Source organism: Methylomonas sp. EFPC1 (genome assembly GCF_016925515.1).
Taxonomy (GTDB): Bacteria; Pseudomonadota; Gammaproteobacteria; order Methylococcales; family Methylomonadaceae; genus Methylomonas; species Methylomonas defluvii.
In genome coordinates, this window is record NZ_CP070494.1 from 4,540,097 (window position 1) to 4,597,767 (window position 57,671).

50 protein-coding genes (2 of these 50 running past the window's edge) are annotated in these 57,671 nt (G+C 51.4%); 26 read left to right on the forward strand and 24 right to left on the reverse strand.

The window, feature by feature from the left end; translation table 11 throughout:
* A protein-coding gene (locus tag JWZ98_RS20880; RefSeq protein ID WP_205451602.1) for a glycosyltransferase family 4 protein crosses the window boundary here: on the reverse strand, positions 1 to 1,021 show its 5' portion. It extends 107 nt beyond the left edge of the window; only the first 1,021 of its 1,128 coding nucleotides appear in the window; the start codon lies at positions 1,019 to 1,021; its stop codon lies beyond the left edge, outside the window.
* A 630-nt stretch (positions 1,022 to 1,651) separates the two neighbouring features.
* Between JWZ98_RS20880 and JWZ98_RS20885 the strand changes: the two genes are divergently transcribed.
* Positions 1,652 to 2,536 carry an acyltransferase family protein gene (locus JWZ98_RS20885; RefSeq protein WP_275899144.1) on the forward strand — a complete coding sequence of 295 codons (885 nt, stop codon included), beginning with the start codon at positions 1,652 to 1,654 and terminating at the stop codon, positions 2,534 to 2,536.
* Positions 2,537 to 2,762: 226 nt separating this feature from the next.
* Here JWZ98_RS20885 and JWZ98_RS20890 read toward each other — a convergent pair whose 3' ends face one another.
* The 5 genes from JWZ98_RS20890 to JWZ98_RS20910 form a co-directional block, all read right to left on the reverse strand.
* A complete protein-coding gene (locus tag JWZ98_RS20890) occupies positions 2,763 to 3,881 on the reverse strand; it encodes a glycosyltransferase (protein ID WP_205451604.1) in 1,119 nt (372 codons plus the stop codon).
* Between the two features lie 90 nt (positions 3,882 to 3,971).
* Entirely contained in the window at positions 3,972 to 5,372 is a 1,401-nt protein-coding gene (locus tag JWZ98_RS20895) for a lipopolysaccharide biosynthesis protein (RefSeq protein ID WP_205451605.1), read from the reverse strand.
* A gap of 71 nt (positions 5,373 to 5,443) precedes the next feature.
* Complete coding sequence (locus JWZ98_RS20900) at positions 5,444 to 6,547, reverse strand: hypothetical protein (protein ID WP_205451606.1); 1,104 nt, start codon at positions 6,545 to 6,547, stop codon at positions 5,444 to 5,446.
* Positions 6,548 to 6,597: 50 nt separating this feature from the next.
* Positions 6,598 to 7,002, reverse strand: coding sequence for a VanZ family protein (locus tag JWZ98_RS20905; protein ID WP_205451607.1), 405 nt, complete (start codon positions 7,000 to 7,002; stop codon positions 6,598 to 6,600).
* Positions 7,003 to 7,644: 642 nt separating this feature from the next.
* Positions 7,645 to 9,066, reverse strand: coding sequence for an undecaprenyl-phosphate glucose phosphotransferase (locus tag JWZ98_RS20910; RefSeq protein WP_240348122.1), 1,422 nt, complete (start codon positions 9,064 to 9,066; stop codon positions 7,645 to 7,647).
* Positions 9,067 to 9,367: 301 nt separating this feature from the next.
* Between JWZ98_RS20910 and pyrF the strand changes: the two genes are divergently transcribed.
* The 11 genes from pyrF to JWZ98_RS20965 all read left to right on the forward strand — a co-directional run bounded on the left by pyrF (position 9,368) and on the right by JWZ98_RS20965 (position 20,470).
* Positions 9,368 to 10,093: an orotidine-5'-phosphate decarboxylase gene (pyrF, locus tag JWZ98_RS20915; RefSeq protein ID WP_205451608.1), complete on the forward strand. Its 726-nt coding sequence runs from the start codon at positions 9,368 to 9,370 to the stop codon at positions 10,091 to 10,093.
* A gap of 239 nt (positions 10,094 to 10,332) precedes the next feature.
* Positions 10,333 to 10,680, forward strand: a complete 348-nt coding sequence (locus JWZ98_RS20920) for an endonuclease domain-containing protein (protein WP_205451609.1) — start codon at positions 10,333 to 10,335, stop codon at positions 10,678 to 10,680.
* A gap of 360 nt (positions 10,681 to 11,040) precedes the next feature.
* Positions 11,041 to 11,595 (forward strand): shikimate kinase, encoded by a 555-nt coding sequence (locus JWZ98_RS20925; protein WP_205451610.1) that lies wholly within the window; start codon positions 11,041 to 11,043, stop codon positions 11,593 to 11,595.
* The gene (aroB, locus tag JWZ98_RS20930; RefSeq protein ID WP_205451612.1) at positions 11,567 to 12,649 is read left to right on the forward strand and encodes a 3-dehydroquinate synthase; all 1,083 of its coding nucleotides are present in this window, start codon (positions 11,567 to 11,569) and stop codon (positions 12,647 to 12,649) included. Before JWZ98_RS20925 ends, aroB begins: the two co-directional genes overlap by 29 nt.
* Positions 12,639 to 14,279, forward strand: coding sequence for an AAA family ATPase (locus tag JWZ98_RS20935; protein WP_205451614.1), 1,641 nt, complete (start codon positions 12,639 to 12,641; stop codon positions 14,277 to 14,279). The genes aroB and JWZ98_RS20935 overlap by 11 nt, the downstream gene beginning before the upstream one ends.
* Positions 14,280 to 14,300: 21 nt before the next feature.
* Complete coding sequence (hemE, locus tag JWZ98_RS20940) at positions 14,301 to 15,365, forward strand: uroporphyrinogen decarboxylase (RefSeq protein WP_205451616.1); 1,065 nt, start codon at positions 14,301 to 14,303, stop codon at positions 15,363 to 15,365.
* Positions 15,366 to 15,639: 274 nt separating this feature from the next.
* Positions 15,640 to 16,059, forward strand: coding sequence for a secondary thiamine-phosphate synthase enzyme YjbQ (locus JWZ98_RS20945; RefSeq protein ID WP_205451618.1), 420 nt, complete (start codon positions 15,640 to 15,642; stop codon positions 16,057 to 16,059).
* A gap of 10 nt (positions 16,060 to 16,069) precedes the next feature.
* Positions 16,070 to 16,528 (forward strand): DUF411 domain-containing protein, encoded by a 459-nt coding sequence (locus tag JWZ98_RS20950; protein WP_033158213.1) that lies wholly within the window; start codon positions 16,070 to 16,072, stop codon positions 16,526 to 16,528.
* 118 nt (positions 16,529 to 16,646) lie between these two features.
* Positions 16,647 to 17,600 (forward strand): NAD-dependent epimerase/dehydratase family protein, encoded by a 954-nt coding sequence (locus tag JWZ98_RS20955; protein ID WP_205451620.1) that lies wholly within the window; start codon positions 16,647 to 16,649, stop codon positions 17,598 to 17,600.
* A 30-nt stretch (positions 17,601 to 17,630) separates the two neighbouring features.
* Positions 17,631 to 18,638, forward strand: a complete 1,008-nt coding sequence (locus tag JWZ98_RS20960) for a glycosyltransferase family 4 protein (protein WP_346015182.1) — start codon at positions 17,631 to 17,633, stop codon at positions 18,636 to 18,638.
* Entirely contained in the window at positions 18,635 to 20,470 is a 1,836-nt protein-coding gene (locus JWZ98_RS20965; protein WP_205451623.1) for a nucleoside-diphosphate sugar epimerase/dehydratase, read from the forward strand. Before JWZ98_RS20960 ends, JWZ98_RS20965 begins: the two co-directional genes overlap by 4 nt.
* 96 nt (positions 20,471 to 20,566) lie before the next feature.
* Here JWZ98_RS20965 and JWZ98_RS20970 read toward each other — a convergent pair whose 3' ends face one another.
* The 6 genes from JWZ98_RS20970 to JWZ98_RS20995 all read right to left on the reverse strand — a co-directional run bounded on the left by JWZ98_RS20970 (position 20,567) and on the right by JWZ98_RS20995 (position 27,898).
* Positions 20,567 to 21,307 carry a hypothetical protein gene (locus JWZ98_RS20970; RefSeq protein ID WP_205451624.1) on the reverse strand — a complete coding sequence of 247 codons (741 nt, stop codon included), beginning with the start codon at positions 21,305 to 21,307 and terminating at the stop codon, positions 20,567 to 20,569.
* Positions 21,308 to 21,412: 105 nt separating this feature from the next.
* Positions 21,413 to 22,384 carry a flagellar motor protein MotB gene (gene motB, locus JWZ98_RS20975; protein WP_205451625.1) on the reverse strand — a complete coding sequence of 324 codons (972 nt, stop codon included), beginning with the start codon at positions 22,382 to 22,384 and terminating at the stop codon, positions 21,413 to 21,415.
* 11 nt (positions 22,385 to 22,395) lie between these two features.
* A complete protein-coding gene (motA, locus tag JWZ98_RS20980) occupies positions 22,396 to 23,241 on the reverse strand; it encodes a flagellar motor stator protein MotA (protein ID WP_033158218.1) in 846 nt (281 codons plus the stop codon).
* Positions 23,242 to 23,357: 116 nt separating this feature from the next.
* Complete coding sequence (locus JWZ98_RS20985; RefSeq protein ID WP_205451626.1) at positions 23,358 to 26,024, reverse strand: MMPL family transporter; 2,667 nt, start codon at positions 26,022 to 26,024, stop codon at positions 23,358 to 23,360.
* Positions 26,025 to 26,026: 2 nt separating this feature from the next.
* Complete coding sequence (locus JWZ98_RS20990; RefSeq protein WP_171696862.1) at positions 26,027 to 27,010, reverse strand: calcium/sodium antiporter; 984 nt, start codon at positions 27,008 to 27,010, stop codon at positions 26,027 to 26,029.
* Positions 27,011 to 27,070: 60 nt separating this feature from the next.
* Entirely contained in the window at positions 27,071 to 27,898 is an 828-nt protein-coding gene (locus JWZ98_RS20995) for an undecaprenyl-diphosphate phosphatase (protein WP_033158221.1), read from the reverse strand.
* 315 nt (positions 27,899 to 28,213) lie between these two features.
* On the opposite strand from JWZ98_RS20995, the gene JWZ98_RS21000 reads away from it, so the two are divergent.
* From JWZ98_RS21000 to JWZ98_RS21010, 3 genes are all read left to right on the forward strand, one after another.
* A complete protein-coding gene (locus JWZ98_RS21000; RefSeq protein WP_205451627.1) occupies positions 28,214 to 29,776 on the forward strand; it encodes a bifunctional aminoglycoside phosphotransferase/ATP-binding protein in 1,563 nt (520 codons plus the stop codon).
* 174 nt (positions 29,777 to 29,950) lie between these two features.
* Positions 29,951 to 30,385 carry a hypothetical protein gene (locus JWZ98_RS21005; protein WP_033158222.1) on the forward strand — a complete coding sequence of 145 codons (435 nt, stop codon included), beginning with the start codon at positions 29,951 to 29,953 and terminating at the stop codon, positions 30,383 to 30,385.
* Positions 30,386 to 30,779: 394 nt separating this feature from the next.
* Positions 30,780 to 31,484, forward strand: a complete 705-nt coding sequence (locus tag JWZ98_RS21010) for a DUF2490 domain-containing protein (protein ID WP_205451628.1) — start codon at positions 30,780 to 30,782, stop codon at positions 31,482 to 31,484.
* Between the two features lie 109 nt (positions 31,485 to 31,593).
* On the opposite strand, the gene JWZ98_RS21015 is transcribed toward JWZ98_RS21010, so the two are convergent.
* Entirely contained in the window at positions 31,594 to 31,899 is a 306-nt protein-coding gene (locus JWZ98_RS21015; RefSeq protein ID WP_205451630.1) for a hypothetical protein, read from the reverse strand.
* 347 nt (positions 31,900 to 32,246) lie between these two features.
* On the opposite strand from JWZ98_RS21015, the gene JWZ98_RS21020 reads away from it, so the two are divergent.
* The 3 genes from JWZ98_RS21020 (at position 32,247) to JWZ98_RS21030 (ending at position 37,575) form a co-directional block, all read left to right on the forward strand.
* On the forward strand, positions 32,247 to 32,882 hold the full coding sequence (locus JWZ98_RS21020) for a phosphatase PAP2 family protein (RefSeq protein ID WP_205451633.1): 636 nt from the start codon (positions 32,247 to 32,249) through the stop codon (positions 32,880 to 32,882).
* 3 nt (positions 32,883 to 32,885) lie between these two features.
* The gene (locus JWZ98_RS21025) at positions 32,886 to 33,272 is read left to right on the forward strand and encodes a diacylglycerol kinase (protein ID WP_205451641.1); all 387 of its coding nucleotides are present in this window, start codon (positions 32,886 to 32,888) and stop codon (positions 33,270 to 33,272) included.
* A gap of 259 nt (positions 33,273 to 33,531) precedes the next feature.
* Positions 33,532 to 37,575: a hypothetical protein gene (locus tag JWZ98_RS21030; protein WP_205451643.1), complete on the forward strand. Its 4,044-nt coding sequence runs from the start codon at positions 33,532 to 33,534 to the stop codon at positions 37,573 to 37,575.
* Positions 37,576 to 37,718: 143 nt separating this feature from the next.
* Here JWZ98_RS21030 and JWZ98_RS21035 read toward each other — a convergent pair whose 3' ends face one another.
* The 4 genes from JWZ98_RS21035 to JWZ98_RS21050 all read right to left on the reverse strand — a co-directional run bounded on the left by JWZ98_RS21035 (position 37,719) and on the right by JWZ98_RS21050 (position 41,979).
* Positions 37,719 to 39,692, reverse strand: coding sequence for a serine/threonine protein kinase (locus tag JWZ98_RS21035; protein WP_205451650.1), 1,974 nt, complete (start codon positions 39,690 to 39,692; stop codon positions 37,719 to 37,721).
* Positions 39,693 to 39,732: 40 nt separating this feature from the next.
* The gene (locus JWZ98_RS21040) at positions 39,733 to 40,020 is read right to left on the reverse strand and encodes a SelT/SelW/SelH family protein (RefSeq protein WP_101053946.1); all 288 of its coding nucleotides are present in this window, start codon (positions 40,018 to 40,020) and stop codon (positions 39,733 to 39,735) included.
* 3 nt (positions 40,021 to 40,023) lie between these two features.
* The gene (gene mpl / locus JWZ98_RS21045) at positions 40,024 to 41,394 is read right to left on the reverse strand and encodes a UDP-N-acetylmuramate:L-alanyl-gamma-D-glutamyl-meso-diaminopimelate ligase (protein WP_205451653.1); all 1,371 of its coding nucleotides are present in this window, start codon (positions 41,392 to 41,394) and stop codon (positions 40,024 to 40,026) included.
* 63 nt (positions 41,395 to 41,457) lie between these two features.
* The gene (locus JWZ98_RS21050; RefSeq protein WP_205451655.1) at positions 41,458 to 41,979 is read right to left on the reverse strand and encodes an ankyrin repeat domain-containing protein; all 522 of its coding nucleotides are present in this window, start codon (positions 41,977 to 41,979) and stop codon (positions 41,458 to 41,460) included.
* 71 nt (positions 41,980 to 42,050) lie between these two features.
* Here JWZ98_RS21050 and apaG point away from each other — a divergent pair, with 71 nt between their 5' ends.
* The 3 genes from apaG (at position 42,051) to JWZ98_RS21065 (ending at position 43,657) form a co-directional block, all read left to right on the forward strand.
* On the forward strand, positions 42,051 to 42,428 hold the full coding sequence (gene apaG / locus JWZ98_RS21055) for a Co2+/Mg2+ efflux protein ApaG (RefSeq protein WP_020484295.1): 378 nt from the start codon (positions 42,051 to 42,053) through the stop codon (positions 42,426 to 42,428).
* A complete protein-coding gene (locus JWZ98_RS21060) occupies positions 42,428 to 43,261 on the forward strand; it encodes a symmetrical bis(5'-nucleosyl)-tetraphosphatase (protein WP_033158231.1) in 834 nt (277 codons plus the stop codon). The genes apaG and JWZ98_RS21060 overlap by 1 nt, the downstream gene beginning before the upstream one ends.
* A gap of 75 nt (positions 43,262 to 43,336) precedes the next feature.
* On the forward strand, positions 43,337 to 43,657 hold the full coding sequence (locus JWZ98_RS21065) for a periplasmic heavy metal sensor (RefSeq protein ID WP_205451662.1): 321 nt from the start codon (positions 43,337 to 43,339) through the stop codon (positions 43,655 to 43,657).
* A gap of 61 nt (positions 43,658 to 43,718) precedes the next feature.
* Here JWZ98_RS21065 and speD read toward each other — a convergent pair whose 3' ends face one another.
* Complete coding sequence (gene speD / locus JWZ98_RS21070; protein ID WP_205451664.1) at positions 43,719 to 44,498, reverse strand: adenosylmethionine decarboxylase; 780 nt, start codon at positions 44,496 to 44,498, stop codon at positions 43,719 to 43,721.
* Between the two features lie 4 nt (positions 44,499 to 44,502).
* Positions 44,503 to 44,922, reverse strand: a complete 420-nt coding sequence (locus tag JWZ98_RS21075; protein WP_033158234.1) for an OsmC family protein — start codon at positions 44,920 to 44,922, stop codon at positions 44,503 to 44,505.
* Between the two features lie 128 nt (positions 44,923 to 45,050).
* On the opposite strand from JWZ98_RS21075, the gene crp reads away from it, so the two are divergent.
* Positions 45,051 to 45,704, forward strand: a complete 654-nt coding sequence (gene crp / locus JWZ98_RS21080; protein ID WP_205451677.1) for a cAMP-activated global transcriptional regulator CRP — start codon at positions 45,051 to 45,053, stop codon at positions 45,702 to 45,704.
* A gap of 19 nt (positions 45,705 to 45,723) precedes the next feature.
* Here the strand turns inward: crp and JWZ98_RS21085 are convergent, their stop codons facing one another.
* Both JWZ98_RS21085 and JWZ98_RS21090 read right to left on the reverse strand, forming a co-directional pair.
* The gene (locus tag JWZ98_RS21085; RefSeq protein ID WP_205451685.1) at positions 45,724 to 48,786 is read right to left on the reverse strand and encodes an efflux RND transporter permease subunit; all 3,063 of its coding nucleotides are present in this window, start codon (positions 48,784 to 48,786) and stop codon (positions 45,724 to 45,726) included.
* Positions 48,786 to 49,955 carry an efflux RND transporter periplasmic adaptor subunit gene (locus JWZ98_RS21090; RefSeq protein WP_225892967.1) on the reverse strand — a complete coding sequence of 390 codons (1,170 nt, stop codon included), beginning with the start codon at positions 49,953 to 49,955 and terminating at the stop codon, positions 48,786 to 48,788. Before JWZ98_RS21090 ends, JWZ98_RS21085 begins: the two co-directional genes overlap by 1 nt.
* Before the next feature lie 136 nt (positions 49,956 to 50,091).
* Here JWZ98_RS21090 and JWZ98_RS21095 point away from each other — a divergent pair, with 136 nt between their 5' ends.
* Positions 50,092 to 50,787 carry a TetR/AcrR family transcriptional regulator gene (locus JWZ98_RS21095; RefSeq protein ID WP_033158237.1) on the forward strand — a complete coding sequence of 232 codons (696 nt, stop codon included), beginning with the start codon at positions 50,092 to 50,094 and terminating at the stop codon, positions 50,785 to 50,787.
* On the opposite strand, the gene JWZ98_RS21100 is transcribed toward JWZ98_RS21095, so the two are convergent.
* Complete coding sequence (locus JWZ98_RS21100) at positions 50,788 to 51,573, reverse strand: dienelactone hydrolase family protein (RefSeq protein WP_084153388.1); 786 nt, start codon at positions 51,571 to 51,573, stop codon at positions 50,788 to 50,790. It lies immediately after the preceding gene.
* A gap of 156 nt (positions 51,574 to 51,729) precedes the next feature.
* Between JWZ98_RS21100 and JWZ98_RS21105 the strand changes: the two genes are divergently transcribed.
* Positions 51,730 to 52,929: an MFS transporter gene (locus JWZ98_RS21105; protein ID WP_205451687.1), complete on the forward strand. Its 1,200-nt coding sequence runs from the start codon at positions 51,730 to 51,732 to the stop codon at positions 52,927 to 52,929.
* A 148-nt stretch (positions 52,930 to 53,077) separates the two neighbouring features.
* The gene (locus JWZ98_RS21110; RefSeq protein ID WP_205451688.1) at positions 53,078 to 55,318 is read left to right on the forward strand and encodes a PAS domain S-box protein; all 2,241 of its coding nucleotides are present in this window, start codon (positions 53,078 to 53,080) and stop codon (positions 55,316 to 55,318) included.
* On the opposite strand, the gene JWZ98_RS21115 is transcribed toward JWZ98_RS21110, so the two are convergent.
* Both JWZ98_RS21115 and bamE read right to left on the reverse strand, forming a co-directional pair.
* Positions 55,315 to 56,256 (reverse strand): peptidoglycan DD-metalloendopeptidase family protein, encoded by a 942-nt coding sequence (locus JWZ98_RS21115; protein WP_205451690.1) that lies wholly within the window; start codon positions 56,254 to 56,256, stop codon positions 55,315 to 55,317. The genes JWZ98_RS21110 and JWZ98_RS21115 overlap by 4 nt on opposite strands.
* Before the next feature lie 12 nt (positions 56,257 to 56,268).
* The gene (gene bamE / locus JWZ98_RS21120) at positions 56,269 to 56,613 is read right to left on the reverse strand and encodes an outer membrane protein assembly factor BamE (RefSeq protein ID WP_026602570.1); all 345 of its coding nucleotides are present in this window, start codon (positions 56,611 to 56,613) and stop codon (positions 56,269 to 56,271) included.
* A gap of 110 nt (positions 56,614 to 56,723) precedes the next feature.
* On the opposite strand from bamE, the gene JWZ98_RS21125 reads away from it, so the two are divergent.
* On the forward strand, positions 56,724 to 57,671 hold the 5' portion of the coding sequence (locus tag JWZ98_RS21125) for a protein adenylyltransferase SelO (RefSeq protein WP_205451692.1). It continues 657 nt past the right edge of the window; 948 of the gene's 1,605 nt are visible here — the first part of the coding sequence; it begins with the start codon at positions 56,724 to 56,726; the stop codon falls past the right edge of the window.

Consider the following 57,671-nt stretch of genomic DNA (forward strand, 5'->3'; position numbering starts at 1 on the left):
TATCATCATCTCGAAGCACATCATCAACGGCTTGCGCATAATCCCGCTCATTTGCACCCGTCATTATTCCATTGACGTTTTGATCCAGATATTCTATTTCGGGACTATGATTGGAAATATCACAAGTAAAAAGAGGCAAACCTGCGGTAAAGGCATCCAATATGGCCAAACCAACCAGCCCAGGACATAAAAATAATTCCGCTACTCTAAAAGCAAGAGCCTTTTGTTCCGCAAACAATGGTCCAAGATATTTAATAAAGGAATAATTATCTGAATATTCCTTAACTATTGCCCGATCCGCACCATCGCCTACGATAATTAACACAAAGTTTGGGTTTAGCTCTCTAATAAGTAGTGCTGAATTTAGCAAAAATTCTATTTTTTTTTCTGCGTATAAACTACCACAATACAATCCAACACGAGAGTTCACTGAAATACCTAGCTCGTTCTTAAACTGCATCACCCTATCAGAACTCTGCTCGGCTAAAACCTTTCGGAAATTTGATGTGTCGACACTATTATTTAAAACAGTGATTTTTGCCGGGTCATAGCCTAATCCAGCAACATAATCTGCTACGCCTTTAGTATATGCAAACCACCAGTCACAATGAGTTGAAAGCCTTCTTTTAATAAGCTCACGAAAGGAGCTTGTATTACCCTGTCTATTCTGCCCATGCCCCCAATAAGCAAATTTCTTAAAACCACTCCATCGCAAAATGATTAATATATAATTATGAATATGCTTGTTCGCTTGTTCAGTAATAACAAAATCAGCCCACAATATATGACTAAAGTTAGAGTGCAAATAATGCAACCTCTCATCAAACACCCAATGACTTTTTTCGACGATACAGAATCCGTTACTCTCGCATATATTATCTGCTTTGCTAATCTCGTATTTTGGGGGACTTCCGGAAACCACTCTTAACTCATGCCCGCACTCTTTCAGGAGCTCGGACATCTTGACAAACAACGGCATTCGATATTGCTTCAGCATCGGCTGGAATATTAATATATTCATATTTTTTATAGCATAATAAAAAATTCAAAAACCAATCAACATATAGACAAACAGCAACTTGGCCGCTTGATATATACTACCACCTACACACCAATAATTTGCAACTCAAAGATGCTATCAAAACTGACGTAATATTCATGCAACTAAAAACCATTTTAATAATACAGAACTAAGCCACTAACAATCTGTTGAACTAACCCCCCCCTTCAAATCATAAACGCGAATTGAAAATCAAACCTTATACTAAGCTCGCTCTAGCATTCAGAGACAAAATCAAATAAATTTTCCAATTCTCAACTAATTTTTATATCGCAAGCTTGGCTTTATTACCAAACCCATATTAATTATCAAGCAATGATAGGCTTTCACCAGCCTGACGGCTATAGCAAGGCGTTTAACACGAGCGAGATTTAACGAAAAAATCACATGGAATAACTCTTTAATCTCAAATACGTACCAAATATCCAAAGCTATAATATCAGCCCAGACAACCTAAGTGTGCGCGGACCAAAACTAAGCAACTTCACGCCCCAGTTAACCTAGCCAACCAATTCTTACAAAAAAACCTTATATACGCTATTATTAAGCTCACATACAAATAAGCAATTCCAATTACCAGCGGCGATCACAATGGAACGAAACGCGAATATCGACATCTTGAAATTTACATTATCGTTTATGGTTATTGCCATACACTCACATTTATTAATTGAAACATCGCCAACAATTAATCATTTGCTGGAAAACGGCATCCTTAGAATTGCAGTACCTCTATTCTTCATCATAAATGGATATTACTTATTCGCCTTTTTCAATAAAAATCGCTTAATCGGCACATGGATAAAAAGGGTGACCGAGCTTTACTTGATATGGATGATTGCTTACCTTCCTCTTTACATACCCAGCGCTCTAAATGCAAAATCAATCTATCACTTCATCGTCACCCTAGTGTTTGGCTACCATCATCTTTGGTATATTGCCGGACTATTTGGATCGGGCTTACTTCTTTACTATCTAAAACAAAAATCGGACATTGTGATTTTTTGTTTATCATTATCACTATTTGCAATAGGGGTAACTCTCCAGTATGCATCTCTATATTGCACGTATGAGAATACAACAATTCAGAAAATTTTATCCAATTACTGGATCTATAGAAACTTCCTGTTCTTTGGGTTTCCTTTTTTATCGATTGGTTATTTAATCAACAAGAAAGACTTAGCTACGAATATCTCCAAAAAACTCCTTACTATTGGCATTTTACTTTCGGCTTTTTTGATAGCCATAGAAATATTTATAAATTTTGATCGAGAGCCCCACACCAAAAGCATTGACTTTTATTTTACATTTATTATTTTCTGCCCACTGACCTTTATTCTAATAGCAAACAATAAACACAAATTAAAAACCGACTATTTATCTAAGTCCGCAAGCGCGATTTATTTTACCCACCCATTCTTTATTTTTTTACTAAAAACGCAAACACCTATTCAAAATGGAACTCTATTGTTCTAACTAACAGCAATTCTAAGCCTACTTTCTACCTACCCATTATTCAAATTGAGTAAACGATTCAAATCGTTGCTTTAATATTTAAAATCGAAACACGTAGCCATTAGACTAACCACATTAAGCCATTCGAATTTTTGAAGATCAATAGAAAGCCGGCATTATTCCGCCACCAAAATTCTCCCTTTTTTCTTTCATGAATAGCCAGACAAAACCACTATTAGATGATCTGTTATCTTAGAAGATCATCATAAGTTTCTTCTAATTTTGCAGTACACGATAAAATATTAAAATTATTAACAACAAACTCTCGGGCTTTCTTGCTTTTTAACTCGAGCTCAACAGGGCTTGAAAGCAGCTGGTCAATTTTATCCGCCAGCGAAACATAATCATCCTCATCATACAAAAAGCCAGTTTCGCGTTCACTTAGCGCTTCTGCAATCCCACCTGACCTCGTCGCAATTACAGGCAACCCACATGCCTGCGCCTCTATCAGCGCGATACCAAAAGCCTCAGTTTGACCGGAGGAATCCATTCTACTTGCATGAACATATAATGCCGCGTTACTTAGCTCCTTTACCACTTCATCATGAGGCGCCGCCCCTCTCCATTCTATATGCTTCGAGATACCAAGTTCATTGGCTAAATGCATAAGTCGACTTGTTTCCGGACCTTCGCCTATTTGGATCAACTGCAATTCAGGGTGCTTGATTACCAATACTGATAAAGCCCGTATTATTGTGTCGATGCCTTTCCAGCCAACATGTCTAGATACGTTAATTAAACGATTTTTCACGACATCTCTGGAGGATACGTTGAATTTTGATATATCCACACCGATATATTCAACCGATATTTTATCAGGCGGGCATCCTCTAGCTATTAAGCGACTTTTTAAATACTCCGAAACCGCAATTACCTTTGATGCATATCTATATAATTCCTTTTCTCTGAGCAAAAATAATAAATTGGATACCCTACCCGACTTGAATTGCACCCACCTTGACTGTTGCACATCAAACCCGTGGAAAGTGACAAGCAGAGGGAGTTTTCTACGTTTTGCAAAAGGCAATATCATTGCCGCATCAGGACCAAAATGCGCATGTATTAATGAGGGCATTTCATCTACCGTAGCTAACCCAAATAGGGTAAATAAAATCCTTTTCCATAATACCCCCTCACCCAAATTTATGCATTTTAAGCTCTCAAAACCATTTAGCGAGGTGTTTTTTACTGTGTCTCTGCACCAAATCACTCTGTCATAATGCTTATATGCAGATAACTGAGACGGTATAAACGCCTCTGAAGGCACAAGAAAAACCGTACGATAAATAGCAATCAATTTTTTCATATACAAATTCTATAACACCAAAACACAAATTAAGCAACTAAGTTTTAGCACTCAACACAGCAAACCACTTAGCAGCCTACTAATTAAGGTTTAAGTTTGTATGACTTTAATATCTGAGCGCGATATTAAAATAGCCAGCATTAAATAAACAAGAATCGCAAAACCTTGCATAAAGATCTGATCGACTATTTCCAGTAATGAATATACCAACCCAAAATACAGAATTATTAAAACAACTGATCGAAAATATCTAAATACCATTGGCTGAATACTTTGAGATACAACTCGAACAAATATTAAACTCAATAGCTGGGAAAGCAATGCCGAGCATCCTGCACCAACATAGCCGTATATCGGAATCAAATAAAAGGCTGACAATAGCCCAACAATTGCGGAAAGACCTATCGTCCAAATACTCCAATGGGTTTTTCCTTCATTTAGAGTACCAATATTCATTGGCGTTATCATTGCTGTAGAAACTGCAGCGCAAAGCAATAAGCCCATCGTTATGCTGTCAAAACCATTTATTTTATTGGCATACCAACCAATCAATTTAGGAGCCAGGACCCACATACATGCTGCCGCGCAGAGATAATATATGAGAAGAAGGTTTGTTGCCGCGTTAAAAAAAGCGGCACCTGCATCCTTATCTTTGGCGTGACGGAAACGAGCAGCCGGCCACCATAGATTTATTGGCGCGGAGGCAAACGCTAACGCCCCAGATAATTTTGCCATTGTAACGTACCCAGCTAGTTTATCTGGTGCCATTAATGCATCAATAAAATAGCGATCTCCATTTGTTACAACCAGAGATAACGCGGACGAAAATACAATTGGTATCCCATATCGCACCGCTGATAAATAAACTTGCTTTTTATCTGTTGCTGAAGAAATGACATTATGGACCATTTTAGTATTTACTCTAGAAATGAAAAGCAAAGCCATAAGATCCAACAGTATTAAAATCTCTATGTAAGTAACAAGTTCAATCGTTACCTCCAATAGCATTAACACTGCCAATACAACACCTAAAAAACCAAACTTTATCCAAACCACCTTAACGTAAGCTTTGACATCAGACTGACCTCTTGAAATTGATTGCCCTAACAAAATAAAGCTTTCAAGAAAGGAATACACAAAAACCACGCCGAATATTACTATGGCGTTTTCGAAGCCTAAATATCTAACGGCAACAAACGCACCAAGCGCACTTATAATTATGGACGGAACTACTCCATATCTATATTGCAACATATAAATATATTTAGGCGATATTAAATCACTGGCAAGCAAACGAATATATCCATGATTAGCACCTATCAAGCTAAACTGGGCCAGCAGTAACACGAGGGGCTCTAGTATCGCCCAAAGAGCGAATTCTCTTGCACCAACAATCCTTATTAACAATGGCACACCTAAAAACGCTACAAGCCCTTGTAGCAAAGTAGCCGCACCGTAGCCAAATACTGTTTTTACAGCAGCTAATTTCATTTCTTTACTTGCACCCTTCAAAAAATCCCTTTCATGATAACTATTTAGCCAATTTTACCATTGAAATTTTATTAATTCCTGAGATTGTTGGCATACGACTCTTGTCGCTCTATCTGTGACAATGCTAAAAAATAGAACACCATAACATGTTGATATATCAAAACATTATCAGTGAAGAAAATAATAGTTATAAACAAGCTCAAAGTACGCTTATTTATAGAGCCATGCTTGTTGAATAAATACAAAAAAGCAAAAAATACGACACCTCCAAATTGCATTAACAACAGCAACAAATCATTATGAAGCAATACATTTTCTGAGTGAAAAGCCCTGTCCAACACTTCAGTAACTTTTCCTTGGCCAACCCCATAAAATATAAAGTCGACATAACTGAAGTTTAACGCCCTCAATACGGTACTCCATAGCTGCTGCCTTCCTTTAGTTAACTGATTAGTTGATTGATCAAAATATTCCCTTATATATGAATCGAATGCCCCATCCGCTAGCTCAATAGTTAAAAAAACCGCTAAACCTGCAAAAATTGTAACTGTTAATGGATTAATTATTAAATCCCTTATATTTTTACCCATAAAATGAGGAATAATTGACACCAATAACGCCAATATCACAATCCTTTTTAGCATTAAAACGCATAACAAAAGTGACAAAGCAAACGAAATATATTTTTTAGTCAGAAAAAAATACAATACAATGATACCAACAGGAAATGCAAGAGTACTCTCAAAGGATGACTCGGAGTTTGCAATTGAGAAATTGAACTTTTTAACACCTCCCATTATTATAATCTGGATTATAAATAACAGGATAATAACCCCAATCGTCTTATTAAAATTAATTTGAATTTTTGAGAAGTCAAATATAGAAAATACAAAAGCATACACAAATATAAAATAACTTATTTTGAATGTATCAAAAGTTAAATCATATACAGATGGCAGACTCGCCAATAACAAAAGAATAAATGGCGCCGCGCGATTACCAATCGAATATTTTCCACCCAATATCCAGATTAAAATAGCTGGCAGTGGCGCAAGATAGAAAGCGTATCTTACCGAATAAAACCCGGTCATTGAAATATACAGCAATAACATGAGCACAAAATATGCGTACTTTTCTGCTCGCCCCTCTACTTGTAAACCAGATATATTTTCCATATTTTTATATAAAAATCTTCTTCGAGTTAGCAACAACCCATACATTAACTTTAACTCTCTTTACTTTTGGAGCTTATCACCAATAAAGAGCGATTAATTATAAGGCGCGAAAACATTATTCCAGACAAGTCTGCAAATAAATCACCGAAGCTTGCTTTCCTATTAGGATTTGTCATTTGCCCCCCTTCCTGAGCAACACCAAAGAGAATCAAAATCAGGAAAGGCTTGAAATATAGTGGAATAGTCACCGAACCAGTCGCACATACATGCGCAGCGCTAACCAACATCCCAAGGATAAGAAACGCTATAAAATGAGCGAGTTTATCTAGCCCATATACCTGCCCTATGAATGATGAGGGCGGTTCCGAAGACTCTGCAAACAAATACACCATACTTATAATAGTTAATAATACAAATACGATTGCAAGCTTACGATTTCCTTTCAATTTATTCATTCTATGTTTATTTCTTAGCTTGAATGGTGCTTCACTTGTAACTGGAAAAGAATGCACTATCCCACCCATAGACATATACCAAGGAACTTCTGAGCCATGGGCAATTACGAGCGCGCATATTGCTTAAAATACATTCCACCTTCGCTATTCGCTAAACCTACCCCTCGAAATGTTTCGCTCTAATAGTATTGTCGAATAGTTGATTGAGAATAGTTTTCAGGTATTGTGAACTGGTAAAGCTAAATTTAATATTTGCGCCGCCCCCCAGCCTTACGGAGCAGCGTGTGTACAAACATCATTTCGCGAAAAGTCGGGAACGTCATACATCGTAAGACAATACCCGTTGAATTAAGTTGAGTTGCTTTAGGCTATGCCCAGGAAAGAAAAGGCTCTGCGAAGAAAATTTGAGCTTCGGCCCCGTTCACGCATCAGCTCGTGTTGCCTCTGCCAGCGGTTTGTCTTCACTTATCTGACTGCTTACCTTCGATTGGCAAGCAGTTTGTATTTGCGATATTTTATTAACCTAAGGGTTGTGATGAGGGCGGATACCCATCTTGTTTAATTTCCTCCGAACCTCCTCCAGCAGGGCAGGGAAGCTAGCTTACTTTAGGGGGCACTACTGCAAAGAAGAAGGGCTTTTACTCAATAAGCCTGCTGCCCCACAAATCCTTTGAAAATAGTCAATATTACAATCTTTAAATCTAAAATGACTGACCACTGCCGTATGTATTCCAAATCGTGATGAATCCGTCTTTCCATTTTATCGATGGTTTCGGTTTCGCCTCTGCAACCGCTGATTTGCGCCAAACCGGTGATGCCGGGTTTCATTTTGTGCCGCAGCATATAGCCTTGAATCTGTTTGCGGTAGTATTCATTGTGAGCCACCGCATGCGGCCGTGGACCGACCACGGACATGGTGCCGCTCAACACATTTAGAAATTGCGGTAATTCGTCTAACGAGGTGCGGCGCAGAAAACCGCCCAAGGGTGTCACGCGGCTATCGTTAGCAGTGGCTTGTTTGATAGTGTCGCCATTTTCGCACACGGACATGGATCGAAATTTCCATACCTCAATCTGCTCGCCCTTAACGCCGTAACGCATTTGCTTGAAAATGATCGGCCCCGGCGAGGTAATCTTGATGGCAATAGCGATAATCAACATCGGGATAGCGATAATCGGCAAAATGATCGCACACAGCAACAGATCCTCAAGGCGTTTGGCGAAGCCATCCAGCGATGAATTTAAAGGCGTATCGAAGACGCTGACCACCGGAATACCTTTTACGCTGCTGAGTTTGGACTGCATCAGGTTGAAGGTAAAAAAGTCCGGAACAATGTTGACCGACACGGTGCTGTCAGCCAGTTCTCGAATCAATTGGTTAATTCGCTTTTCCGCACGCAAGGGCAAGGTGATGTAGATATGATCGATTTCTCCGCGCTGCGCTCTTTCCAGCAGCTCTTTGAAGTCGCCAACGATGACGTCGACCATGTCTTCATCCTGCCTGCGCTGCTTGTTCTCTATGCGGTCGTCAAAAAAACCAACAAAGCTATAACCCAGCCAAGGCATTTCGGTCAGCGCGGTATTTAGGCGTTTACCTAGGGAATTGCCGCCCAAAATCGCGTAGTTACGGGTATTAAGTCCGTGCATCCGCAAATAAGACAATGTCGAGCGGCGCAACGAGTGCAGCATGATGATGCTGAGCGGCGCCAGCGGCAACCACAATTCCAATACTTGCCGCGAGTATTCAAAACCCAGGTCAAATACGAAAAAGCTGCTGGCAATCAGCGCGAAGGCCACTATCCACGACAGTAATATCCGCACAGCATCGTCAAATAGGGGATCACCGCGCCAGCCGTGATAGATCTCTTGATGCTCGGCAAAAATACCGAACAGCACGGTACAGACAATAAACAAGCCCAGGTATTCACGGTCGAACGGCTCACCGTAAATGTGCAGCGAGACGTATAGCGTGATAAAAATCAACGCGGTGTCCATGGCCCGCTTAATGCTCTGCAATTCCGGCTGTAGCGGCCTGATAAATCCTTTTGGGCGAAACTGATTCATATCAAATATACTGGTTAGCTTAATGAGTTGATCATTTGCCTGCCTGATTATAGGACTTTAAGCCAAAATTATTTCAGCTTAATGAAAGTTTAATGAAACACCGGCGGCGGCATGTAAACCGTCCGTTGCCTACAAGTTTTTCACGCATGCCGCTTCTTAGTGACATCGCAGGCGCAACTATTGTTAATTAAACACCAACTGAAAAATCAACGTTGTTTGTAAACCACTTTAGCAGGTCTTGCCAAGCTCACCAATAAAAACGCTACCCTTAATCAAGTAAACAGACTATTTCATAATCCTTATGACAGAATCTTTCATATCAAACAAAGCCATTCCCGTCCGCGAACGCCTGATCATGGCGCTGGATGTTTCCAGCATTGCAGAAGCGCAAGCTTTGGTCGAAGAACTGGGTGAAGCGGTGATTTTTTACAAAGTGGGCATGGAGCTATTCATGTCAGGTGATTATTTCGGATTTATCGAATGGCTGAAGGCCCGTGACAAAAAAGTGTTTGTCGATCTTAAATTCTTCGACATTCCAGCCACGGTGGGCAGGGCAATTAAAGCGCTAAGTAACAAAGGCGTGGATCTGGCCACTATCCACGGCAACGATTCCATTATGGAAGCAGCGGCAGCGGCGAAAGGCGACTTAAAAGTGTTGGCCGTCACCGCATTAACCAGCCTGGATCGCGGCGATTTGGACGACTTGGGCTTTCAATGCGATGTGCGCGAGCTGGTGTTGTCCCGCGCTAAGCGGGCGTTGCAAATTGGTTGCGACGGTATCGTCTCATCAGGCCTGGAAGTAGCAATGATTAGGCAACAACTGGGCGAAAAGCTGCTGGTAATCACTCCCGGTATCCGGCCGGTGGATAACCGCGAAGACGATGATCAAAAACGCGCGGTCAGTGTCGAGCAAGCGATTCAGAACGGCGCGGATTACATAGTAGTGGGCAGGCCTATCCGCGACGCGACTGATCGCCGGGCGATGGCGGAAAACATCCAGGGACAGATTGCGGCGCAGTTTGCTTGAGTATTTGCGCCAAAGCTTTCTGGAATTTTATTCTCGGTATTTTTGCTTGAAGGGCAAAAAATTAAATTTGCCGGGGCTTTTAGCTCCCCTCACCCCAGCCCTCTCACAAGGGGAGAAAGGGAATACCGATATTTTTGCTAGCTAGACTAAATTTGGATCGCCTCATCTAGCTCGGAAATATAACTCCCTCTCCCCCCGGGAGAGGGCAGGGGTGAGGGAATCCAAAAAAGGCTTTTGCAATGAAAGATTTGGCCCGTTCATTACGCAAAAATCAAACCGACGCAGAACGAGTGATTTGGCAACAGCTGAGGAATCGGCAATTGTTGGGCTGTAAATTTCGTAGACAGCAGGTTATCGGCCCATTTATCGTTGATTTTGTTTGCTTGGAACCCAAGTTGGTAATTGAAGTTGATGGCGGGCAGCATGCCGAGCAACAAGAATACGATCAAAACAGAAGCCATTATTTACAGCGGCTGGGGTATCGGGTGCTGCGATTTTGGAATCATGAGGTTTTACAAAACAGGCTTGCCGTAATGGAAGTAATTCGTCTGGCTGTAATTGAGTTAATAGAACCTGTAAAAACCTAGCCCCCCTCTTAAAGAAGACTGGGATCAGGGAATTAAAATAGTTGATCCCCTCACCCTAGCCCTCTCCCGGAGGGAGAGGGGATGCTCCAAACTTATTCGCTTTGGCCTGGAGAAGTAATAACGTCAATTCACCCCCTCTCCTGCTGGACGACTGCATGGATGCAGGATATATGGCAACGCTGGGAGTAATTGCCGAGGGTTGCGGTGAGAAGAAAAAATCAATTAACTGCAGGCCCTCCCACGGAGGAAGTGGGTATTTGTTGAGCCGCCCAAAAGCGGGTGTTCGGCATCTAAAATTTAACTCCCTGCAAAAAGTGGGCATAATGCTCCGGTTTTTAATGCGCGCAACCAGCCAATGCAATGAAACCAGCGGCAAACATCTACTTGATCGGCCTGATGGGCGTGGGTAAAACCACCATAGGCAAACAGCTTGCTAAAGCCTTGCAATGGCCGTTCTACGACAGCGATAGAGTCATTGAGGAATGCACGGGGGTCGATATTCCCACTATCTTTTCTTACGAAGGTGAGGACGGCTTTCGGATGCGCGAGCAAACCGTGATTCGGCATTTATCGGCATTGCAAGGGATAGTGATGGCCACCGGCGGCGGTGCGGTGTTATTGCCGGAGAATCGTATGGCCATCAAGGAAAACGGTTTCGTCGTCTATTTGCACTGTTCGATAGACAAAATCCTGCATCGCACCAAACACGATACGCAACGTCCGCTATTGCGTACCGAAAATCCCAGACAACGCCTGCAAACCTTGTTGGCGCAGCGCGACCCGCTGTATACGGAATGTGCCGATTTTAAAATTGATTCCGGCGTACTGCCCACTAAAACCGTGGTTAAAACCATTTTGCAGCAATATCAGGCTGCCCTAGAAGATCATGAAAGAATTGCAAGTTGCACTAAATAACGACATAAGTTACCCGATTTACATCGGCGCCGGCCTGCTGGCTCAGCCGGAATTGTTGACCAGACATATTCGCGCCAAACAGGTGCTGATCGTTTCCAACGAGACTATCGCGCCACTGTATCTGACCAAATTACAGATAGCATTGGGCGACTATAAAGTCGAAACGGCCATCCTGCCGGACGGCGAGCAATACAAAACGTTGCAATATTTGGAGAAAGTCTTCGATCAATTGCTCGCCAAAAAATTTAGCCGCAATGCCACTTTGATTGCCTTGGGTGGCGGCGTGATCGGCGACATGGGCGGATTTGCGGCGGCCTGTTACCAACGCGGCATAGCCTTCATTCAGATTCCCACCACCTTATTAGCCCAAGTCGATTCCTCCGTCGGCGGCAAAACCGGTGTAAACCATCCGCTGGGTAAAAACATGATCGGGGCGTTTTACCAGCCGCAATGCGTGATTGCAGACGCCGATGTACTGGACACCTTGGACGACAGACAGCTGTCCGCCGGTTTGGCGGAAGTGATCAAATATGGCCTAATTCGCGACCCGGATTTTTTGCAATGGCTGGAAGCGAATATGCCGAAATTGCTGGCTCGCGACAAAGACGCCTTGGCTTATGCCATTGAGCGTTCCTGCATCAATAAAGCGGAAGTGGTTGGTGAAGACGAATTCGAATCCGGCGTGCGCGCTACTCTAAACTTGGGCCACACCTTCGGCCATGCTATCGAAACCGGCAGCGGCTACGGCCATTATTTGCACGGCGAAGCAGTGGCAATCGGCACTTGTTTTGCCGCCGATTTATCGCGGCGTCTGGGCTGGCTGAACGATGCCGACGTTAAGCGGATTATCGACGTTTTCCAGGCCGCCAAGCTACCCGTGACACCGCCTACGGAAATGACGACCGAACAATACGTGGATTTGATGGCGGTCGATAAAAAAAATGTCGACGGCAAAATCCGCGTGATTCTGTTGGAAGCGGTCGGCAAAGCCTCTCTCCCCGTCAACGTCGATCTGGCGCAATTGCAGGCAACTTTGAACGGCTATGCTGGATAACGACGACCTGACTTATAGTTACCAAAAACGCTCGGTGGCCAACAACGCCGAACGGACCTTGATTACGCTGGAGCGCTCGCAGAAACTGGATTTGCTGCTGCACTTGCTGGCCAATTTGCAGCAATCGCTGATCGTCTGCGGGCCGGAAGGCATCGGTAAAACCACCTTATTGGAAACTGTCCGGCAAAATCGCAAAGATATGTGGGAAGTCGTGTTGCTGCCGGCTTCACCAGACTCCAGCTTCGAAAGCCTGATCAACGATTTGTTGCGCGGCCTGAACATCGCCAAAGGTTCCGCTTTCGATTTAAGCGCACTGCGCGACAAATGCGCCAGACAAAAGGTAGTGCTGCTGATTGATGATGCCGGTAATTTAGTACCCGGCCTGATGACGATGCTGATCGAATTTGCCGACTCGCTACCGGGCTTGCGGCTGGTGTTGGCGATGAATCACGATCAATTCCACATCAAAAGCGGTACCGACAAATTGGTGGAGGAGTGCCATTTCATCGAACTGCCGCCGCTCAGCAAAAAACAATGTGGCGAATATTTACAAAATCTGTCGGCGCAACCGGGCGCAGTGGTCTCGTTTAACGCCATCAGCGACAGCCTGATCGAGGATTTATATCGCGCCAGCAACGGCATCCCCGGCAAAATACTCGCGCAATTGCCTAAATTCGCTCATTCCCAAAGTCATAAACGCAGCAAACTGGGCTTATGGCTGGCAATCGCCGGTGTGCTAGCCGGTGCCGGCTATGCGCTGAAATCTTTATTACCGCCGGATCTTGTCACCGGGCAAATCGCCGGCAACCTGCCTATTGCGGTTCCAACCGAAAGTGTCGACAAAGCTGCCACCGAAAACACAAGCGCTCCGCAGCCGACACCCACTCCGACAGTCGAAACCGTCCTGGCACCGCCGCAGATCGCTCCACCACCCGAGCCCAAAGCGCCGGAACCGTCACCGACAATCGTGTCTGCCGCCCTCAGCCCGGCAAACAATACAGTGGAGTCAAGCCGTGCACTGATCGAAGCCGAAGCGACCGGCCAAGCTCCGCTCCGCTCAGCCGACACCGAATCGATAAATAATTCAACAACACCCAGCCCGAAATTACCGAACAAACCATCGTCTGAGGCCATAAGCACGCAGCCAAGCACTCAGAGCATTGCTGCCGACAAACAGACGGCGCCCGCGAAAGGACCAAACCCTGAGCAAGCCAAGCCCGAGCAGCAAGCTGAAAAACCATCGCCAGCCAACGCTGCGCCGGCCGAGGAGATAGCGCCGGTTGCTGTACCAACCCCGGCTAAACCCGTCGAACACAAACCCGCCAAACCCGCCTTCGAAGGCAGCGATCAGGACTGGATCATGGCGCAACCAGCCAACAACTTCACGCTGCAAGTCATGGTACTGTCCACTAAAGATGCGGCACTACGTTTTCAAAAAAAATACGCCGATTACCGCGACGGCCTGAAGTTCTACCCCATCAAACAGGGCGAACAGGAAAAATACGTGGTAATTTACGGCTCTTTTCAATCTGCCGCCGAAGCGATACAGCTTAAAGCCGTTATGCCCGGCGAGTTTAAGCAGGCCATGGAAAAACGCTTCCGAGCCGTACAAAAAGAAAGCCGCCGCTGATTCTCATCCCAACCGAAACGAATGACCAACTTACAAAACGATTTATTTTTAAAAGCCCTGTTAAGACAGCCCGTCGACCGCACCCCCGTCTGGATGATGCGCCAAGCCGGACGTTATTTACCCGAGTACCGGGAAGTACGCACCAAGGCCGGCAGCTTCATGCAGCTCTGCACCAATCCGGAACTGGCCTGCGAAGTGACGCTGCAACCGCTGGAGCGTTTTAACTTCGACGCGGCCATCTTGTTTTCAGATATTTTGACCATCCCCGACGCCATGGGCTTGGGCCTGTCGTTTGCCGAAGGCGAAGGCCCGCAATTCGCCAACCCGGTCAGAACCGCCGCCGACATTGCCAAATTACCGATTCCCGATCCGGAAACCGAATTACGTTATGTGATCGACGCCGTGCGCTTGATCAAAACCAATCTGCACGGCAAGGTGCCCTTGATTGGCTTTTCCGGCAGTCCCTGGACGCTGGCGACTTACATGGTGGAAGGCAAAAGCAGTAAAAGCTTTCAAAAAGTGAAAAGCCTGATGTTCGAACAACCGCAACTGCTGCATCAAATGCTGGATAAGCTGGCGCAGTCGGTAGCCGCTTATTTGAATGCGCAAATTGCCGCCGGAGCCGATGCGGTGATGGTGTTCGATACCTGGGGCGGCATGCTCAGCCACGACGATTATCTGGAATTTTCGCTGCGCTATGCACGGCAAGTGCGCGAGCTATTGAACACTCGTCATGACGGCAAGCAAATCCCCACCATTTTGTTTACCAAAGGCGGCGGCCTGTGGCTGGAAGCGATGGCCGACACCGGCTACGACGCGCTGGGCCTGGACTGGCAAACCGACATCGGCCAGGCGCGCGCCCGCGTCGGCGACCGGGTAGCGTTGCAGGGCAATATGGACCCTATCACCTTGTACGCGCAACCGGAAGTGATTCGCGAGAAGGTAGGGAAAGTGCTGGAAGGTTTCGGTAACGGCTCAGGACATGTATTCAATCTGGGGCACGGCATTTTGCCGGATATTAATCCGGAACACGTCAAAGCCATGGTCGATGCGGTGCGGGAATTGAGCCCGCAATATCATCGCTAATAAGGGCGTTTATACTTGAGGGGAATGCCGCTAAGTTACGCCTACCTCTCCCTTGCACCCACAGGGCATAAAGGAGAGGGCTGGGGTGAGGGTTGTAAATAATTGATTTTAATCTCCCTCATCCTAAGCTTCTCCCGGCGGGAGAAGGAATTATCTACCTCAACTTTGCGGTATTGCTCCGGGATTAGAGGACCAATTGCGGAGTTTTACGATTCGCTGAATAATTTGCAGCCATCCAAATTTCCAGCATTTATCAATTTTTAACATTCTCGACATGTGGATTCAAAAACGCATCCAGCTCGCCGCGAAACCGCGTGGCTTTCATTTGATCACCCGGGAAATAGTCGGCCAGCTGGCCGAACTGGATAAAATTGAAATTGGCCTGGCCCATGTGTTTTTGCAACATACTTCGGCATCACTGGCCATCAACGAAAACGCGGATGCAGATGTACGCCGGGACCTGGAAAGTTATTTCTCCCGGGCGGTAGCGGAAAATGAACCATACTACCGCCACACGCTCGAAGGGCCGGACGATATGCCCGCCCATATCAAGACCGTTATATTGGGCAGTTCGCTAAGCATTCCGATCAGCGACGGCCAATTGGCCTTGGGAATTTGGCAAGGCATTTACCTATGCGAGCATCGCAATCGTGCCGGCAATCGCACCATCATCGTAACGCTACACGGCGAATAAAGAGGTATTTATGAACGCATCGAAATCAATCATGTTATTGCTGGCGGCTCTCAGCCAGAACCTATCCGCGGAAGAAGCCGGAAAGCCGCTGGAAATGACCGTCTATCGCAGCCCCACTTGCGGCTGCTGCGGTAAATGGCTGGAACATGCCAAACAAAACGGCTTTAAAATCAACGACGTGGTTAGCGATGACATGGAAACCATCAAAGCCCGTTTCGGTGTCCCTGAGAAGCTGGCGTCCTGCCATACTGCTGTCGTGGACGGGCACGTTATCGAAGGCCATGTGCCTGCTACCGATATTCAAAAGCTTTTGCAAAGCAAATCCAACATAGTCGGTATCGCCGCGCCGGGCATGCCGATGGGCAGCCCCGGCATGGAAATGGGCGGGCAGCAAGATGCGTACAAGGTGGTTTCCTTCGATAAGGAAGGTAAGTATGAAGTGTTTGCAGAGCATGGCAGCAAGCAATAATTCTGATTACCCGTTCTCGTCGCGCATTCACGTCCAAGAACTGCGGACAAATGCAGCGCCTTCCCCAATTGCCGCTTAGTTAGCTGCCGGCGCTTATGTATTTCTGGCAGCACATCGAATGACTAAGGCTCTCGTCACCGGTGCCGGCGGTTTTATCGGCGCGCACCTATGCCAAGCCTTGGTCAATCAGGGTTATACGGTCAGAACATGCAGCCGCGCGGGGAATGGTGAGAACAACATCGCTTTGGATTTGGCAGCACCGGGAGCTTGCCCCCCGGAGTTGTGCGCCGGCATAGACGCAATATTTCATCTGGCCGGCAAAGCCCACGCCTTGGCGGAAAGTCGTCAGGATGAGGCCGAATACCGGCAAATCAACACCGAAGGCACGCGCAAACTGCTGGAAGCCGCACAACAGGCCGGAGTGAAAACCTTTGTGTTCTTCAGTAGCGTCAAAGCCGTCAGCCAGACTAGCCGACAAGCCATGGATGAAACGGTCAACGCCCCCGCCTCAGATCCCTACGGTTTGTCCAAATACGAAGCCGAACAACTGGTGCTGAACGGCGGCTATGTCCCGCATCCTGTGGTGTTACGGCCCAGCATGGTCTACGGCGACACCTGGAAAGGCAATCTGCCGCGCATGATCCACGCAATTCGCCGCGGCATATTCCCGCCGCTACCGGAATCCGGTAACCAGCGCTCCATGGTGCATGTCGATGATGTGGTGGCATCAGCATTGTTGGCCGCAGAAAATCCCGAAGCAGCCGGGCAGGTCTATATCGTCACGGATCAACAAAACTACTCTACCCGGCAGATTTACGACGCGATCAGAGCCGCGCTCGGCAAGCCGCCTGTCGCCTGGTCGATACCGATGCCGTTGTTAACCAGTTTAGCCAAATTGGGCGATGGCTTTGGCCGGCTGACGGGGCGCCGCTTTCCCATCGATAGCGATAGCCTGGAAAAATTAACCGGTTCGGCGTGGTATTCGTCTGCTAAAATCGGCCGCGAATTGGGTTTTCAACCTCGCCAAACTCTCTGGAAAGCCCTGCCCGATATTATTCGCCATCTAAGTTAATCTAGCGTGCTACTGCTTTCTACTGTTACCTTGCTGCTCGCCGCCGTATTGACCGGCCTGATTCGCCGCTACGCCTTAACTTACAAGGTGCTGGACATTCCCAACCAACGCAGCTCACACAGCGTGCCAACCCCGCGCGGCGGCGGCTTGGCTATCGTGCTGGCCTTCAGCGTGGCGATGCTCTGGTTGTTTTTTGACCGGCAACTGACTGGCACTTCCCTGGCCTTGTTGGGCTCCACGCTATTGGTAGCCGCTATCGGCTTTTGTGACGATCACGGCGAAGTGGCCGCGCGCTGGCGTTTCTTGACGCATTTACTGGCGGCGATCATCGCCCTGGAATTGTTGGGCGGCCTTCCCGTGGTATTGGTCCCCGCGCCATTCGACGCTCTCTTCGGGCGCTTAAGCGTCAATCCAGGCTGGTTGGGCTACCCCTTCGGAGCACTGTTTTTGGTGTGGGCCTTAAATCTGTTCAATTTCATGGACGGTACCGACGGCATTGCCGCGTCGGAAGCGCTGTTTGTATCCTCGGCATTGGCGGGCTATCTGTTTTTTATCGACCAAAGCTTATGCGGTGTTGCCTTGAGTTTGGCGGCGGCTTGCGGCGGCTTTTTGCTGTGGAATTGGCCGAAAGCGAAAATCTTCATGGGCGATGTCGGCAGCGGCTTTATCGGGCTGTTGCTGGGTTTATTGATTTTACTGGCCGCACAACAGGCCGCCGTACTGCTGTATTGCGGGCTGATTTTATTCGGTGCGTTTATCGTGGATGCCAGCTATACCCTGGCTGTCAGAATGTTCAGCGGACAAAAATGGTACGCAGCGCATTGCTCGCATACCTATCAGCATGCAGCCAAGCGTTACGGGCATTTACCGGTGTTATTGGCAAGCTGGGTAATCAATTGCGGCTGGCTGCTGCCTATATCCCTATGGATATTCAAGCATGCCAGCCATGCTTTGGCCGGCGTTATCGTGGCTTATCTGCCCTTAATCTATCTGGCTTACCGGTTTAAAGCCGGCCAATCCGAGTGGGTTATTTCGTGACCTTAAGATTCCGCTCCCGCACCACCATTTTCTTACACGACCTGGCCATGATCCCGTTGGCCTGGTTCGGCGCTTACTGGCTACGCTTTAATCTGCAAAACATCCCGGACGAATTTTTTTATTCGGCCTTATTGTTCCTGCCTTGGGTCATAGCCATCCAAGTCAGTTTATTCTGGGTGTATGGTTTGTACCGCGGCGTTTGGCGGTTTTCCTCGCTGCCGGACCTGATCCGCATCGGCAAAGCGGTGTTGACCGGGATTTTTTTTATTGCCTCCGCCTTGTTTTTATACGACCGCCTGCACGGTGTACCGCGTTCGGTCGTCCCCCTTTACGTGCTGATCCTGTTTTCCTTGCTCAGCATTCCGCGTTTGGTATATCGCTTTTGGAAGGAACAGACGTTTGCCGAGCGCGTGGGTAAACGCGCCTTGATCGTCGGTGCCGGTTCCGCCGGCGAAATGCTGGTGAGAGATTTATTAGCCAATGTCGATAGCGATTATGTGCCGATAGTGTTCGTCGACGACAACCATGGCAAATACAAACGCGAAATTCGCGGCATCCGCGTCGCCGGCACGGTCGAGCAAATACCCGAATTGATTGAGCGCTGGAATATCGAAACAGTGCTGATTGCCGTGCCGTCGGCCAGCGATCAGCAAATGCGCCGGATCGTGGAAATCTGCGAAAACTGCTCGGTAGATTTTCAAACCCTACCCTCGGTCAAAGAATTGCTGAGCGGCGCAGTCACCACCGCCAATCTACGTAGCGTTTCCATCGAAGATATTCTGGGCCGCACGCCGGTGAAGCTGGATTGGCCCGGCATAAAAAACCATCTGCACGACAAAGTCATTTTGGTGACGGGCGGCGGCGGCTCGATAGGTTCCGAGCTTTGCAAGCAACTGGCGAGAGCCCAGCCGCGCAAGCTGATCGTATTCGATCAGTGCGAGTTTAATTTGTACAAAGTCAACGCCGACTTGAATCGGCTGTTTCCGGATTTATCGCACCAAGCCGTGTTAGGCGATGTCGCCGATCCCGTTGCGGTGCAGCAATTAATTGCCGGGCAAAAACCGGAAATCGTGTTTCACGCCGCCGCTTATAAACATGTGCCTTTGCTGGAAAATCAGATCCGCGAAGCGGTGCATAACAACCTGATCGGCACCAAGATCCTGGCGGAAGCGGCGATTGCCGCCGGCGTGGCGCGCTTTGTATTAATTTCCACCGATAAAGCCGTCAATCCGACCAACGTGATGGGCGCCACCAAGCGGGCGGCGGAAATCCTGTGCCAAAACCTGAATCAGACCGGCAACACCCGCTTTACCACGGTACGCTTCGGCAACGTGCTCGATTCGGCCGGTAGCGTGGTACCGCTGTTTAGAGAGCAAATCAAGGCCGGCGGCCCTATCACGGTAACGCATCCGGATATTACCCGCTACTTCATGACGATTCCGGAGGCCTGCCAGCTCATCATGCAAGCGGAAACCATAGGCCAGGGCGGCGAAGTGTTTGTATTGGATATGGGCGAACCGGTCAAAATTACTTACCTGGCGGAGCAGATGATCCGCCTGAGCGGCAAAGTTCCGAACAAAGACATTGCCATTAAGATTGTCGGTTTGCGGCCCGGCGAAAAACTCTACGAAGAATTATTCCACGATCAGGAACAATTAATGGCAACCAGCCATGCGAAATTGCGCCTGGCCAAAGCCCGACTCTACGACTCGGTGGAATGGGCTAAACAGATTGAGGATTTGCAGAAGCAGTGCAGGAGCTACGATAACCAACAGCTGTTGTCCGGTTTGAAGCAGTTGGTCCCCGAATTTACGAATACGCCGGCGGCTTAATAACAGCGCTAAAACTCACTCTCTCCAGGCAATGTCATTGAGCTAAGCGCCCTCTCCTGCAGAAGAAGGTAGAGGGATTAACTTATTAGAGATCAGCTATAGCCGGCCTATCCGATAGCAATACAGCTTTGTTTTCCGACTATCGTTCAGTTCGAGCACCGATTCGGGGTGGCTATCCGGTATCGGAAAAGAGGACGAGACAAACAAGCAGCCGGCCCGCATTTCCCGCCGGACTTTTTCGCCGATTTTCGCCATCACCAGCGGCGACAGAAACGCGAATACCACATCGAACTCGCGTAAATCCTGCTCCCAGAAACTGGATCGCCCGACCCGGACATTGGCCAGATTGCGGCAACGCCATGTTGCCAGCAGCCAGGGCAGCGGCGCTCGCTCCAAGGCCACCACAGCCATGTCCGGCCGGGCTTTTGCAAGCGGCACGACAACGGTAGCCAGACCGGCGCCAATATCGATAAACGCTTGCGCCCGTTCGCGGCTTACTATTTCGATCAGCGCCTGACTGACAGCGGAAGACGATAAGAACAACGGCACATCACCTTTCACTGTCCCCCAAAATAATAGGGTTAGCAGCAGCAATGTCAGCAGATACAGCCAAGCAGGCACTTGCCAGCTCAGCCCCACTAACACGGTCGGCAAAAATAGCAAATGAATCGGCAGCCACCAGACAGGCTGGCGAAAACCGCGCGAAAACAGTGCGGCCAAGCCGGCCTGAATAGCGACAGCTTGCAAAACGCTAATGGGCAGGGGGATCAGTGCGCGTAAGCCCATCACAGCGACACAGGCCATTAGCTGACTCAGCAGAGCCTTGAATAACTGCATTGCCGGACAGATTACAATTTAAGGAGTTCTTGAATATCGTCGCTCCCGCGCCGGCGGGAGCCCAGTTACTACAGAGGATGCGCTGCGCAAATTAACTACTCCCGGCTAATGCGCAGCGCCTTCCGCCCCTGTAATTTTGGTATTTTGCTGTATCGCGGGCGACATGGCCGGCAAACCGGGCACAGAGGTATCGCTGCTGCCGGGCTTATCTTCGGCGCCATCATGCAGCACCTGATTTTCGGTCTTTTTATTCATCACGACGATGGAAATCCGCCGATTCATCGGATCGTTAGGCACGTCGCCCTTGTAAGGAATACTGGATGCCAAGCCGACCACGCGCAGCACCTTGTCTTCACTGAGTCCGCCTTGGGTTAACTCTCGGCGCGCTACATTGGCCCGGTCGCTGGATAGCTCCCAGTTGGAATAACCGGTGCGATTGCTGGGAAACGGCAATGCATCGGTATGGCCGTTGATGGTGACTTTGTTCGGTAATTCATTGATCACCGGCGCCAATTCGCGCAGGATGGCTTGCGCATAGGTTTCGATACCGGAACTGGCCAGTTTGAACATCGGCCGATTTTGCGCATCGATAATCTGGATTTTCAAACCTTCCGGGGTGGTTTCCAGCTTGATCTGATCTTTATATTCCGCCAACTTGTCATTGGCTTTCAGCATGTCCTCGATTTTTTCCTGCAATTTTTCCAGCTTGAGTTTTTCCTGCTCTTCCGCCAGTTTTTCAATATCCTCAGGCGTTGGCTCGGCCGGGGTATTTTCCCCTTGATGCACTTGCCCCTCGTCTTGCGATTTCAAGTCCTGGCCGCCGGCCTGGATGATGCTGGTCCGGTCGCCGGAGCCCTCACCGGGGTTACTGACAATCGCGACGCCAAACGGGTTTTGGAAATATTCGGAAATGCCTTTTTTAGTTTTCTCGTCGGTGGAACCGAGTAACCACATCAACAGAAAGAAAGCCATCATCGCCGTCACGAAGTCGGCATAGGCAATTTTCCAGGCCCCGCCGTGGTGACCGCCGTGACCACCCTTTTTGATTTTCTTGATGATTATCGGTTGTTCGGCCATTGTCGTTTACCTTATTTGCCGGCTTTCAATTGTTCTTCCAGCTCGGTAAAGGTCGGCCTGGCATGATGAGGAATCGCGGTACGCATGAATTCCACCGTCATCGCCGGCGAAGTACCTTTCGCGCAATTCAGCAGGCCTTTTTGCGTGCATTTATAGGCGTTGCTTTCTTCTTCCAGCCGCGCTTCCATGACCGACGCTACCGGACCGATAAAGCCGTAGGACACCAAAATACCCAGGAAGGTACCGACCAGCGCCGCGGCGATCAGTTTGCCCAGTTCCGCCGGCGGAATACCCACCGATTCCATCGTATGTACCACCCCCATTACCGCCGCGACGATACCGAAAGCCGGCATGCCGTCACCGACTTTTTGCACGGCTTTGATCGGCTCGTTGCCTTCGGCGTGGTGTACTTCGATTTCCGCATCCATGATGTCTTCCAGTTGGTTGACATCAACCCCGGTCAGGATCAGCCTGAGCTTGTCGCAAATGAACTCCATCAGATGGTGATCGTGGACGATTTTTTCACCGAATATCGAGCTACCCTCCGGATCGTCCACCACTTTTTCCAGGGACAACAAACCTTCCTTGCGGGCCTTCTGACTCAGCGCGTTAAAGCTCATCAGCAGTTCCATGTAGTACTCCTTGGTGTAGGTACTACCTTTCAGCGTGGCGGTTCCGCCGGCCATCGCCGCTTTACTGGTGGCCAGCGAGTTACTGGCCAGGAAGGAACCGAAGGCGGCACCGACGATGATCAGCACCTCAACCGGCTGCCAAAGCACGCCCAGATGGCCGCCGGCCATCAAAAAGCCGCCCAATACACAGCCTAAAATAATCACATAACCAATGATTACAAACATGGTTGCCTCTAAAAAACTAAAAGTTAATTATAAAAATCAAACTTACCCTGGGTTCGCTACCTTTACCGGCTGCCATGTAAGTTGCCGGATAAGTCTAGGCTATGGTTTTCAAACTCTCAGGCTAAATGCTCAGTTTTTTTTAAAACCAGCTTGCTGATAGCCGGCAGCACCACAAAAGTACATGTCATGATCCAGAAAATGCCGATAGTGATGACCAAGCCCATGCTGGAGATGCCCTGATGCGGGGAAAATGCCAAACCAACAAAGCTGGAAATGGTGGTCAACGCGCCGTAGAACATGCCGCGCGCGGTACTGGATTGATAAATATTCTGATCCTCGGACAACGAATGATGCAGTTTTTCAACCATATGGATACCGTTATCGACACCCAGCCCCATTAATAAAGGCAAAGCGATAATATTGGCAAAATTGATCGGCGTGCCGGTAAACACGGTAGTTGCCATTGTGAACAAGCCGGCCAACACTAAGGGTGTCATCACCAACACAGTGTCGACGATACTGCGGCGTATGAACATCAACAGCAAGGCAATCGCCACCAGGGCAATGATGATGGCTTCCTGGAAGGCACCGATCACCGCTTTCATGGATTCCCAATACATGACCGGCAAATCGGTGGCATTGGGCGCTACGGCCTGTACGTCGGTGATGAAAGCCTGCAAGTTACCGAGATCGTTCAAATCTTCCTTTGGAAAAATCTGGATACGGTATAAACCGTCTTTACTCAACCAGCGTTCCTTGATTTCCGCCGGGATACTGGTCGGTACAATTTCCTCGGCATGGAAACCGATCAGAAGCTGGTTCATGACAGTGGGCAAAGTGCCGAGCAACGAGGTTTGAATCTTCTCGATAAACACGCCGCGGTCCGGCTGGAATCTGGCTTCCAATTCCACCATCACGTCTTGCAACTGCTGCTTAAAGGTTTGCAGGGATTTGATGTCTGCCGGATTGGTTTTTTTCGGCAAATTGGCATCAATCGCGGCGATCATCCGCTTGATGGCCGGCAACGGATCAGTACCGGTTTTCAATTGCGGGAAAAACTGGCTCTGCGGACCCAGCGTCAACACCATATCGTCGATGATACCCAATTTGCTTTCTTGATCGTCAGGCACAAAGTCGAACAAGCTGACGGTTTTGTCGACGGTTTTCAGACTCTCCAGCTTTTTCTGCGCCGCTCTGGCTTCGTCTTCGTTTTTCACCAAAACCGTCAAGGTCATCGGCGAAGTTTCGCGCTCTTTCATCAAGTCCTTGAAGGCAATCACCGACTCGGTATGCGGATCGCGCAGATTCAAGGGATTGAAATCGGTTTGCACCTGAAACACAAAGTACACGGCAACCACCGCGCCCAGCAAAGTCAACAAGGAAATCGGTTTGGCATAGTGCAAGGTATAGTGAGCCAACACATGGGTAAACTTCGATTCGCCGGGTTGCTCGCCATGTAATTGGTGCACGGGCGGATTCGGCAACACCTTAAGCAGCACCGGCAGCACAGTCAGCGTAATAAATAAGCAAATGAACAAGCTGGTACCGGCCAGCAAACCCAACTCGGAAATGCCTTGGTAGTCGGTGGGAATAAAGGCATACAAACCGATGGAGGTAGTGCCGGCGCACAAAATCAAAGACGGACTGGTCGCCAACAAGGCCGAACGGATTGCCTTGCCTTTGTCGCTGCCGTAGAGGTCCAGATTGTCGCGATAACGCAGGCAAAAATGGATCGCATACTCGACGCCCAAACCAATATTGGATACCGCGAAGGCCACAGAAATCAGATTGAGTTGTTTCACCGCCACGGAGGCGAACAATCCGCAAAACACCATGCCCAAAGCCAATGTCAGCAAGGTAGCCAGCATCAACAGCCAGGAACGGTAAGCAACCAGCAAAATGCCGCAGACCAATACGATGGAAAAAATGCTGGCGGTAAAAGTACCCTCACTCATGCCGGCCATTTCATCGTGTTCCAAACCGACTTCGCCGGTCACCCAGACCTTGACGGCCGGCATGTTGGGGTCTTGAATTTTGTCAGCAGCGTGCCGGATGACATTAATCGCCGGCTCTACCGGCAAAATTTGGGTGTAGTCGAATTTCGGCGTGACGAAGATAAAGGCTTTGTCCGATTGCTCTTCGCTGATCTTGTTTTCGGCAATCAGTTTTTGCCAGGACAGCAGGTCCGTTTCGCCGTTCAGGGTCTTATGCAGCGAGTTGCTGACCTTGTCGATTAAAGACATCAGATCGATGGGCACTTCTTCGGTTTTGGTTTCTGCATTCAGCGCATCTTCGAAGATCGAGAAAAAGCCATTCAGGCTGGGGTCCTGGGAGATGCGGCCGATAAACGGCTGGGCTTGCGCCAGCGTCACCGAAAAATCCTGCAACTTGTCGGTATCCAGATACAGCAGGCCATTGCGCTGAAAAAACGCATTTTCATCCGGCCGATAGACTTTGGTGAAATGTTCGGTATCCGCTCTAAGCTCCCGGCTCAAGCGTTGCGCAGCGGCCTTGGTCAACTCCGGACTGGAAGACTCGATCACCAGCAGCAAGGTATGGACTTCCTGGCCGAACTGCTGTTCGAATTTACGGCGGTTTTGCTGAAACGGCGCTTCCGGAGCGATCAGTTCCGCCGTATCGGTGTTGACGGTTAGATGGTTGCCGGTGTATTGCGCGGCCAGATAAGCCAAGATTACCGAAGCCAGTAACACTAACCCCGGCGAATACAGCAACCAGTTGCCCCATCGAAAGGCAATATTTCCCAAACGTTTTTCCAAGGACATGCTTAAGCGCTCACGACGGTGTTAATCAAGTACACGGTGTAACTGGCGTAAATGGCCAACAAGATGCCGCCTTCAACCCGATTGATGCGGCCTTGCTCGCCTTTTCTGGCGTATCCCAAAAAGAATAGCGACACCGTTAACAAGGCCATCAGCGGCCAATCGCGATTAACGATTTCCACTGGAATCGACATCGGCTGAATCACCCCGGCCAAACCCACCACCGCCAACGTGTTGAATAAATTGGAACCGATGATATTGCCCAAGGCCAGATCGTGCTCGCCTTTACGGGCGGCGGCAATCGACGACGCCAATTCAGGCAAGGAGGTACCGATGGCGACGATGGTCAAACCAATCACCAAATCGCTGACGCCCAAATCCTGGGCAATCGATACAGCTCCCCAAACCAATAAGCGGGAGCTGATCACCAATAACAGCAAACCGGAAACCAGCCAGATGACAGCCTGAGCGCAGGACATCGCATGCTCTTCCAATTCTTCAGCAACTTCTTCGCCTAACACGTCGGTCGTCTCGGCTGTTTTACTCATCCCTTGCCGGACCATCCAGGTCATCACGCCAACGAATACCGCCAGTTCCAGCACCGCATCCATCCGCGACAGATCGCCGTCGTATACCTGACCGAGCACAAACAGGGTCACGGCAAACAACACCGGCAGTTCTTTTTTAACGATTTGCGAATGGACGGTAATGGGACTGATCAAGGCCACCATCCCCAGAATCAAGGCAATATTGGTGATATTCGACCCGTAAGCATTGCCCAGCGCTATACCCGGATTGCCTTGCCAGGCCGACAAGGCGGACACGGACAACTCCGGCGCGGAGGTGCCGAAACCGATCACCACCATACCTATTAATAACGGCGACATGCCCAGAAAACGCGCTATCGCCGCAGCTCCTTCGACAAAAATATCGGCACTCCAAACCAACACAATCAGACCGATGACTATCATCAACAGTGGCAAAGCCATAACCTACCCTTAATTTTAAAGATCAAAAAACCGAAATACTGCCCTACGTGACGCCGAATGCTAATCCACCGTCCACTGCACCAAACCGCTGTAAGCACTGGCAATCACCACCACGCCAAACACAATCCGATACCAGGCAAAAATGATGAAATCGTGATGACTGATGTAACGCAGCAAACCTTTAACCGCCAGCAAGGCACTGATAAAAGCCGCGACTAATCCCACCGCGAACGACAGCGCATCGCTTTCGATATGCAGTAAGTCGCGGTGCTTGTATAAGTCGTACAGACTGGCAACGACCAAGGTGGGAATCGCCAAAAAGAAAGAAAACTCGGTAGACGCCTTACGCGACAAACCGAACAGCAAGCCGCCGATAATGGTCGCGCCGGAACGGGAGGTGCCGGGGATCAAGGCAAAAGCTTGGGCGATACCCAATTTCAAGGCATCCAGCGGACTGAGATCGTCAACATTATCGACCCGGATTTTATGCTCGCGTTTTTCCGCCCAGATAATCACGAACGCACCAATGATAAACGCCAACGCCACCGGCACCGGCTTGAACAGCGCGGCCTTGATATGTTTGCCAAACAACAAGCCCAGCGTCGCCAGCGGCATAAACGCAATCGCCAGATTCAACACAAATTTTTGTGCTTGCCTGTCGCTGGTCAATCCGCTCAATACCGAGCCGATCTTGGCCCGGTATTCCCAGCAAATCGCCAGGATCGCGCCTACCTGAATGACGATGGTAAACAGCTTGGCCTTGTCGTCATTAAAATTCAGCAAATCGCCGGCTAGAATTAAATGGCCGGTGCTGGAAATGGGGAGAAATTCGGTTAATCCTTCAACTACGCCGAGTATCAGGGATTTAATGATGAGGGTAATGTCCATTTTTTATCAGGCTCCGTACCAGTCAGGTACCAGGGTCGAAATCAGCATGTCGATGAAGTTGATGTAAACCAGTCGAATTTGGTAAGCCTATGAAAAAGCCATATAAGCGGGGCGGGATTATAGTCGAAATCTCAACCATTACGTAACTTTACGCTGTAAGGCACGGCAAATCCTGGCATTTATGACCGACATGCCTAGCAGCAATTTAGGTTTGGGCGTGCTTTGCATAGCGCTCGCCGGTCTGCCAGAATCGCCGGCAGTACAGGCACTGCCGTTGCAGTATTAATCCCGCTCAGTCTGGGAAGGTGTTTAATCATGGCCATTGCATATCCTCCACTGATAAGCGCTCTTTGCGATCCGGCATGTTTCCCGCATCCGGTCAAACGGGTCACCGTACTGGAAACCCATATTTCTTGGGTGTTGCTGGCTGGCCGCTATGCTTACAAGATTAAAAAACCGGTCGATCTGGGCTTTTTAGATTTCAGCCAACTTAGCCAGCGCCACTTTTACTGTCAGGAAGAAATTCGCTTGAATCGGCGTCTGGCACCCAGTATTTATCTAAAGGTGGCGGCTATTGGCGGGTGCCCCAAACAACCCCGAATCAACGTGGAGCCGGCGTTTGAATATGCGGTAAAAATGCGCCGCTTTGCAGCCGATAAGTTGATGGATACGTTACTGGCCCAAGCGGAAGTTACGCCAACGCATATCGACAGCTTGGCCGACACTATCGCCCGGTTTCATAGGGGCTTGGCGCCGGCGAGTCCGGACTCGAACTACGGCTCTCCGGCCACCATTGAAGCGCCGGCCCGGCAAAATTTTCAGCAATTGCTTGAGTTGATGAAACCCGAAGATGCCGCATTGATCAAGTCAATGCAAGATAACTGTCGGCAGGCATTTTTGGCGGCCGAAAACCTGTTTTCACAGCGGCAACAAGCCGGCTTTATTCGTGAATGCCACGGAGACCTGCATCTGGGCAATATCGTGCTGTTAAGAGGTCGGCCGGTCGCATTCGACGGTATCGAGTTTTCGCCGGAATTGCGCTGGATAGATACGATGAGCGATGCGGCATTCCTGATCATGGACTTGCTCCATCGCGGGCGCGCCGATCTGGCATATCGATTTTTGAATGGCTATGTGCAAATCAGCGGCGATTATGCCGGCCTCGGCGTGTTGCGTTTTTATGTCAGTTACCGGGCCGCGGTGCGCGCGAAGATTGCCGGGTTCAGGTTCGCGCAAACCGGCGCAGAATCGGCCAGACAAGCATGCCTAAGTTATTTACATTTGGCCGACAGCAGTTTAAGCCCGCGCAAACCAGCATTGCTTCTGACCCATGGCCTGCCAGGTTGCGGTAAAAGCGCGGTATCGCAATTACTATTGGAAAAACATCAGCTGATCCGCTTGCGTTCGGATGTCGAGAGAAAACGACTGTTTGGGTTAAGCGCCCTGCAAAAAAGCAGTTCGGCAATCGATGGCGGCATATACCATCCACAAGCCGGCCAAAAAACCTACCAACATTTGCTAGACCTAGCACAAACTCTGCTTAAATTCGGGTTCCCGGTTATTGTCGATGCCGCATTTTTGCAACACGCCCAACGCCGCCCGTTCCAGTTACTGGCACAAAGCCTGGGAATTCCTTTCGTCATTGTTTCGATACAGGCTAAGGACAAGGTGCTGCAGCAACGCATACAGCGTAGACAAGCACAAGGCGGCGACCCATCGGAAGCCGACTTGGGCGTATTGGACAAAGCCAAGACAGGCGCCGAAGCATTGCAAACCGAAGAGCTGCCGTACAAACTCGTATTGACCAACAATAGCGACGGTCTGGACGAAATCGATCAACAAGCAACTTGGCACGAGCTGGCGCGAACACTAGGATAAACCAAGCCAGACCGGCTTTTGCCGAAACTGACGCGGTAAAACTGCGCGCTTGGACAATATTAAATTCACGGTAAATTAGGCGGAGAGGGTTGGCATTTCCTACTGTCCACGATCTTTGTTAGAATCGCGGGTGATCGCTAGATAATTAAACCAATAAAAACCACCATTTGAGCCATGAATAAAAAGAAAATTATAATATTTGCCGTCTGTCTGGCAGGCCTGCTAGCCATTCAGATTAAGTTTTTCCTGCCGTTTATGTACGACATCGCCGCTTCCGATTTATTTTTGGTGGAAAGCAAGGACGCGGCTAACCCTATGTCCATTAGCACAGACATGACCGCTATGGCGTTCGCCCACTGCAACACCTACATCAAAAACGAAGCCGACGAAGATCAAAGCCTGTCATTTGCCAGCCAACCGACCAATGCCTGGACTCTCGGCAACTACGAATATATTGTCAATGCCGACGTGGAAATCAGCGGCAAAGACAGCCCCAACGTGATGCGTCACTACGCTTGCCGGATCCAATACGGCAAAGGCGACGACACCTCCGGAGCCAGCGATTTCGAAAATTGGTCCGTCGAAGGTGTAAGCGGATTGACCGACTAATCCGCATTCAGTTTGCTAGCACATCCCCTCCGACTATCGGAGGGTTTGTCTAAAACCGCTATGAATCACGTCACCGGTTAATACCTTTTGCTGTTGCAGACTTCGTTGGCAAACAGTTTGTCTGCAATGTAATCCAGCCAAACCCCTCTTTCGGGTTTTCCCGCTGCTACAAAGCCGCATGGCGGCAAGCAGATGACTTACGCTCGACTCCCTGAATCAACAAACTTATAAACCTAAGCCACTGCGCAGCACGCAGAATACCTGCCCTGAGTAAGCACATTTATCAAGAATTGAGATAAGCTTATCGCCAGCAGATAAACCGTGCACCCGCACACGCAAAGCCGCGCTGACCGTGACGCCGTTCGTTTCAAATCAAGTTCTTCGGTACCTACACATGCAAAAAACTCACTTAGCCCTGCTGTTCACCGGCCTTACGCTGACATCGTTCGCAATTGAAGCAGGCCCCGTGCAAGACGATTTCAGCACCTGGATCAGCAATACCTATCAAACCGATTTCGGCGGCAGCTCCTATTTAGCTTTTCTGGAATTGGCACCGCGCACCAAAACCGACAATACCTTGTTTAATCAAATTATTGTCCGTCCACTGCTCGGCTATAAGCTAACCAACAAATTGCAACTCTGGCTAGGTTATACCTGGCAGGGCGAATACAACGAGCAAACCGACTTTGAAATGGCCACTAACGATGCGATGCAGCAGGTGCAGTGGATAGACAACTGGACGCCACAACTGAATTTTCAGTACCGGTTTCGTCTCGAGCAACGCTTCTTTGCCCACGAAGGCGACGTCGGTCATCGCATGCGGCACCGCTTCCGTTTAGTCTATTCGATACCGGACAGCCAAGCTTATCTAATCGCGCTTGATGAGCTGTTTGTGTATTTCAATTCCATAGACGAGGGCCGGCTGGCGCGATCAGTGCAAACCGGTATCAACCAAAATCGCAGCTATGTCGGGGTGGGCTACAAAGTAACCAAAAATTTGAATGTCGATACCGGCTATCAATTGCAATACATCCATAACTATGGCTCGCCCGATGTAACCAATCACGTCTGGCTAACCAATATTAATGTCAATTTCTAAGTCAGAAAAAATGCGGGGATTTTTCGCTAACCCCAGCGAGGCTCTAAGACTGAGCTTAGGACTGACTCTATATGCAGCCCGACTGGGCTGCATATAGAATCCTCGGCTCTCAGCTAAAAAAGCTCAACCGGTTTTTCACTTCCACAGCAACCAAGGCATCGTAATGACGCCGCAATACCGAGTCCGTAGGACGCGGAAATAAAGTGGCTTCAATTTCGCTTTGCAGTTGCTCCAGGAAACTGGAGCTTGGCTCAGCGCTGTCCGTACCAAGAGATTGGCCGGTCAAAGTCGCTGGCGTTTGGCCTTTAGCGGAACGGAATAGTTTGCCGAAAAAGGAAAGTTCGCAACCCTGAGACGAGTATGCGCACGCAGCGACCAGGCCGCTCAGTATGAACAATACAATGGCTTCGAACATATCAACACCTCATGACTAATAAAGAATACCGGCCAAACCAGGTTGCAAAGTCAACCAGGCCTGTGCCGGCGACTCTTGCTTAGCAATTAGAATGCCACCACCAAAAACGCATAAGTCATTGTTAAATAATTAACAAATAATTTATCAGCATCTAAAACCCTGCCGTTTTCCCAACAATTTGTCGGTAATACGCCAAGGAGCATGACAGGCGAAGCGGCAAGCCGCGGTGTGGAATTAGATGTTTCCGGCAAAAGCCGGAATCCATGGTAACAATGACACTCTCGACTGCCCGAAAGCAGCGAGATTCGACGGCCGGATTAGTGGTTGGCTAACGCGGAGGCAAAATAATGAAAATGTTAGGCTTGAAATATCTCCCGACGTTTGGATGTTGGTTAACGGCAATCGCACTGTTGGTTTTTATTGAGCGCTTCAGTGCGCATTGGTACACATGGGATCGCTTTCTAATGAGTACCGCGCACGGCATTAGAAGTATCTTGCTGGATCGTTTTTTTGCAGCCATCACCTGGACTGGTTCGCTGTTCATTCTGGCCCCGATAACCGCAGTGCTAAGCGGTGTTCTGGTGAGAAACAGCCGTATCAAAGAGGCAGGGCTGATGGTCTTGAGCCTAACGGGTGCTGCCCTGTTCAGCCGTCTCGCCAAGCTTTGGTTTGCTCGCCCGCGGCCCGACTTTTTCCCCGTTGTGGGTGAAATCCCCTTGGACGCCTCCTTCCCTAGTGCCCACACCGCGCAAATCGTTGCCTTTGCTACGGCCTTATGCTGGATGTGCAAACCCGACAAACTGGAGCTTAACTTTTACGCTTTGACCGGGTTTACGCTATTGACGGTATCCCTGGTTGCCGTCTCACGAGTCTATCTGCAAGTTCATTTCCCCTCGGATGTACTAGCTGGCGCCTTACTGGGACTATTGTGGGTGCTGGGTTTAATTAATCTGCTGCAAAACGGCGGCATCTTCATCAGGTGAGTCATGCGAAACAAATTTCTCAATACCGGACAGAGCGGTTATCACCCTTTTAGAAAATTGAAGGTCTGTTTGTCTGGTCTGCGCTACGCGGTTGTTTATGATTTTAGTGTGGCCTATAAGGTCGTACTGTCCGTGTTGATTTTGGCCGTATGCTTTTATTTTCGCCAATGGGTGGATTTCATCTCGGTACTAACCGCTACCGGGCTGATGCTGATATGCGAAATGCTTAACACCACGATAGAGGCGCTCTGCGATTTCGTGGAAACTCGGCAAAACGAAAAAATCCGCGTCATCAAGGATATTGCCGCAGCCGCTGCCGGCATCAGCATTCTGATTTGGGCAGTGGTCATGCTCTCGGAGCTCAGCTACTTAGGGTCGTTAATCGCTTGATCCGCCGCTGATAAAGATTTCCCCGGCACCATCAAACAAATAGCTACAAGAGACAGACAGCGCAGTGCCTTAAAAGCAAAAACCGGAGATTGCTCAATTTCACCAGCTTTAGCCCGGCTGGGGATAAATCGCCCCCACGCTAGATAAGCATGACGAATGTTAAGATACATAAATCCCTTTATGCCCCTGGGTGCGGAGGGAGAGAGTTTTCTATGATGTTTATCAAGTCCCTTAAATGGGATGAAGGCGGGAGGATAAAATGGGACGATTGGTTTTTATGCTGTGGCTACTGCTTGGGCTGGCACCGTTGCAAACGGCAAGGGCGTTGGACATGCAAGACGTTCCGGAGCCGTTAAAACCCTGGGTCAACTGGGTGTTGGCGGATGAAACCCAGTATCGTTGCCCGTTTATCTTCGACGATTTTCAACAAAAACATTGTGCCTGGCCGGGCGCTCTGCACCTGAATTTACAAGCCAAGCACGGTAGCTTCGTTGCCGAATGGACCGTGTATCGCCAGGATTGGATTAGCTTGCCGGGCGACACGCAACATTGGCCGCAGACGGTCACCGTCAACAAACAAACCCAGCCGGTCGTAGAAAAAGACGGTAAGCCGGCCCTGTACTTTCCCGCGGGCCGCTACCAGATCAGCGGCGAATTTTTCTGGGAAAGCCTGCCGGAACAATTAGCCTTACCCGAAGCCAGCGGCTTGATTCAGCTCAGCGTCAACGATAAGCCGGTCGCGTATCCCCCCATCAAGCAAGGTGCCTTGTGGCTGAATACCGAGAACGCCGACACTGCCGACCGGGAGCAGGATAGGCTGGACCTGCAAGTATTCCGGCAGGTGCAGGACGAGGTGCCACTGCAAGTCATTACCCGGCTGGATTTGGAAGTCTCCGGCAAGGCCCGCGAGATTGAGTTTCCTTATGCTTTACTGCCTAACTTTATCCCGGTGGCGTTGAATAGCCCGTTGCCCGCTCGTCTGGACGGAAACGGACGACTATTGGTGCAAGTGCGGCCGGGACGCTGGAGCATAGACATTCATGCCCGCCATCCACAAGCCTTGACGCAACTGGATTTGACCGTAAAGGACGAGAACTGGCCGGCGGAAGAGTTGTGGGCGTTCCAGGCCGTGCCTGCCTTGCGTTTGGTGGAGATCGAGAATTTGACCGCGATAGACGGCAGTCAAACCAATCTGCCCGCCGAATGGCAGCATTTACCTACCTATCAACTCAAGCAAGGCGAGAGTATGAAGTTTAAGGTTGTGCGCCGCGGCGACCCGGAGCCCGAGCCGAATCAACTCAAGTTGAAGCGCACGCTGTGGCTGGACTTCGAGGGCGGCGGTTACACGGTCAGCGATAACATCACCGGTACGATGAGTCGCGACTGGCGCTTGAACGCGGTGCCCGAGCTGGGACTGGGCCAAGTGCAACTGGACGGTCAGAGCCAATTGATCACGCAACTGGCGGACGGCAACCAGGGCGTGGAAGTGCGCCGCGGTGCCATCCAACTGAATGCCGACAGCCGGATCGAAGCCGATTTGGGTTCGATCAATGCCAGCGGCTGGCAGCAGCGATTTCAACAAGTACAGGCTGAATTGAACATCCCGCCGGGCTGGCGTCTGCTGGCGGTCAGCGGCGTGGATAATGTGCCGAATAGCTGGTTAAACCGCTGGACCTTGCTGGACTTGTTTTTGGTCTTGATTGCCGCGTTGGCCGTGGGCCGGCTCTGGTCGCCGCAATGGGGCGCATTTGCCTTGCTCAGTTTGGCGCTGATTTGGCATGAGGCCGATGCGCCGCGCTTGATTTGGCTGAATGTGCTGGCGGTGTTGGCGCTGCTGCGGGTATTACCGGCGGGTAGCTTTTGGCAATGGTTGAAATGGTATCGCAACGCCAGCTGGCTGGCGCTGCTAATGCTGACGATTCCATTCATGATAGCGCAGATTCGTATCGGCATTTACCCGCAACTGGAACTGCCCCGGCAGCCTATTCAACGTTTGCATTCGATGGTGAGCGCCGCCGCACCAATGGCGATGCAAGTAGAACAAATGGCGGATTCGGCTATGGCGCCGGAGCCGGAAATAAGGGAACTTGCCAAAACGGAGCCCGAGTATTCCGCTAAACCCAAGATGTCGAGAGCTTATGGTGGCAGCACTGCCAGTTTGCAGCGGATCGATCCGGACGCCAATCTGCAAACCGGTCCCGGTTTGCCGCATTGGGGCTGGCAGCGCGTGGAGTTAAGCTGGAACGGCGCGGTTGATAGTGGTCAGCAAATCCGCCTCTGGTATTTGTCGCCATTTATGATGATGTTGCTGCACTTTGCCCAGGCCGCACTGGTGGCGGTATTGGTTTTGAAAATGCTCGGCGCCATCGCCACCAACTGGCGCTTGTCCTTGCCGAGTTTGACCTGTCTGTTGCTGCTGCCGCTGTTGATGGCGCCAAACCAAAAGGCCTATGCCGATCTGCCCGACGCGCCAATGCTGGAGCAATTGAAAACCCGTTTGCTGCAAGCACCGCAGTGCCTACCCAATTGCGCGCAGATTGCCGATATGCAATTACTGGTCAAGCCGGAAGTGCTGCGTATCGAACTGCAATTGCACGCGCAGCAGGATTTGGCAGTACCGTTGCCGGCTCAGCTTGAGCAATGGTTTCCGGAGCAGGTCAGCGTCGATGGCGGCGAGGCGCAAGCCTTGATCAGACAGGATGACGGCAGCTTGTGGCTGGCTGTGTCGCCTGGAGTACACAAAGTGACGATGCAGGGACGCTATACCGCGCAGGATAAATTTAGTTTGCCGCTGCCATTGCCGCCGCAACACGCTGGTGTCATTGCCGACGGCTGGCGGGTGGATGGTTTATACGAGGACGGCAAGGTGGGTCCACAACTGGAGTTCAGCCGATTGCAACCCGATAGCGGGCCGAGAAATAAATTGCAGCAAACTGCCTTGCCGGCATTCGTGCGGGTGGAAAGAACTCTGCATTTGGGCTTGGACTGGCGAGTGACGACCCGCGTCGAGCAATTGGCCGGCGCACTCAGTCCGGTATTACTGGAACTACCGTTGTTGCCGGGCGAAGCGGTTACCAGTCCGCAAGTGCGAATCAAGGACGGTAAAGTATTGGTGAACATGGCGGCGGGTCAAGCCACTTTGGAATGGGAGTCGGCACTGGCAAAAACCGAGCAATTGACCTTGCAAGCCGCCGACACGCCGCAGTGGACCGAGGTGTGGCGCGCCGATGTCAGCCCCATCTGGCATTTACAAGCCGACGGTATCGCGGTGGTGCATCACCAGGACGGGCAGGGCCAGTGGCTGCCGGAGTGGCGGCCCTGGCCGGGCGAAAAGGTCAATCTGACTATCGGCCGACCGCAAGCGGTGGCCGGCTCAACCCTGACTATCGATAGAAGCGAATTGGCAGTTAAGCCTGGGCAACGCAGCGAAACGGTCGAACTGATTTTGAGCATCCGCAGCTCCAAAGGCGGCCAACACCCCGTAAAGCTGCCGGAACTCGCGGAGCTGCAAAGCGTGACGATAGACGGTGTCAGTCAGCCGATTCGTCAGCAAGGCGCGGCGGTCAGTTTGCCGATACATCCCGGCACCCAGCAAATTGTGCTTAATTGGCAAACGGCTAAAGAACCGGGCGTGCTGTTGCGCACGCCGCTGGTCGATCTTGGCGTTACCAGCGTCAACAGCCGTATTCAATTACTGATGCCGCAGCAGCGTTGGTTGTTGTGGACCTTCGGCCCAAAATTTGGTCCGGCCGTGTTGATTTGGGGTTTGCTGATCGTACTGGCTTTACTGGCGTTCGGCTTGGGTAAGTTAAGCATCACGCCGTTGCGGCATTGGCAGTGGTTTTTATTGTTGATCGGTCTGAGCCAACTGCATATTGCTGCCGCATTTTTAGTGGTGGGCTGGTTGTTTGCGTTGGGATTGCGCGCCGGCCATGCGCCGCAGCGGCCGCGCTGGTTCAATCTGGCGCAAATCGGCTTGGCCGGCTTGACGCTGTTGTCGCTATTGTTAATAGCGATTGCCGTTGAGCAGGGCCTGCTGGGCGAACCGGATATGCAAATTGCCGGAAATCAATCCTCTGCAACTTTGCTGAACTGGTATCAGGATCGCAATGGCCCGCAGTTGGCTGTTGCCACCGTCGTAAGCCTGCCTTTGCTGGCCTACCGGATTCTGATGCTGGCTTGGTCTTTGTGGATGGCCGCAGCGTTGTTGAATTGGCTGCGCTGGGGCTGGAATTGTTTTGCCGGCGGCGGGCTTTGGAAAAAATCACAGCCTCCAGTGGCCGTGCCGAAATCAGAAGCTTAACATAGCACATACCCCCGGCACAGCCGGGGGCTTTATTACGCGCAATGACCTTCAAGGCTTTCTCTAACCGGCTACGCTTCAACGCAATGCTTTCGCCACGCCTTGTATAAGTTCCAAGGGCGAGACTGTGCGATACAGCCGCGTCACCAAGCTTCTAAAACCACCACTTTCCAGCCCCGATTCTCCGCCGGCCTTAAACTTACCCAGGCGGCGATCTGCCTTGACGGCGCGGATTGAGCCGCTGACTGGCTTTGGTAATAGCCCACGCCGGCGTCTTGATCGGCGATTTCAGCCGCGAGCTGGCGCAATTCCGGTATCTGATTGAAGCGCTCCTCACGGAACAAATTAAGGCCAATCTCCTGCGGATCGCTATCGTAAAGCAGCAGACCATCATCTTGCACAACCCACACTGTGCGTTTTTGGGTCTGAGTATCCTCGGCCAGCAAACCACCCAGAAAATCGACCGGTTTGATGCGCATGGAAATAAATCCCGGGATGGTTTTACCCTGTTTGATCGGCACCACCATCGTGACGGCGGGAAAGCCCTCTGGGGCTTGGTAAATCCGGCTCAGAATCGGCACACCCCGCTCCAAAGTCATCCGATTGTGCTCAAGTTGCGAGGTATCGGCACCCAGCGCTTGGCGATATTTGCCCGGAGCTACCGCCACGATAGTGCCGGGTGCGCGGGTGGTAGCGAAACTTTCACCGCGCGGATAACGTTGTAGCAAGCTCTCCAGCAAACCAGCGGATGCCGCTAATTCGGCATTGCTGCGTAATGACTCAGCCGTTTGCTGCATGCCCATGCGCATTTCGTTCAAGTTGCCCAAGATGCGGTCCGCGATCTGGTTGGCGGCCGTCAGGTTCTGATTGGAAATACGGGTGACATCGGCTAGCGCACGCTCCACCTGCTGCTTTTCCTGCTTGACGAGTTCGCCTTCAGCCACCGCCAAGTCTCGGGCTTTATGCGCCTCCACGCCAAATTTGAAGGCCAGCCCGGCGCCGATCAAAATCGCCAGCAATACCGCCAGACTGGCCGCCAGCACGACTTTGTTGCGGGCGATGAAGCGGCGGAGCAGTTCGCCGCGCGAATAGGCATAGGCGCTCACCAAGCGGCCGTCGCGATAGGCCCGCAACTCGTCAGCTAACGCAGCCGCATTCGGAAACCGTAGCGATTTGTCCTTGGATAAGGCCTTGTCGCAGATGGCGATCAATTCCGGCGGCATGGGCAGCTTCGGGTCGCGAGCCGAGGGCATAGGCGCCAGCGAACTGAGTTGCGCCAATATCTCATCGGCGCTACCGCTTAGCGGCGGATGACCGGCCAATAAATAATAGAGAATACAGCCAAGTGCAAACACATCGGAGCGCGTATCTACCGCACCGAAATCGGGATTGGCTTGTTCCGGCGCCATGTAGGCCGGGGTGCCGAGAATGTCGCCGATCCGGGTCAAATCGGCATCGTCGGCTACCTGTTTCGGTGCGGCAGATATTAGTGGCGCCAGATCGGCTTCGTTTTCCACCTTGGCCAAGCCCCAGTCCAAAACAATCGTTTCACCAAACGGGCCCAGCACGATATTGCCGGGTTTGATGTCGCGATGAATCACGCCTTTGGAGTGGGCATAAGCCACGGCTTCGCAAACGTCGATTAATCTGTCCAACAAGCCCAAGCGCCGCGACAGCGCATGCTCGGCCAACACCTCGTCATTACAGGCTTTTAGGGCTTTGGCCAGTGTATCTCCACGCACCAAGCGCATCACATAATAGGGCGCGCCGCTTTGTTTAGTCCCCAGATCGTAAACCGGCACTATCCCCGGATGTTCCAAGCGGCCGGTGATGCGAGCTTCGCGCAGAAAACGTGCGCTGAGCTCGACATCATCATTCGCAGCCTGATCCAGTAACTCCTTGATTGCCACTTCCCGCCCGATGCGCTCGTCAAACCCCAGCAACACCTGACCGCCGCCGCCCACGCCCACGGCGCCGCGCAAGGAATAATCGTCGTTGAATTTAGCGTCCTGCCCAGGACTGTCGTTCAACACCTGAGGATAGGGGCGAGGCTTGATCCGGGTCAGATCGTCGTCTTGCGGTTTGATGAGGGTGGCGTCGTCTTCCGGGAGCATCATCTCAGACAGCTTGGCCTTGTTTAGTCTTTGCGCAACCTGATCAAGACTGCGGCGCGGGCTTGCGGTCGGCGTGCCCCAGGTCGCGCTCGGGGGCAATCTGGTCGCGCACCAATTGTTTTAACTCGGTAATTTCCGGAAACCGGCCCTGCTGCTTGCGGGACCAAACTAATTCGCCGTTGGCGCGCACCTCAAAGATACCGCCCGTATCGGGCTGCATCACCAGTTCGTCCAGTTCCTGTTCAAAAGTGCTTAACAATTCTTGCGCCATCCATGCAGCGCGCAGCAACCAGCGACATTGCGTGCAGTAGCGGATTTCGACGCGGTTCATGGCTTACAACTCGTCCCGCAGGCGTTTGTATATGCCACCGAAACTGCCGTTACTCATCAGCAACACATGGCAAACGCCGCCGGCTTGGGCTTTGATGGTAGCGATAATGCTTTCCAAGCTGTTGCAAATCTCGATGTTGTTGGCGTATTTGAGTAGCTGGCTTAAATCCCAGCCAAGATTATCCGGCTGATAGACGATGGCCCGGTCGGCCTGGCCCAGGGATTCTGCGAGCGATTGCGTATGCACACCCAACCGCATCGTGTTGGAGCGCGGTTCGACGATGGCCAGGATTTTTTCGCTGCCGACTTGTTGGCGCAAGCCGTCCAAGGTGGTTTTGATGGCAGTCGGGTGATGGGCGAAGTCATCGTAAACCGTGACGCCGGCGCTTTTGACGATGACTTCCATGCGCCGTTTCACGCTCTGAAACTGCTGCAAAGCCGCTATCGCGTCTTTTGCCAGAATGCCGATATGCCGGGCGGCGGCAATGGCAGACAAGGCATTGTAGACGCTATGGCGGCCGGTTAAGGTCCAATCAACCGTGCCTTGCTCTTGGCCGGCAAAACTGACGCTGAAGCTACTGCCGTCAGCTTTCAACAAGTGCGCCTGCCAATCGCCGTCGCCGTCGATAGCCGTCTTCACGACCGGCGTCCAGCAGCCTGTTTCCAGCACCTCGGTGACATGTTGTTCGCAAGCCGGTGCGATGACCAGACCTTCGCTGGGTATGGTGCGCACTAGATGGTGAAACTGTTTTTTAATGGCGTCCAGGTTTTCGAAGATGTCGGCGTGATCGTATTCCAGGTTGTTCAATATCGCGGTGCGTGGCCGGTAATGGACGAATTTGGAGCGTTTGTCGAAAAAGGCGCAATCGTATTCGTCGGCTTCGATGACAAAAAAATCCGACTCGCCCAAGCGCGCGGAGATGCCGAAATTCAACGGAATGCCGCCGATCAGAAAACCCGGTTTGAAACCGTTGTATTCCAGCACCCAGGCCAGCATGCTGCTGGTGGTGGTCTTGCCGTGGGTACCGGCCACCGCCAATACCCATTTATGCTGCAACACGTGTTCCGCCAACCATTGCGGACCCGAGATATACGGCAAGCCTAGGTTCAATACCGCTTCCACTTCCGGATTACCGCGCGACATGGCGTTGCCAACCACCACCAAATCGGGTTTGCAATCCAGGTTTTCGGCTTTATAGCCGTTCATCAAGCGGATGCCTTGTTCTTCGAGTTGCGTGCTCATCGGCGGATAGACGTTCTGGTCCGAGCCGCTGACGGTGTAGCTCAATTCGCGAGCGATCAAGGCCAAGCCGCCCATGAAGGTGCCGCAAATACCGAGGATGTGGATGTGTAATGGCTTTTGTGAGTCTGTCATTCTGATAATTTTAGCGGGTTTAATGAGATGCAAATCCGGAAATTCGGTCGGCAGCGAATTGGATCATTTTTTGGGTTCTTCCGGCGTTTTTTCTTCCTCGGCTTTGGGTTCGCCTTCGATCTTTTCTTCGACTTTGGCTTCCGAACCTTTGGCACCGGCCGCTTCTAACAGCTTTACGATGTTTTCCCGGCCAAGCTTTTTGGCTTTATCGAGTATTTTCACGCTCAGGCTGTCCGCCGCGTTGACGTTGGCACCGGCCGCGATTAACACGCCAACGATGTCGGCATTGCCAAACATCACGGCATCCGTTAATGCGGTGGAACCTAGTTTATCCGCCAAATTGACGTCGGCGCCATAAGCCAGCAGCGCCTTGACAATCCGTAAATTGCCGTTAAAACTGGCTGCCATCAGCGCAGTACGGTCGGTCTCCAGTTTGCCATTGACGTCCAAGCCTTGCGCCAATAGCGACTCGACGCGATCCAGCTTGCCGGTGGCTGCGGCAGCAAATAAATCTTTAGTATCTTCGGCAAGCGCCTGCAGGGACCAGACGATTAGCCCTGCGCTCAGGAATCTGCGGATATTCATCGGATTGCTTGCTTGCGTTTGGGTATGAGTTGGGTTGAAATAAGGCAAATACTGATTTACATCATCTATCAATGAGCGAAAAAAACAAAGTTTTAGTTGAAGCCCAACCCTACTATATCGAGGCCCAATCGTCCCCCGAACAGAACCGCTATGTGTTCGCCTATACCATCACCATCACCAACGTCGGTTCCACGCCGGCCAAATTGCTGACTCGCCACTGGCTGATCACCGATGCCAACGGCAAGGTGCAGGAAGTCAACGGCGACGGCGTGGTGGGAGAAAACCCGCATCTTAGCCCCGGCGACTCGTTCCGCTATACCAGCGCGGCGATGATAGAAACTCCGGTCGGGGTGATGCAAGGTAAGTATCAAATGCAATCGGACGCCGGCGAAAATTTTAACGCAGCCATTCCCAAATTCACTTTATCGATACCCAGAACGCTGCACTAATGGCGATTTATGCAATTGGTGACATTCAGGGCTGTTACGACGAGTTTCGTCGTTTGCTGGACCATATAAGCTTCGATCCGAATCAGGATCAACTCTGGCTGGCCGGCGACTTGGTGAACCGCGGCCCAAAATCCTTGGAAACGCTGCGCTTTGTGAAAGGCTTGGGTTCTGCGGCCGTTACCGTACTGGGCAATCACGATCTGCACTTGATTGCGACCGTGGTGTCGCTAGGCAAGGCCGGTAAAAAAGACACGCTGAGCGACGTTTTAAGGGCCGAGGATTGCGAAGAGCTGATAACCTGGCTGCGCCATCAAAAGCTGTTCCATCACAATGATAATTTTTGCATGCTGCATGCCGGTTTGCCACCGCAGTGGGATTTTGAAACCACACTGCGCATGGCGCGTGAAACCGAGCAAGCCATGCAAAGCCCGGATCACGAACGCTTTTTCCGCTCCATGTACGGTAACAAACCCGTGGTCTGGCGCGACGATTTACTGAAAACCGAAAAACTGCGCTTTGCGATCAATTGTTTCAGCCGGCTGCGCTATTGCACCGTCGACGGCGTGATGGATTTTGGGCCCAAAGGCGCGCCCGGCAGCCAACCCGACCACTTAATGCCCTGGTTTGAAGTGCCGGGCCGCAAAAGTATCGATATGCGCATCATCTTCGGCCATTGGTCCACGCTGGGCTATTTCACCGGCTATAACTGTTACTCAATAGACACCGGCTGCTTGTGGGGCGGACAATTAACGGCGCTGGAACTGTCAGAACAACCCAGACGTTTCAGCATCGACTGCGTGGCCTCGCATAATCCCAAGGCTTTTTCAGAGTAGTGAACTTTTGCCGGCGTTCCGGCATCAGTTCCCTCGCACACCAAGCACCACATCAATTTAACTTGAGATTAGACCATGCGAAAAAACCTGTTCCTCGCCATCGTCCTGGCCTTGCCGTTAACCGCCTTCGCTTACCCTAGTGAAAACGACTATGGCCAACCGGTGGACCACAAACTAGAACATTTGAACAAACTGCTGCAACTCAGTCCGGAGCAAAAAACCAAACTGGAAGCGATTTTTAAAGAACAGCACGAAAAATTCCGCGCCATCCACGAAGAGTCGCACAGCCGGATGAAAGAGGTGTTAAGCCCGGAACAAATGCAAAAAATGGACGACTTGCGCAAACAACATCAAGAACAAATGCGCGAGCAAGCCCCTCGTAAACCGGCCCCATAAACAAAACAAGCCTCAGCAGTAGCTGTGACTGCTGAGGCCGCTGTTTGAACCAGCGTATTTTTTAAGAGAAATTTCGACCGTAAAAAATCTCGGCCATTTCTTCCTGCAGCATACCTTGGATTTCTTCCTGCTCTTCGTCGCTGAAATTACTTTCCTTCTCGAACAAGTAATTTTCCAGTTCGGTTTCTTTCAACATCATCTTGGTGTGGAAGATATTTTCCTGATACACGTTGACATCAATCATCTGGTACAGCTCTTTAGTGCTTTCCGCGATGTAATTCTGGATGGAGTTGATTTTGTGATCGATGTAATGCTTTTGCCCGGACACGTCGCGGGTAAAGCCGCGCACCCGGTAGTCCATGATGACGATGTCGGACTCAAAACTGTGAATCAGATAATTCAAGGCTTTCAGCGGGGAAATTTGCCCACAAGTTGACACGTCGATGTCGGCCCGAAACGTACAAATATCGGTATCCGGATGGCTTTCCGGATAAGTGTGTACGGTGATGTGGCTTTTATCCAAATGCGCTAAAACCGTCTCCGGCAACGGGCCGGGTGACTCGGAATTCATGCCGGCCGGAATGACCGCACCTTCGGAAATCAGCATCGTCACACTGGCACCCTGCGGATCGTAATCCTGATGGGCGATATTCAAAATTTGCGCGCCAATGATGTTGGCTACGTCTTTTAAAATCTGCGTCAAACGTTTGGCGTTATAGGCTTCGTCGATATATTCGATGTAGGCTTTTTCCTGCTCTTTGGGTGCATAGCAAACGTCGTAAATATTAAAACTCAACGATTTGGTCAGGTTATTAAACCCGTGTAACTGTAATTTGCTCAACCGATCAACCCTCTATAACTTCAAAATCATGACTTATTTCCACGCCCGCTTTGCCCAACATAATGGAAGCCGAGCAATATTTTTCGGCGGATAACTTCACCGCCCGTTCCACTGCGGCAACCGGCAGATTTTTACCCGTCACCTTGAAGTGCAAATGAATTTTGCTGAATACGGCCGGTACTGTGTCCACCCGTTCCGCAGTCAGTTCGGCAGTGCAATGCACAATCTCGTGGCGGCCTTTTTGCAGAATATCCACGACGTCGAACGACGAACAGCCGCCCACGCCCAACAACAGCATTTCCATGGGGCGCACCCCGAGATTACGGCCGCCGTGATCCGGCGGCCCGTCCATCACAACCGTGTGCCCGCTGCCGGATTCGCCGACGAATAATCTGCCGTCGACCCATTTAATCGTTGCCTGCATGTTAAACCCCAACCAAATTCAAAATTGTCGCGAATTTTACAACGAACCCGTCAAATGTCTTGATTTTTTTGTAAAACTACTGCACCTTGATAGGGTAACCAATCTAGTTCACAGAATTATTACAAATTATGAGCTTTGTTAAACAAAACAAGATTTCACCCTCTGCCCTGGACGCCTTTTTACGCTTCTGCCATGTTAGGAGCTATCCAGCCAAAATCACCATAGTCCGCCCTGGCGACATAGGTGACAAACTGTTATTTGTGGTCGACGGCTCGGTCAGCGTCAGCGTCGAGGACGAGGAAGGCCGCGAGTTGATTTTGGCGTATTTGAACAAACACGATTTCGTCGGCGAGATCGGGGTGTTCAAAAACGCCGAGACGCGGAGCGTACTGGTGAAAACCCGCACCAAATGCCAGATGGCGGAAATCGGTTACGAGCGCTTCAAACTGCTGCTCAACGCCGAACTGCGCGATCAAGCGGTGGAGATTTTGACCGTACTCGGTGAACAGCTCTCGACCCGTTTGTTGATCACCAGCCGCAAATACCGCGACCTGGCTTTCATGGACGTGGAAGGCCGTATCGCCCGTACGCTGTTGGATCTGGCCAAGGAACCTGACGCGATTACTCATCCGGACGGCATGCAGTTGCACATCACCCGTCAGGAAATCGGCCGCATCGTTGGTTGTTCCCGCGAGATGGCTGGACGCGTATTGAAAGAACTGGAAGACAAGGGCTTGATCACCGCTCACGGTAAAACCATCGTGGTATTCGGTACTCGTTAACGCCGCGTGAAGGGCGAATTCATTCGCCCTTTGAGACACTACCGAAAAACGGCTTTACCAAACTTTGCCGAGCACCATCGACATAGGTAAACACCACCGGCACCACCAGCAGACTTAACAAAGTAGAGCTAATCAAGCCGCCAATCACCGCCACCGCCATCGGCTGACGAAAACTGGCGTCCGCCCCCCATCCCAACGCAATCGGCAACATACCGGCAATCATGGCCACCGTGGTCATGACTATAGGCCGGGCGCGTTTATGGCAGGCATCCAGCAAGGCCTCGTGCCGACTCAGCCCATGTTCGCGCATCGCCAGCAACGCATATTCCACCAGCAGGATCGAGTTTTTGGTGACGATGCCCATCAGCATGATCAAGCCTATCATCGACGGAATATTCAACTCACCGCCGGTCAGCAACAGTGCGACAAACGCGCCGCCCATTGACAAGGGTATCGCCGACAGGATGGTCAAGGGTTGAAAGAAATCCTTGAATAGCAACACCAATACGCAAAACACGCACAGCAATCCGGTCAGCATCGCCATACCAAAACTGCTGGCCAATTCGGCCATGATTTCGGCGTCGCCGGTACGAATCAATTTAACGCTGGACGGCATATTAACCACTGCCGGCAAAGTTTTGGCAGCGGCCAGTGCCTCACCCAGGGACATGCCGCCCAGTTCGGCGTTGACCGTGACATAGCGGCGACGGTCATACCTATCCACCTGCGCCGAACCGCTGGCTAACGTTAGCTCCGCCACACTGGACAGCGGCACCAACCTATCCCCCGCCCTTACTCTTAGATTGGCTAAGACCTGCAAATCCTGCCGCGCGGCATCGGCTATCCTTACCCGAATCGCGAGTTGGCGGTTATCCAGGTTCAGCTTGGCCAGTTGGGCGTCGAAATCACCGCTGGTGGCAATGCGCACCGTTTCGCCGATCAGTTCGGCTGTCACGCCTAGTTCGGCAGCGCGCTGCCAGTCCGGCCGAATCGCAATTTCCGGCCGTTCCAGGCTCGCGGTGGAGCTGATGCTGCTTAAGGTACCCACGGTACGCAAATCGCGCTCCAATGCCTGCGCACTGGCTTTTAAAGCCGCCGCATTATCGCTGGACAGTATCAAAGACATTTTCTCGCCAGGGCCACCAATGCCAATGGAAAAGCGGGCGCCGGGCACTTCGCGCAATACCGTTCGCACCGCCTGTTCAATCTGCGTTTGATGCGGCCGCTGTCCCCGCTCGCTCAAGGTTAAGGTCAGCGCCCCCTTCCGTTGTTCGCCCGGTCTGGTCACGCCGCCACCGACTATTTGACTACTGCCGACCGCGGTAAAAATGTGCTCGACACCTGCCAGCGGTTGCAGAACAGTTCGCGCCGCTTCGGCGATTCGGCTGGCATCGTTTATCGAACTGCCCGGCGGCAACTCGAGTTGCACCGTGGTATAGCCGCGATCAGCGGGTGGTACGAAACCGGCCGGGATCAAGGGCAGCAATAAGCCAGCACCGATAAAAAACAGCGTAGAGAGCAGCATCGTCGCCTGGCGATGACGCAAGGTCCACTGCACGGCTTGCAGGTAAATGGGCATCAATCTGCCATCGACGCTGGCCGGGTGATGGCCTTCGGTGAGTAAATAAGCCGCCAGCATCGGCGTCAGCAGACGCGCCACCAACAAGGATGCCAGCACCGCCACCACGGCGGTCCAACCGAACTGCCGGAAAAACAATCCTGACACCCCGCTCATCAGGGCAGTAGGCATAAACACCACCACCAATGTCAAGGTGGTGGCGATCACCGCTAGCGCGATTTCATCAACCGCTTCGGCGGCGGCCTGACGGATGCCTTTGCCCATCCGCACATGCCGGGCGATGTTTTCGATTTCCACAATCGCATCGTCCACCAATATCCCGACCACGATAGCCAAGGCCAGCATGGTCAGCATGTTCATGGAAAACCCCAACCAATGCATCACCGCGAACGTCGGCAGAATCGACAAAGGCAGGGCCGACGCCGATACCAAAGTTGCCCGCCAATCGCGCAAGAACCACCAGACCACCAGCACCGCCAATAACGCGCCCTCGTAGAGCATCATCATCGAACCTTCATACTGCTCTTGCGAATACGCCACCGAACCGGAAATCAGCGTAAAACTCAAGGAAGGATCGGCTTCGCGTATCCGCGCCAAGGCCTGCTCCACATCATTGGCGATGCGGGTTTCGTCAAAACCCTTGGCCCTGTAGATGTTGAAACCGATCAAGGGCTTGCCGTCCAAGGCTGCCAATTGCGTACGCTCGGCAACGGTGTCGCGGACCGTGGCGATTTGCTCCAAGCGCACCTCGCCGCCGTTGGCTATAGGCACCGGAAAGGTCGCCAGTTCGCTGGCCTGCCGCACCGTGGCCAGTGTGCGCACCGATTGCTCCGCCAAGCCCACATTACCCCGGCCGCCGGAAGACTCCTGCTGCGCCTGTTTCAAGGCTCGCGACACATCGGTCGCGGTGACGCCCAGCGAAGCCAAGCGCACCGGATCGACTTCCAGCTGTATTTCCCGCTGCACACCGCCCAGCCGTTCGAAACGGCCGACACCGGCTACGCCCAACATGACCTTGCTGACATTATCGTCCACCTGCCAGGATAAGGCTTCCTCGTCCAGTTTGGTCGAGGCAATCGCATAGGTCAAAATCGGCGCGCCACCCACTGTCACCGCACTGATACTGGGTTGCAGCACACTACTAGGTAAATCCGAGCGCACCCTGTCCACCGCGTCCTTGGTTTCTATCAAGGCATCGGAAAGCTTTTTTTCCAGAATAAATTCGACATTGATTTGCACCAAGCCATCGGTAATCGAGGTGCGGATATGCTTCAACCCGGACAGCGTGGCAATCGAATCCTCGACTTTGCGCGCCACTTCGGTTTCCAGTTGTGCCGGCGCCGCGCCCGGTTGATTAAGTTTGACAATGACGCTGGGTAAATCCAGATCCGGCAAGCTCTGTATCGACAACTGCTGCAAGCCGCGTAGTCCGGCCAATGACAGCAAGATAAACAGTAAAATCGATGGAATGGGGTTGCGAATCGACCAAGAGGCAAAACTCATCAATCAACCCTCGCCGGCGCGATGTGCACGAGATCACCATCATTGAGAAAGCCGGCCCCCTCCAATACCACGCGCTCTGCTTCGCTCAAACCGTGGACGATTTCAATATCCACCCCGTACTGACGGCCGGTAGCGACCGCCTGCAAACTTACCGGGGAGGTATCGGCATCGCTGAGCAGCTTCAGCACATAGTTGCGGCCATCGCGGATCACCACGCTGGCGGCCGGCACCACCAATGCCGGACGCTGACTTAACTCGATCCGGCCATTGGCATACATGCCGGCCCGCGCCTGACTGCCCGGCAGGATGTCGGCGTACACGACGCCCAATCGCGACTGCTCGTCCAAGGCCGGCGCCAGTTGCCGCACCCTAGCTTGGGCAACGCTGCCGTCCGGCAGGCTCAGTTGTATCGCTTGCCCCGCCTGAATTTGCGCGATTTGCCCGGCGGTCAATTCACCACGCCATTCCAGGCGATTTTGCCGAATTAACCGAAACAACTCCTGCCCGCTGCCGGCCACCGCGCCCAGGGTTGCCATTCGCGCGCTAATCGCGCCGTCGTCAGGCGCCCGCACCTCGGCATAGCTTAGTTGCAACTGTTTAGCAGCCAACTGGGCCTTGATCGCATCGACCTGAATTCGGGAGGTTTCCGCTTCGGTTTCGTACCGCAACAACTCCTGTTGACTCAGCGTCGCTGCGTTTTTGAGTTTCAGCACCCGCTGTTTGTTGGTTTCGGCTTGCGCGGCGGTGGCCCGCGCCTGGGCCAGATTGGCCTGCAATTGCGCCAGATCGGCGCGCAGCATATCAGCATCGAAACGCGCCAATAGCTGACCGCGCTTGACCTGATCGCCGACATTGACATTGACTTCGATTAACCTTAATCCGGATTGCTGGGCGCCGATGACGGCTTCTTGCCAGGCCGTAATCGCCCCCGACGCTTCCAGGGTGGTCGGCCACTGCCGCCATTGCGGCACTGCCCGCGTCACCGTCAGCGCCGGCACCGTTTTTCCCGGCGCTGCTGCGCCTGGACTTTCGCGGTTTAACAACCAAACTATTAGCACCGCACAGCATGCCAGTACGGTAAAAATCCCGATAAGCAATGAACCGCGTGCCAATCCACGCTGGGAATAAAGGGTATAAAAGCTTATACGGCGGGCTAGGTGTGTCATCATGACGAAAAATCTCGGCAAACATTACTCAGCTCCAAGTCTATACGACAATTTAAAACTGAACCATCGGGTCTAGAATAAGCCAAACAGCGGCCTAGTGCTCGAAACTCAGCCGACTCGCTCGAATAAGGAAGGTTCCATGAGAAAGAAAAGTGGAGAACGTTGCCAAGCCATTCTGGATGCGGCAAAAACCCTGTTTGAAAAAGTCGGTTTCGAACAAGCGACGATGGCGGAAATCGCCGCTACTGCCGGCCACTCCAAGGCCACGCTGTACAACTATTTCAGCTCCAAGGAGCAGTTGTTTCTGGAATTGGCGCGCCGTTCCGCTGATCGCCACAGCGAGCAATTATTTTCCTTGCTGATGCCGGACTGCGGCAGTGCGCCTCTCGATACACTGCCAGACCAGGTCAACCAAGTCCTGGCACTGTTGCAACCTTCCGACGACTTGCCGGCCACTTTGCAACGTTTCGGCGAAGGCGTGATGAGCAACTTTCTGTCCTTGAAAAGTTTGGCGGCCCGACGCATGTTGATCGCAGCCGCCGCCACTCAGCCGGAAGCCGGCCGCCTGTTTTTCGAAAACGGCCCCGCCAAGGGCATGCAATTTACTGCGCAATTTTTCGCACAAGCGATGAATGCCGGCCAGTTGCGGCATGCCGACCCACATGTGGTGGCCGCGCATTTTCGCGGTTTGCTGGAATCGGAAGTATACGAATCGGGCTTGTTCAACGCCCGCCGGGAATTGAAACCCAAACAAGTTAAAGCCACAGTCGAGCGCGCCGTCAGCGCGTTTATGAGAGCCTATGCACCGACTGCCACCGATTTGACTGACGATTAGCTATTGCTTGAACACTTCGCGAAACAACTGTTGCATGGCTTCCCAGGATTGTTTATCCGCCTCGGCATCGTAAGCAATAGGCAAATTATTGGCTTTGCCCAACCTATCCGCGTCGGGGTTGGTGAAACCGTGGCGCGCGCCGGGATAGTTAACCAAACGATAGTCCACGCCGGCTTGGGTCATTTCTTTTTCAAACGCCGCAATACTGTCGGCGCTGACAAACTCGTCGGCCGCGCCGTTCAAAACCAATACCCGCGATTTGACCTGCCCACGTCTTGCCGGGGTTTGCGTGGCCAGATTACCGTGAAAACTCACCACTGCCGCCAGATCGGTACCCAAGCGCGCCATATTCAAGACTGTCGCACCACCGAAACAATAACCTATCGCCGCAATCTTACCCTTATCGACACTGGCTTGTTTTTGTAAAAAGGCTAAAGCCGCCGTAAAACGTAATTGCGAAACGCCGGCCCGCTCCACGACGCTGTTCATGAAGGTTGAGGCTTCGGCTGCATGCTCGCTGGATTTGCCGTCGCCGTACATATCGACCGCCAGCGCGGTATAACCCAGTTCCGCCAACATCTTCGCGCGCTGCCGGGCGTAGTCGTTCAAGCCCCACCATTCGTGAACCACCAGCACGCCGGGCTGCTTCTCGCCTTTCGTATCGTCCCAAACCAGATAGCCTTTTAGCGTGGTATCGCCGGCGGTATAACTCACGGCTTGCTCCTGCAATGCCGCTTGCAAACCGGAACTGAACAATAAGGCCAAAAAGAATAAACTACGCATCATAGAAACCTCCTGTTGAAAAATGGCCTTACGTTTACACTGCTAACGGGCATTGTCAATCTCTAGGGCCTTCCAACAATAAAATTCCATCGGGGCGACGGGTTTTACAGCAACCTAGGCGCTGTGATTTCCTTTAAACGAACGGCAAACATAAACTCCATGACGCATTCCGGCGCAAAACCTATCTGGCGACAAATCCCGAAAAGCGTTTGGGCATTGGGTTTTGTCAGTATGTTGATGGATATTTCCTCGGAAATGATCCACAGCCTGCTGCCGGTATTCATGCTCACCACTCTGCATGCCAGCAGTTTGAGCATCGGTTTGATCGAAGGCGCAGCGGAAGCGACCGCGCTGATCGTCAAGGTGTTTTCCGGGGTGCTCAGCGATTATTTGGGCAAGCGCAAAAGTCTGGCCTTGATAGGTTACAGCCTGGGAGCCTTGACCAAACCCCTGTTTGCCATCGCCGGCAGCAGCGGTATGGTTTTAAGCGCGCGACTGCTGGACCGGGTCGGCAAAGGCATACGCGGCGCACCGCGCGAAGCACTGGTTGCCGACATTACCCCGCCGGAAATTCGCGGCGCGGCCTTTGGCCTCAGGCAATCGCTGGATACGGTCGGCTCTTTTCTGGGACCATTGCTGGCGGTGGCGCTCATGCTCCTGTGGGCCAACGATTTTCGGGCGGTTTTTTGGGTGGCCGTGATCCCCGGCGGGCTGTCGGTGCTGATGTTGCTGTTTGGTGTGCGCGAACCCAAGCATCTGCAGCGTTCGCAACACGGCAACCCCATCAAGCGCGCCAATCTGCAACGCTTAAATGCCGACTATTGGCGGGTAGTGATGATAGGCGCGGTGTTCACACTGGCGCGATTCAGCGAGGCCTTTTTGGTGCTGCGCGCCCAACAAAGCGGCATTCCGATTGCGCTGTTACCCTTGGCAATGGTGGCGATGAATGTTGTTTATTCGGCCACGGCTTACCCGTTTGGCCGTCTGTCCGACCGCGTATCGCATCGCAAATTGCTGGCTTGGGGGCTGTTGGTACTCATCGCCGCCGACCTAGTACTGGCCAGTAGCGCCGATTGGCGGATAGTGTTGGCCGGCGTTGGGCTTTGGGGGGTGCACATGGGCATGACTCAGGGCCTGCTGGCCAAAATGGTCGCGGACACTTCACCGGCCGACCTGCGCGGCACCGCTTACGGATTTTTCAATCTGGTCGGCGGCATCGCCATGCTGTTGGCTAGCGTCATGGCGGGGTTGCTGTGGGATAGCTACGGCGCCGAGTTTACGTTTTACGCGGGGGCCGGATTTTGTTTAATGGCCTTATGCATCCTCATCGCTCGTCGCCGGGGTAAAGCAGCTCATTGAGCGTTTATTGGATTGGAGCAGCCGCAGATTAAAACAGGAAAAATCCTCGAAAGATTTTGAAATAGGCCTACAAAGATGTAAGCTTTAGCGTACAAAAAATCTCGTCAACGACTGCGCGTTTCAGCCGAATAAGTACTTAAAGCCTAGTTTGAAATACATCCTTCTCAGCCGGTTACAGCGTATCAATAAATACCAGCTTTGGCTGATTTCGGTTGCTCTGGCGACAATGCTCACCGAATCGATTGTGGCGATAATGGAATGGCTGCTGAAAGGCGAAATCAGCTTCGATTATCTACTTACCGGCTTGGTCGCTTCGCTACTGGTCGCCTCTTTGATCTGCGCGATGATCATTGTTTTTTTAGACCAGTTGAGCAGTTTGAACGACGACAATATCCAATTAAGCACTATTGTCACCGCACTCCCCATTCCACTGGCGCTATTCGACGACAAGCGCAATCTGCAAATGCTGAACCCGGAATTTACCAAGGTCTTCGGGTACCGGCTCCGGGATATTCCCAACCTGCCCGCGTGGCAATTACAGGCATTCCCCGATCCTGTTTACCGTGAAACGATTGGCGCGGAATGGCAAAAGCGCTTCGAAAATGACGACCAAGAATTTCATCCCCTGGAAATCAAAGTTCGTTGCAAAAACGGTCTGAACAAGCACGTCATGACCACCGCTACCCGCATAGGTGGGGCCGGCAAGAAAATGCAACTGGTATTGCTCTACGATATTTCCAAACGCATCAATGCAATGAACGCGCTCGCCGAGTCGCGCAGCTTGCTGCAATCGGTGATCGAAACCATACCCATGCGGGTATTTTGGAAAGACCTGCACTCGCGCTATCTCGGCTGCAACTCGCAGTTCGCGCGAGATGGCGGTTTCACGAGAACCGAAGACCTCCTCGGTAAAGTCGATCAGCAACTATCCTGGCGAAACCAGGCTTTGCGCTATCGTGCCGACGACCGCCAGGTCATGCAATCCAATCTGCCTAAGCTGGCTTACGAAGAGCCGCAAACCACGCCTGAGGGCAAAGAGATTCTACTGAGAACATCGAAAGCGCCACTGCGCAATAGTTTGGGCGAAACCATCGGGGTATTGGGAGTATACGATGACATCACCGAGCTAAAGAAGATCGAAAACGAGTTGTGGCTGGCCAAAACCATGGTCGATAAAAGCAAGACCGCTTTCTTCTGTCTTGATCCGAAGGGCATGGTGACGTACGTCAACGATTACGCTTGCCAGTCCTTGGGCTATTCGCGGGACGAACTGGTGGGTATGGCACCCTGGGAATTCGATCCGGACCTTTTGGCCAGCGCCTGGTCAAACATTTGGCAGCGCTTGCGCGACTGTGAAATTGTCAGCCACGAAAGCCGCCATCGACGTAAGGACGGCACGATTTTCCCGGTTGAGCTCACCTGCCACTATATCGCTCACAATGGCTTGGAACTGAGTTTTACCTTCGCGCAAAATATTAGCGAACGCAAACGCCTGGACACCGAACTGCGGATTGCCGCGACCGCTTTTGAATCGCAGGAGGGCATGATGATTACCGATGCCGATGCCGTCATTTTAAAGGTGAATAAATCCTTTACCGAGATTACCGGCTACTCCAGCGAAGAGGCCATCGGTCAAAAAATGAATATCCTCAATTCCGGCATTCACGATGCGCTGTTTTTTGCCGAAATGTGGCAATCCATTGATAACAAAGGCGTCTGGCAAGGTGAAATCTGGAATCGGCGCAAGAACGGCAATATATTTCCGGAATGGCTCACCATTAGCGCCGTGAAAAACCCGGATGGCAAGATAACCCATTATGTCGGCACGATGATGGACATAACGGCGCGTAAAGCCATAGAGCAACACATTCATCATCTGGCCCACTTCGACGCACTAACCGACTTGCCCAATCGTACCTTGCTGATCGACCGCTTGCATCAGGCTATCGCTCAGGCCAGACGCGAACGCAGTTTGCTGGCCTTGCTCTATCTGGACCTGGATAAATTCAAGCCGGTCAACGACAGCTTCGGCCACGATGTCGGCGACTTATTGCTGAAAGAGGTGGCGAATCGCCTGGAAGCGTGCATCAAGCGGGAAACGGATACCGTGTCGCGTTTGGGCGGCGATGAGTTTGTGATTTTACTCAGCCAATTGGACCGACACTCCGCGGCCGGGCTGGTGGCCGAAAACATCTTAAGCAGTCTGAATCAGCCGTTTGTGATTCAACAACACACGCTGGATATTTCTTCCAGTATCGGCATTGCCGTTTATCCCGATGACGGCCTGGAGGCAAATAGCCTGATGAAAAACGCCGACAATGCCATGTATCAAGCCAAATGCGCGGGGCGGGGCTGCTTTCGGTTTTTCAGACCCAAAGCCGATGGCTAATTACCGGCGGCAGCCGCCGGCCCGGACAACCACAGGCCAAGCCTTGGCTCCATCGCCAGACCGTTCACGTCGGTAAATTGAAACGGTACGGAGATCAGCTCCATACCGCGATTGATCTGAACCGCAAAATGCAAATGCGGCCCGGTCGTCAAACCGGTATTGCCGGAGTAAGCGATCAGCTGCCCGGTTGCCACCCGCATTCCTGGCGTGACTTGGGCTTTTTCCAGAGCCAAATGCGCGTACACAGCCATGGAGCCGTCCTCATGCAAGATCCTGATACTGTTAGCCTTGCTGGCGTAAGCCTGGCTAGTGCCATGACTGGTATAGTCATTTTCCACTTCCAGCACGATACCGCCCCGGGCTGCGTAAACCGGCGTATCAACCGGCATCATGATGTCTACCGCATAACGATTCTGTTCATCGTTATGACTGTATGGTCCATTAAAAGCTTGGGTAATTTGAAACTGTGCACCGGCCGGCAAAGGTGGTTTATAAAGGGTTTGACTCACATAGCCGGGTAAAGGCCGCCCAACCACATAGCTGTATTGCAGATTGACACTATAAAATCCGGCGCTCTGGTTGGGAATAAGCGAGAACAAGCTGCCGGACTGTCCGGATTCAACGACAAAGCGGCGCGGCAAATCCGGATTGGCGCTGACATTTTCCCGTTCTCGCCAATCAACTGCCAGTTCGATAGGCCCCGGATAGGCGTTCAGCGCAAAAAAACTCGGCTGCAAATCATCGGCCGTTTTTTCCAGCCAAACGCGCTTAGGATTGGCGGCTTTCAACTGCCTGACTGCTACCGGCTGATTCGATGCGGGGGCCTGATCGGTAAAAAACCAGGTACCTTCGGCATCCTGATATTTATAAAGCTTTTTAGCTACGCCGCTACTGGACGCCAGTAACAGCGAAATCGCTAAAATACCGCGAGCAAACACCGGTCGCCACGATTATTTGCGGGTAGAACTAAAGGTGTAAGACCGCACTACGCCTTGCGCGTCGAAGCGAATCAGCAAATCCTGGGAATCGTTACCGCCGAACAGGGCATATTTGTAGATCCCGTAAGTCCAGGTAGGCTTACCATCTTCCATACCGGTGCGCCAAGGCGTGCCGAACATTTCGGTAATATCTTGCTTACGGGTTTGGCCGACCTTGATTTCCGGCACTCTGACGGGGGAAAACTCTTGACCGACAGTAAAGCAACCGGTCAGTTGCGTCGTCGCAAGGCTGGCGACTAATAGGAGTGAACTAAAGCCAAAAGCGCGTGGTCCGCGTTTTGCAAGAAAATTGTTCATTGGTATTCCCTGATTGAAAAGTTGATTGATATAAACTAGCTGCTAGTGGCTTATCTTAGCCGGTTCCAGCCGCGATTCGAAAATTTTTTAGCCTCCGATAAGATGTCATCATGCCTACCGAAAACCACAATTCAGCCCTCGATAATCTGAACTTCGACAATCGTTTTATCCGCGAGTTGCCTGGTGATCCCGAACCGGATAATTTTCGGCGCCAAGTTTATGCAGCCTGCTATTCCCGGGCCAATCCGACGCCGGCGCAGCAACCCAGATTGGTCGCTTATTCCAGAGAAGTCGCGGAAGATTTGGGCTTATCCGCCGAAACCTGTGAAACGGAAGATTTTTGCCAAGTATTCGCCGGCAGCAGACTGGCAAAAGGCATGGAAGCGTATGCGATGTGCTACGGCGGCCATCAATTCGGCCATTGGGCCGGCCAACTCGGCGATGGCCGAGCCATCAACTTGGGCGAGGTGGTTAATCAGCATAAGCAACGCTACACCTTGCAACTGAAAGGCGCGGGCGTGACGCCATATTCCCGCAGCGCCGACGGCTTGGCGGTTCTGCGTTCTTCAATACGCGAGTTTTTGTGCAGCGAAGCCATGCATCATCTCGGTGTGCCGACCACCCGCGCCTTAAGTGTGATCCTGACCGGCAAACAGGTGGTGCGTGATATGTTTTACGACGGTAATCCGCAAATGGAACCTGGCGCGGTGGTCTGCCGGGTGGCTCCGTCGTTTACCCGCTTCGGCAGTTTTCAAATATTCACCGCGCGCGATGACATCGACTCGCTGAAAAAACTGGTGGATTACACCATTCGTACCGATTTTCCGGAGTTGGGTGAGCCATCGATTCCCGTCTACCTGGAATGGTTTAAACAAGTGTGCCGCAAGACGGCCGAAATGATCGTGCACTGGCAGCGGGTCGGCTTTGTGCACGGCGTGATGAATACCGACAACATGTCCATCCTGGGCCTGACCATTGATTACGGCCCATACGGCTGGCTGGAAAACTACGATCCGGACTGGACCCCCAACACCACTGATGCGCAAGGCCGCCGTTAC

Bases quoted from the DNA above. Each gene is read 5' to 3' on its own strand.
- JWZ98_RS20885 (WP_275899144.1), top strand. From the start codon at position 1,652: ATGGAACGAAACGCGAATATCGACATCTTGAAATTTACATTATCGTTT.
- JWZ98_RS20890 (WP_205451604.1), bottom strand. From the start codon at position 3,881: ATGAAAAAATTGATTGCTATTTATCGTACGGTTTTTCTTGTGCCTTCA.
- JWZ98_RS20895 (WP_205451605.1), bottom strand. From the start codon at position 5,372: ATGAAATTAGCTGCTGTAAAAACAGTATTTGGCTACGGTGCGGCTACT.
- JWZ98_RS20900 (WP_205451606.1), bottom strand. From the start codon at position 6,547: ATGGAAAATATATCTGGTTTACAAGTAGAGGGGCGAGCAGAAAAGTAC.
- JWZ98_RS20905 (WP_205451607.1), bottom strand. From the start codon at position 7,002: ATGAATAAATTGAAAGGAAATCGTAAGCTTGCAATCGTATTTGTATTA.
- JWZ98_RS20910 (WP_240348122.1), bottom strand. From the start codon at position 9,066: ATGAATCAGTTTCGCCCAAAAGGATTTATCAGGCCGCTACAGCCGGAA.
- pyrF (WP_205451608.1), top strand. From the start codon at position 9,368: ATGACAGAATCTTTCATATCAAACAAAGCCATTCCCGTCCGCGAACGC.
- JWZ98_RS20920 (WP_205451609.1), top strand. From the start codon at position 10,333: ATGAAAGATTTGGCCCGTTCATTACGCAAAAATCAAACCGACGCAGAA.
- JWZ98_RS20925 (WP_205451610.1), top strand. From the start codon at position 11,041: ATGAAACCAGCGGCAAACATCTACTTGATCGGCCTGATGGGCGTGGGT.
- aroB (WP_205451612.1), top strand. From the start codon at position 11,567: ATGAAAGAATTGCAAGTTGCACTAAATAACGACATAAGTTACCCGATT.
- JWZ98_RS20935 (WP_205451614.1), top strand. From the start codon at position 12,639: ATGCTGGATAACGACGACCTGACTTATAGTTACCAAAAACGCTCGGTG.
- hemE (WP_205451616.1), top strand. From the start codon at position 14,301: ATGACCAACTTACAAAACGATTTATTTTTAAAAGCCCTGTTAAGACAG.
- JWZ98_RS20945 (WP_205451618.1), top strand. From the start codon at position 15,640: ATGTGGATTCAAAAACGCATCCAGCTCGCCGCGAAACCGCGTGGCTTT.
- JWZ98_RS20950 (WP_033158213.1), top strand. From the start codon at position 16,070: ATGAACGCATCGAAATCAATCATGTTATTGCTGGCGGCTCTCAGCCAG.
- JWZ98_RS20955 (WP_205451620.1), top strand. From the start codon at position 16,647: ATGACTAAGGCTCTCGTCACCGGTGCCGGCGGTTTTATCGGCGCGCAC.
- JWZ98_RS20970 (WP_205451624.1), bottom strand. From the start codon at position 21,307: ATGCAGTTATTCAAGGCTCTGCTGAGTCAGCTAATGGCCTGTGTCGCT.
- motB (WP_205451625.1), bottom strand. From the start codon at position 22,384: ATGGCCGAACAACCGATAATCATCAAGAAAATCAAAAAGGGTGGTCAC.
- motA (WP_033158218.1), bottom strand. From the start codon at position 23,241: ATGTTTGTAATCATTGGTTATGTGATTATTTTAGGCTGTGTATTGGGC.
- JWZ98_RS20985 (WP_205451626.1), bottom strand. From the start codon at position 26,024: ATGTCCTTGGAAAAACGTTTGGGAAATATTGCCTTTCGATGGGGCAAC.
- JWZ98_RS20990 (WP_171696862.1), bottom strand. From the start codon at position 27,010: ATGGCTTTGCCACTGTTGATGATAGTCATCGGTCTGATTGTGTTGGTT.
- JWZ98_RS20995 (WP_033158221.1), bottom strand. From the start codon at position 27,898: ATGGACATTACCCTCATCATTAAATCCCTGATACTCGGCGTAGTTGAA.
- JWZ98_RS21000 (WP_205451627.1), top strand. From the start codon at position 28,214: ATGGCCATTGCATATCCTCCACTGATAAGCGCTCTTTGCGATCCGGCA.
- JWZ98_RS21005 (WP_033158222.1), top strand. From the start codon at position 29,951: ATGAATAAAAAGAAAATTATAATATTTGCCGTCTGTCTGGCAGGCCTG.
- JWZ98_RS21010 (WP_205451628.1), top strand. From the start codon at position 30,780: ATGCAAAAAACTCACTTAGCCCTGCTGTTCACCGGCCTTACGCTGACA.
- JWZ98_RS21015 (WP_205451630.1), bottom strand. From the start codon at position 31,899: ATGTTCGAAGCCATTGTATTGTTCATACTGAGCGGCCTGGTCGCTGCG.
- JWZ98_RS21020 (WP_205451633.1), top strand. From the start codon at position 32,247: ATGAAAATGTTAGGCTTGAAATATCTCCCGACGTTTGGATGTTGGTTA.
- JWZ98_RS21025 (WP_205451641.1), top strand. From the start codon at position 32,886: ATGCGAAACAAATTTCTCAATACCGGACAGAGCGGTTATCACCCTTTT.
- JWZ98_RS21030 (WP_205451643.1), top strand. From the start codon at position 33,532: ATGGGACGATTGGTTTTTATGCTGTGGCTACTGCTTGGGCTGGCACCG.
- JWZ98_RS21035 (WP_205451650.1), bottom strand. From the start codon at position 39,692: ATGATGCTCCCGGAAGACGACGCCACCCTCATCAAACCGCAAGACGAC.
- JWZ98_RS21040 (WP_101053946.1), bottom strand. From the start codon at position 40,020: ATGAACCGCGTCGAAATCCGCTACTGCACGCAATGTCGCTGGTTGCTG.
- mpl (WP_205451653.1), bottom strand. From the start codon at position 41,394: ATGACAGACTCACAAAAGCCATTACACATCCACATCCTCGGTATTTGC.
- JWZ98_RS21050 (WP_205451655.1), bottom strand. From the start codon at position 41,979: ATGAATATCCGCAGATTCCTGAGCGCAGGGCTAATCGTCTGGTCCCTG.
- apaG (WP_020484295.1), top strand. From the start codon at position 42,051: ATGAGCGAAAAAAACAAAGTTTTAGTTGAAGCCCAACCCTACTATATC.
- JWZ98_RS21060 (WP_033158231.1), top strand. From the start codon at position 42,428: ATGGCGATTTATGCAATTGGTGACATTCAGGGCTGTTACGACGAGTTT.
- JWZ98_RS21065 (WP_205451662.1), top strand. From the start codon at position 43,337: ATGCGAAAAAACCTGTTCCTCGCCATCGTCCTGGCCTTGCCGTTAACC.
- JWZ98_RS21075 (WP_033158234.1), bottom strand. From the start codon at position 44,922: ATGCAGGCAACGATTAAATGGGTCGACGGCAGATTATTCGTCGGCGAA.
- crp (WP_205451677.1), top strand. From the start codon at position 45,051: ATGAGCTTTGTTAAACAAAACAAGATTTCACCCTCTGCCCTGGACGCC.
- JWZ98_RS21085 (WP_205451685.1), bottom strand. From the start codon at position 48,786: ATGAGTTTTGCCTCTTGGTCGATTCGCAACCCCATTCCATCGATTTTA.
- JWZ98_RS21090 (WP_225892967.1), bottom strand. From the start codon at position 49,955: ATGATGACACACCTAGCCCGCCGTATAAGCTTTTATACCCTTTATTCC.
- JWZ98_RS21095 (WP_033158237.1), top strand. From the start codon at position 50,092: ATGAGAAAGAAAAGTGGAGAACGTTGCCAAGCCATTCTGGATGCGGCA.
- JWZ98_RS21100 (WP_084153388.1), bottom strand. From the start codon at position 51,573: ATGATGCGTAGTTTATTCTTTTTGGCCTTATTGTTCAGTTCCGGTTTG.
- JWZ98_RS21105 (WP_205451687.1), top strand. From the start codon at position 51,730: ATGACGCATTCCGGCGCAAAACCTATCTGGCGACAAATCCCGAAAAGC.
- bamE (WP_026602570.1), bottom strand. From the start codon at position 56,613: ATGAACAATTTTCTTGCAAAACGCGGACCACGCGCTTTTGGCTTTAGT.